49 protein-coding genes and 1 tRNA gene (1 of these 50 running past the window's edge) are annotated in these 57,671 nt (G+C 36.9%); 20 read left to right on the top strand and 30 right to left on the bottom strand.

Features of this window, described 5'->3' with window-relative positions; translation table 11 throughout:
- The 4 genes in view from ABID46_RS03575 to ABID46_RS03560 are tightly spaced (at most 17 nt apart) and all read right to left on the bottom strand, a layout consistent with a single transcriptional unit that may run on beyond the window.
- Positions 1–1,071, bottom strand: partial view of a TrkH family potassium uptake protein gene (locus ABID46_RS03575; RefSeq protein ID WP_354507148.1) — the 5' portion only. The gene continues 492 nt to the left of window position 1, outside the view; 1,071 of the gene's 1,563 nt are visible here — the first part of the coding sequence; the start codon lies at positions 1,069–1,071; the stop codon falls past the left edge of the window.
- Positions 1,068–2,429: a Trk system potassium transporter TrkA gene (gene trkA / locus ABID46_RS03570; RefSeq protein WP_354507146.1), complete on the bottom strand. Its 1,362-nt coding sequence runs from the start codon at positions 2,427–2,429 to the stop codon at positions 1,068–1,070. Before trkA ends, ABID46_RS03575 begins: the two co-directional genes overlap by 4 nt.
- A gap of 6 nt (positions 2,430–2,435) precedes the next feature.
- Positions 2,436–3,533, bottom strand: coding sequence for a peptide chain release factor 2 (gene prfB, locus ABID46_RS03565; RefSeq protein WP_354507144.1), 1,098 nt, complete (start codon positions 3,531–3,533; stop codon positions 2,436–2,438).
- A 17-nt stretch (positions 3,534–3,550) separates the two neighbouring features.
- Positions 3,551–3,952 (bottom strand): DUF6146 family protein, encoded by a 402-nt coding sequence (locus tag ABID46_RS03560; RefSeq protein WP_354507143.1) that lies wholly within the window; start codon positions 3,950–3,952, stop codon positions 3,551–3,553.
- A gap of 42 nt (positions 3,953–3,994) precedes the next feature.
- On the opposite strand from ABID46_RS03560, the gene arsC reads away from it, so the two are divergent.
- The 3 genes from arsC to ABID46_RS03545 are packed head-to-tail and all read left to right on the top strand — an operon-like array spanning position 3,995 to position 6,823.
- The gene (gene arsC, locus ABID46_RS03555; RefSeq protein WP_354507141.1) at positions 3,995–4,336 is read left to right on the top strand and encodes an arsenate reductase (glutaredoxin); all 342 of its coding nucleotides are present in this window, start codon (positions 3,995–3,997) and stop codon (positions 4,334–4,336) included.
- A 29-nt stretch (positions 4,337–4,365) separates the two neighbouring features.
- On the top strand, positions 4,366–6,588 hold the full coding sequence (locus ABID46_RS03550; protein ID WP_354507139.1) for a RelA/SpoT family protein: 2,223 nt from the start codon (positions 4,366–4,368) through the stop codon (positions 6,586–6,588).
- A 10-nt stretch (positions 6,589–6,598) separates the two neighbouring features.
- Positions 6,599–6,823: a hypothetical protein gene (locus ABID46_RS03545; RefSeq protein ID WP_354507137.1), complete on the top strand. Its 225-nt coding sequence runs from the start codon at positions 6,599–6,601 to the stop codon at positions 6,821–6,823.
- On the opposite strand, the gene ABID46_RS03540 is transcribed toward ABID46_RS03545, so the two are convergent.
- The 4 genes from ABID46_RS03540 to ABID46_RS03525 all read right to left on the bottom strand — a co-directional run bounded on the left by ABID46_RS03540 (position 6,820) and on the right by ABID46_RS03525 (position 11,817).
- Positions 6,820–7,509 carry a hypothetical protein gene (locus tag ABID46_RS03540; protein ID WP_354507135.1) on the bottom strand — a complete coding sequence of 230 codons (690 nt, stop codon included), beginning with the start codon at positions 7,507–7,509 and terminating at the stop codon, positions 6,820–6,822. The two genes, ABID46_RS03545 and ABID46_RS03540, sit on opposite strands and share 4 nt — an antisense overlap.
- 66 nt (positions 7,510–7,575) lie before the next feature.
- Positions 7,576–9,564 (bottom strand): NAD-dependent DNA ligase LigA, encoded by a 1,989-nt coding sequence (ligA, locus tag ABID46_RS03535; protein WP_354507133.1) that lies wholly within the window; start codon positions 9,562–9,564, stop codon positions 7,576–7,578.
- 85 nt (positions 9,565–9,649) lie between these two features.
- The gene (locus ABID46_RS03530; RefSeq protein ID WP_354507131.1) at positions 9,650–10,558 is read right to left on the bottom strand and encodes a DMT family transporter; all 909 of its coding nucleotides are present in this window, start codon (positions 10,556–10,558) and stop codon (positions 9,650–9,652) included.
- 77 nt (positions 10,559–10,635) lie between these two features.
- Positions 10,636–11,817, bottom strand: a complete 1,182-nt coding sequence (locus ABID46_RS03525; protein ID WP_354507130.1) for an acetyl-CoA C-acyltransferase — start codon at positions 11,815–11,817, stop codon at positions 10,636–10,638.
- A gap of 260 nt (positions 11,818–12,077) precedes the next feature.
- Between ABID46_RS03525 and lysA the strand changes: the two genes are divergently transcribed.
- Both lysA and ABID46_RS03515 read left to right on the top strand, forming a co-directional pair.
- Positions 12,078–13,289: a diaminopimelate decarboxylase gene (lysA, locus tag ABID46_RS03520; RefSeq protein WP_354507128.1), complete on the top strand. Its 1,212-nt coding sequence runs from the start codon at positions 12,078–12,080 to the stop codon at positions 13,287–13,289.
- Between the two features lie 67 nt (positions 13,290–13,356).
- Positions 13,357–13,441, top strand: a tRNA-Ser gene (locus tag ABID46_RS03515).
- Between the two features lie 132 nt (positions 13,442–13,573).
- Here ABID46_RS03515 and ABID46_RS03510 read toward each other — a convergent pair.
- The 5 genes from ABID46_RS03510 to ABID46_RS03490 form a co-directional block, all read right to left on the bottom strand.
- Positions 13,574–16,696, bottom strand: a complete 3,123-nt coding sequence (locus tag ABID46_RS03510) for an Eco57I restriction-modification methylase domain-containing protein (RefSeq protein ID WP_354507126.1) — start codon at positions 16,694–16,696, stop codon at positions 13,574–13,576.
- A gap of 50 nt (positions 16,697–16,746) precedes the next feature.
- Positions 16,747–17,814, bottom strand: coding sequence for a rep family protein (locus tag ABID46_RS03505; protein ID WP_354507124.1), 1,068 nt, complete (start codon positions 17,812–17,814; stop codon positions 16,747–16,749).
- Positions 17,815–17,826: 12 nt separating this feature from the next.
- Positions 17,827–18,114, bottom strand: coding sequence for a helix-turn-helix domain-containing protein (locus tag ABID46_RS03500; protein WP_354507122.1), 288 nt, complete (start codon positions 18,112–18,114; stop codon positions 17,827–17,829).
- Positions 18,115–18,185: 71 nt separating this feature from the next.
- Positions 18,186–18,998 (bottom strand): hypothetical protein, encoded by an 813-nt coding sequence (locus ABID46_RS03495; RefSeq protein ID WP_354507120.1) that lies wholly within the window; start codon positions 18,996–18,998, stop codon positions 18,186–18,188.
- A 10-nt stretch (positions 18,999–19,008) separates the two neighbouring features.
- Positions 19,009–20,247: a tyrosine-type recombinase/integrase gene (locus ABID46_RS03490; RefSeq protein WP_354507118.1), complete on the bottom strand. Its 1,239-nt coding sequence runs from the start codon at positions 20,245–20,247 to the stop codon at positions 19,009–19,011.
- 402 nt (positions 20,248–20,649) lie between these two features.
- Between ABID46_RS03490 and ABID46_RS03485 the strand changes: the two genes are divergently transcribed.
- On the top strand, positions 20,650–20,892 hold the full coding sequence (locus tag ABID46_RS03485; protein WP_354507116.1) for a hypothetical protein: 243 nt from the start codon (positions 20,650–20,652) through the stop codon (positions 20,890–20,892).
- A gap of 56 nt (positions 20,893–20,948) precedes the next feature.
- Here the strand turns inward: ABID46_RS03485 and ABID46_RS03480 are convergent, their stop codons facing one another.
- The 12 genes from ABID46_RS03480 to dinB all read right to left on the bottom strand — a co-directional run bounded on the left by ABID46_RS03480 (position 20,949) and on the right by dinB (position 36,937).
- On the bottom strand, positions 20,949–21,164 hold the full coding sequence (locus ABID46_RS03480) for a heavy-metal-associated domain-containing protein (protein ID WP_354507114.1): 216 nt from the start codon (positions 21,162–21,164) through the stop codon (positions 20,949–20,951).
- Between the two features lie 28 nt (positions 21,165–21,192).
- Positions 21,193–23,412: a heavy metal translocating P-type ATPase gene (locus ABID46_RS03475; protein ID WP_354507112.1), complete on the bottom strand. Its 2,220-nt coding sequence runs from the start codon at positions 23,410–23,412 to the stop codon at positions 21,193–21,195.
- An 81-nt stretch (positions 23,413–23,493) separates the two neighbouring features.
- On the bottom strand, positions 23,494–24,057 hold the full coding sequence (locus ABID46_RS03470; RefSeq protein ID WP_354507110.1) for an AraC family transcriptional regulator: 564 nt from the start codon (positions 24,055–24,057) through the stop codon (positions 23,494–23,496).
- Positions 24,058–24,124: 67 nt separating this feature from the next.
- On the bottom strand, positions 24,125–24,772 hold the full coding sequence (pdeM, locus tag ABID46_RS03465) for a ligase-associated DNA damage response endonuclease PdeM (RefSeq protein WP_354507108.1): 648 nt from the start codon (positions 24,770–24,772) through the stop codon (positions 24,125–24,127).
- A complete protein-coding gene (locus ABID46_RS03460) occupies positions 24,769–27,231 on the bottom strand; it encodes a ligase-associated DNA damage response DEXH box helicase (protein ID WP_354507106.1) in 2,463 nt (820 codons plus the stop codon). The genes pdeM and ABID46_RS03460 overlap by 4 nt, the downstream gene beginning before the upstream one ends.
- Complete coding sequence (locus ABID46_RS03455; RefSeq protein WP_354507104.1) at positions 27,228–28,808, bottom strand: ATP-dependent DNA ligase; 1,581 nt, start codon at positions 28,806–28,808, stop codon at positions 27,228–27,230. Before ABID46_RS03455 ends, ABID46_RS03460 begins: the two co-directional genes overlap by 4 nt.
- On the bottom strand, positions 28,808–29,812 hold the full coding sequence (locus ABID46_RS03450; protein ID WP_354507102.1) for a ligase-associated DNA damage response exonuclease: 1,005 nt from the start codon (positions 29,810–29,812) through the stop codon (positions 28,808–28,810). Before ABID46_RS03450 ends, ABID46_RS03455 begins: the two co-directional genes overlap by 1 nt.
- Entirely contained in the window at positions 29,809–30,804 is a 996-nt protein-coding gene (locus ABID46_RS03445) for a catalase family protein (protein ID WP_354507100.1), read from the bottom strand. The genes ABID46_RS03450 and ABID46_RS03445 overlap by 4 nt, the downstream gene beginning before the upstream one ends.
- Positions 30,805–30,887: 83 nt before the next feature.
- Positions 30,888–32,285 carry an exonuclease domain-containing protein gene (locus ABID46_RS03440; protein ID WP_354507098.1) on the bottom strand — a complete coding sequence of 466 codons (1,398 nt, stop codon included), beginning with the start codon at positions 32,283–32,285 and terminating at the stop codon, positions 30,888–30,890.
- A complete protein-coding gene (locus ABID46_RS03435; RefSeq protein ID WP_354507096.1) occupies positions 32,278–35,214 on the bottom strand; it encodes a DNA polymerase III subunit alpha in 2,937 nt (978 codons plus the stop codon). The genes ABID46_RS03440 and ABID46_RS03435 overlap by 8 nt, the downstream gene beginning before the upstream one ends.
- Positions 35,215–35,248: 34 nt before the next feature.
- The gene (locus ABID46_RS03430; protein WP_354507094.1) at positions 35,249–35,662 is read right to left on the bottom strand and encodes a GxxExxY protein; all 414 of its coding nucleotides are present in this window, start codon (positions 35,660–35,662) and stop codon (positions 35,249–35,251) included.
- 126 nt (positions 35,663–35,788) lie between these two features.
- Entirely contained in the window at positions 35,789–36,937 is a 1,149-nt protein-coding gene (gene dinB / locus ABID46_RS03425) for a DNA polymerase IV (protein WP_354507091.1), read from the bottom strand.
- Positions 36,938–37,051: 114 nt separating this feature from the next.
- On the opposite strand from dinB, the gene ABID46_RS03420 reads away from it, so the two are divergent.
- The gene (locus ABID46_RS03420) at positions 37,052–37,858 is read left to right on the top strand and encodes a helix-turn-helix domain-containing protein (protein WP_354507089.1); all 807 of its coding nucleotides are present in this window, start codon (positions 37,052–37,054) and stop codon (positions 37,856–37,858) included.
- A gap of 180 nt (positions 37,859–38,038) precedes the next feature.
- On the opposite strand, the gene ABID46_RS03415 is transcribed toward ABID46_RS03420, so the two are convergent.
- The 3 genes from ABID46_RS03415 to ABID46_RS03405 form a co-directional block, all read right to left on the bottom strand.
- On the bottom strand, positions 38,039–38,665 hold the full coding sequence (locus ABID46_RS03415; protein WP_354507087.1) for a hypothetical protein: 627 nt from the start codon (positions 38,663–38,665) through the stop codon (positions 38,039–38,041).
- Between the two features lie 241 nt (positions 38,666–38,906).
- Positions 38,907–39,077, bottom strand: coding sequence for a hypothetical protein (locus tag ABID46_RS03410; protein ID WP_354507085.1), 171 nt, complete (start codon positions 39,075–39,077; stop codon positions 38,907–38,909).
- Between the two features lie 617 nt (positions 39,078–39,694).
- Positions 39,695–41,611, bottom strand: a complete 1,917-nt coding sequence (locus tag ABID46_RS03405; RefSeq protein WP_354507083.1) for a S9 family peptidase — start codon at positions 41,609–41,611, stop codon at positions 39,695–39,697.
- 176 nt (positions 41,612–41,787) lie between these two features.
- Between ABID46_RS03405 and ABID46_RS03400 the strand changes: the two genes are divergently transcribed.
- The 7 genes from ABID46_RS03400 (at position 41,788) to ABID46_RS03370 (ending at position 50,969) form a co-directional block, all read left to right on the top strand.
- Positions 41,788–42,099, top strand: coding sequence for a hypothetical protein (locus tag ABID46_RS03400; protein ID WP_354507081.1), 312 nt, complete (start codon positions 41,788–41,790; stop codon positions 42,097–42,099).
- Positions 42,100–42,162: 63 nt separating this feature from the next.
- The gene (locus ABID46_RS03395) at positions 42,163–43,725 is read left to right on the top strand and encodes a SulP family inorganic anion transporter (protein WP_354507079.1); all 1,563 of its coding nucleotides are present in this window, start codon (positions 42,163–42,165) and stop codon (positions 43,723–43,725) included.
- Positions 43,726–43,750: 25 nt separating this feature from the next.
- Positions 43,751–44,389: a carbonic anhydrase gene (locus ABID46_RS03390; RefSeq protein WP_354507077.1), complete on the top strand. Its 639-nt coding sequence runs from the start codon at positions 43,751–43,753 to the stop codon at positions 44,387–44,389.
- Between the two features lie 93 nt (positions 44,390–44,482).
- Entirely contained in the window at positions 44,483–44,941 is a 459-nt protein-coding gene (locus ABID46_RS03385; RefSeq protein ID WP_354507075.1) for a DUF4268 domain-containing protein, read from the top strand.
- A gap of 59 nt (positions 44,942–45,000) precedes the next feature.
- Positions 45,001–48,861 (top strand): FIDD domain-containing protein, encoded by a 3,861-nt coding sequence (locus tag ABID46_RS03380; protein WP_354507073.1) that lies wholly within the window; start codon positions 45,001–45,003, stop codon positions 48,859–48,861.
- 377 nt (positions 48,862–49,238) lie between these two features.
- Entirely contained in the window at positions 49,239–49,472 is a 234-nt protein-coding gene (locus ABID46_RS03375) for an addiction module protein (RefSeq protein ID WP_354507071.1), read from the top strand.
- Positions 49,473–49,808: 336 nt separating this feature from the next.
- Positions 49,809–50,969, top strand: a complete 1,161-nt coding sequence (locus ABID46_RS03370) for a sensor histidine kinase (RefSeq protein WP_354507069.1) — start codon at positions 49,809–49,811, stop codon at positions 50,967–50,969.
- 2 nt (positions 50,970–50,971) lie between these two features.
- Here ABID46_RS03370 and mgtE read toward each other — a convergent pair whose 3' ends face one another.
- Positions 50,972–52,327, bottom strand: coding sequence for a magnesium transporter (gene mgtE / locus ABID46_RS03365; protein WP_354507067.1), 1,356 nt, complete (start codon positions 52,325–52,327; stop codon positions 50,972–50,974).
- Positions 52,324–53,082, bottom strand: a complete 759-nt coding sequence (gene rsmA, locus ABID46_RS03360) for a 16S rRNA (adenine(1518)-N(6)/adenine(1519)-N(6))-dimethyltransferase RsmA (RefSeq protein WP_354507065.1) — start codon at positions 53,080–53,082, stop codon at positions 52,324–52,326. Before rsmA ends, mgtE begins: the two co-directional genes overlap by 4 nt.
- Before the next feature lie 301 nt (positions 53,083–53,383).
- On the opposite strand from rsmA, the gene ABID46_RS03355 reads away from it, so the two are divergent.
- The 6 genes from ABID46_RS03355 to ABID46_RS03330 all read left to right on the top strand — a co-directional run bounded on the left by ABID46_RS03355 (position 53,384) and on the right by ABID46_RS03330 (position 57,152).
- On the top strand, positions 53,384–54,271 hold the full coding sequence (locus ABID46_RS03355) for a cell division protein FtsX (protein WP_354507063.1): 888 nt from the start codon (positions 53,384–53,386) through the stop codon (positions 54,269–54,271).
- A 20-nt stretch (positions 54,272–54,291) separates the two neighbouring features.
- The gene (locus ABID46_RS03350) at positions 54,292–54,576 is read left to right on the top strand and encodes a DUF3098 domain-containing protein (protein WP_354507061.1); all 285 of its coding nucleotides are present in this window, start codon (positions 54,292–54,294) and stop codon (positions 54,574–54,576) included.
- On the top strand, positions 54,573–55,385 hold the full coding sequence (locus tag ABID46_RS03345) for an undecaprenyl-diphosphate phosphatase (RefSeq protein WP_354507059.1): 813 nt from the start codon (positions 54,573–54,575) through the stop codon (positions 55,383–55,385). The genes ABID46_RS03350 and ABID46_RS03345 overlap by 4 nt, the downstream gene beginning before the upstream one ends.
- On the top strand, positions 55,386–56,081 hold the full coding sequence (truB, locus tag ABID46_RS03340) for a tRNA pseudouridine(55) synthase TruB (protein WP_354507057.1): 696 nt from the start codon (positions 55,386–55,388) through the stop codon (positions 56,079–56,081).
- A gap of 323 nt (positions 56,082–56,404) precedes the next feature.
- The gene (locus tag ABID46_RS03335; protein ID WP_354507055.1) at positions 56,405–56,545 is read left to right on the top strand and encodes a hypothetical protein; all 141 of its coding nucleotides are present in this window, start codon (positions 56,405–56,407) and stop codon (positions 56,543–56,545) included.
- Between the two features lie 313 nt (positions 56,546–56,858).
- Positions 56,859–57,152, top strand: coding sequence for a GIY-YIG nuclease family protein (locus tag ABID46_RS03330; RefSeq protein WP_354507053.1), 294 nt, complete (start codon positions 56,859–56,861; stop codon positions 57,150–57,152).
- Positions 57,153–57,671 lie beyond the last annotated feature (519 nt).

The following is a 57,671-nucleotide window of genomic DNA, read 5'->3' as shown; positions in this document are numbered from 1 at the left end:
TGTCCAAGCAGTGTAGTCAGCAGATGTAAATCCGGTTGTTGTTATGACAGAGATTACCTGAAAGAAAGAGGTTCGAAAGGATTCTTCAAATGCGTAATGTGTCCCGTTTTCATTTAATACTGCGTGTGGAATGCTTTCGTGGTGTGGATTGGCATAAAATAAAACAACGGTTCCGATGATGATGGATAAAAATGTAATAATTCCTACATACCATTTAAACTCTTCATTTTTCACCAATTTCCTCCAATCTCCTTTGATTAAATAATGATTCAAAACGAAATTCACACCCGATAAAAACATGAAAAACATGAGTATATATTGGATGGCTGGAAATTGATTCCAATAGGCTGTACTCTCATTTTTAGTTGAAAATCCACCTGAAGATAAGGTCGTCAAAGCGTGATTGATGGCATCAAATAAGCCCATTCCAGCGAGGGATAAACAGACAATTTGAGCCAAAGTTAGAATGACATAAACCACCCAAAGTCTTTTTGCAGTATCGGTAATTCTAGGATGTATTTTATCGGCCGAAATTACAGGTGCCTCCACAACAAATAGCTGCATACCACCAATTCCCAACAAAGGCAAAATTGCAATGGTTAAAACAATGATTCCCATTCCACCAATCCATTGGGTTAAACTTCGCCACATCAATAGTCCATTGGGTAAGGTCTCAACATTTTCAAAAATGCTAGATCCTGTTGTGGTATAACCCGCAATGGTTTCGTAGAATAAATTGGTTGAAGAAAAATCGTTTTCGAGTAAGGTATGGGTTGATAGATAGGGAATCGACATGAAATAGGGGAGTGATCCCGTTATAATCAAGAAAATCCATCCCGCAGCAACGATTAAATATCCATCACGTTTGGTTAGTTTCTTCTGCGAATTTTTAGTTCCAAAATAACAAACCGATCCCATGACCGCTGTGATAATACTTGACAAGAGAAGTGGTAAGAAAATATCTTCTCTATAAATCAAGGCAACAATAACTGAAACAATCATGAATAGGGCATTGATCAGCATCAACATGCCCACCAAATTCAAGATAATTTTAAAGTTGATGTTTCTCATTGAAAATATTTTCCAATTTTGGAAATGGCAGAAGGTTGAACAAAGACAACAACACGGTCTCCACTATAAATACGAAATTCACTTGTTGGAATGAAACCTTGGTTATTTCGAACAATTCCTCCAACAATAGATTCTTTGGGGAATTTTATTTCTTTCAAAGTTCGATTGGCAATTGGTGAATTTTCATCTACCTTGAATTCCATCACTTCCGCATCAACATCAGATAGTCCTGTGATATCCAATACATCTCCTTGACGAATGTATCTAAAAATACTATCAGCAGCCAATAATTTCTTATTGATAAATGCGCTGATTCCAACTTCTTGACTCAAATGGATGTAGTCCATATTTTCCACCAAGGCAATGGTTTTTTTGACACCTTTTGATTTGGCTACCAAGCAAGACATGATGTTGGTTTCAGAACTTCCCGTAACAGCAATAAATGCATCGGAATTGCTAATTCCTTCTTCTTCTAAAAGATCTCCATCACGTCCGTCTCCATTGATAACCAAAATGTTATTCAATTCATCGGCTAGGTCAAATGCTTTGTTTCGATCGCGCTCAATCAATTTTACATTGTGATTGCTTTCTTTTAACAGCATAACCGTTTTCTTACCGATACTTCCTCCACCTAAAACAATCACGTTTTTATAAAATTCCTGTTTTTTTCCTAGAATCGTATAAATAGCAGCGGTTGCATGTTTGAGTGCAATGAAATAAACTTGATCATTCAATTGATAAACCGTATCGCCACGTGGAATGATGGTTTCATGGACGCCTCTCTCATTGTTTCGAATGATGGCAATGGGCATGAAATTGGGAACTTGCTTCGATACATCAATTACTTCACGAACTTGTTTGCCAAGGATTCTACAATCTTTGTCCAACATGGTTCCGAACAATTTCAATTCGCCATTGGCAAAGGTATGCGTCATGTTGAAAGCAGATTGTTCTACCAACTGATGAATTTCAACTGCAGCCAATTGTTCTGGACTAATCAAAACATCAATCCCAATTCGTTGAACAGGAACGGCATTTTCACGTCTTAAAAACTCGGGATTGGTAATACGTGCAATGGTTCGTTTGGCGCCCATTTTTTTGGCAATCAATGCACTTGTTAAGTTGGTGTTTTGAAGCTGCGTAACGGTGATGAAAATATCAGCTTCGTCTGCTTTGATGGCTCTAAGCGCATCGAAAGAGGTAATATCTCCACGATGCACCAATACGTCCAAATTACTTTCAATGTTGTGTAATTTTTCTTTATCAGTATCAATTACCGTAACATCTTGCATCTCTTTGGAAAGCCATTTTGCCAAATGAAATCCAACTTCTCCCGCACCACCGATTACGATTTTCATAGCTTATCAGTCTTCTTGTTTTTGTCCCATCAACATTAAGAAAGATTTTAGAAATTCATCTAAATCTCCATTCATTACAGACTGAACATCACTTGTTTCGTATCCTGTGCGAACATCTTTTACCAATTGATATGGGTGCATCACATAATTTCGGATTTGTGAACCCCATTCAATTTTCATTTTATTGGCTTCGATTTCGCTTCTTGCGGCCATTCGTTTTTCCAATTCAATTTTGTACAATTCGGACTTCAACATCTGCATGGCGCGTTCACGGTTACCTAATTGTGAGCGTTCGATTTGACAAACCACGACAATACCAGTAGGCTTATGCGTTAATTGAACTTTGGTTTCAACCTTGTTGACATTTTGTCCACCCGCTCCACCTGAACGAGAAGTTTGCAATTCAACATCACTTGGATTGACTTCAATTTCGATGGTGTCATCCACCAACGGATACACATAAACCGACACGAAACTTGTATGGCGTTTGGCGTTGCTATCAAAAGGTGAAATTCTCACCAAACGATGAACACCATTTTCTCCTTTTAAATATCCGAATGCGAATTCACCTTCAATTTCCAAAGTAACCGTTTTGACTCCTGCAACATCTCCCGCTTGAAAGTTCAATTCACGAACTTTATATCCGCTTTTTTCAGCCCACATTAAATACATACGCATTAGCATTCCTGCCCAGTCGCATGATTCGGTTCCTCCAGCTCCAGCGGTAATTTGTAAAACTGCACTTAAATTATCTCCTTCTTCAGAAAGCATATTTTTGAATTCAATATCTTCCAAAAGTTTCAAGGCGATTTCATATTGAGCTTGCGTATCTTCATCAGAAGCTTCACCTTCTTTGTTGAATTCCACCAAAACTTCTAAGTCGTTGAAGGCATTTTTGATTTCGTAGTAATCTTCTACCCATTTCTTTTTGGAACGCAAAGTTTTCATGAAAACTTCTGCTTCTTTTGGGTTGTCCCAAAAATCTGGTGATGCGGTACGTTCTTCTTCGTTCGCTATTTCGATTTCTTTATTTTCGATTTCTAAGTAGGTGTGTAAGTCGTTGATTCGCTGACTTAAATCCTTTAATAGGTCGTTATTAAACATAAGGGCAAAGATATAATTTATCTGCCAAAGTCTAAATTAACTTTGTATTTCCAATTGATGAATTGGAAGTAATTGTAGAGTTTGTATTCCAATTTTAACCCATAATTTTCTGTCGGATTGTAATCAATTCGCATCGAATAAAAATTGGGATCAAATCGAAAAGGTTGAGAAACTCTTGAATTCCATTCGCTTACGTAGAAAATATTTTTGTTTTTATAGTATTCTTCCGAATAAAAATTCATCGGTTTTGCAATGGACATCAAGTACATATTGTATTCCGTATCTAGAACGATAATGTCATATTCTTCTTCCTCATTTTTCTCAAAACTTAAGGTGTCGGTTGCTGATTTTATGGGCGCTTGGGTAGCGCAACTCGATAAAATCAACAAAATCGTAATTATGTAAGCAAATGGTTTCAAAGTTTGTTTTCTTTGTATAAATTTAAGCAAAATCCCAATTAGATGATTCAAATTTATCATAATTCTCGTTGTAGTAAGAGTCGTGAAGGACTTCAAATTTTGGAAGAATCTGGAAAAGATTTCGAAGTGATTGAGTATATGAAGGACAAAGTTTCAGTGGATGAATTGAAAAACTTAATAGAAAAATTGAAGACTCAACCGATTGATTTGGTGCGTAAAAACGAAACCATTTGGAAAGAAAATTTCAAAGGAAAAGAATTGAGCGACCAAGAAATTTTGGAAGCAATGGCGGAATTTCCTAATTTGATTGAACGTCCAATCGTGATTCATAACGGAAAAGCTGTCATTGGAAGACCGCCAAGTCTGATTAATGACATATTGTAGATTTTATCCATTTTGACTAACTTTAACCTATGGCAGAAGAAAAGATTTTAGATCCGATAGAGAAGGAAAACCAGGAGATTTCGCGTCGATACAAAGACATGCTTCAGCATACATATCAGACGCTGACAAAAGACGATAAGAAATTAATTCGTAAGGCATTTGATTTGGCTGTTGATGCGCACAAAGATCAACGCCGCAAAACAGGTGAACCCTATATATTTCATCCGATTGAAGTAGCCAAAATTGTGGCGGATGAAATTGGTTTGGGTGCAACGAGTATTGCTGCAGCTTTGATGCATGATGTGGTGGAAGATACCGATTATACCTTGGAAGATATCAAGGAAATTTTTGGGGAGAAAATTGCGCGTATCATTGATGGTTTGACGAAAATTTCCGTTTTAAACAAACAAGATGTTTCCATTCAATCGGAAAATTATAAAAAATTGCTTCTGACGCTTTCTGAAGATGTTCGGGTGATTTTGATCAAAATTGCCGATCGACTTCACAATATGCGTACGCTGGAATCGATGAATGAAGACAAGCAGTTGAAAATTGCGTCTGAAACGATTTTCATTTATGCGCCTTTGGCTCACCGAATGGGCTTGTACAACATCAAATCGGAATTGGAAGATTTGAGTTTGAAATATACAAAGCCCGAAGAGTATTACAGCATCGAGCGTAAGTTGCAAGAAAGTGACAAAGAACGTGAGCAATACATTGCAGATTTTAAGAAAATCATTCAAGAAAAATTAGAAGAGGAAGGTTTGGAATTTGACATCAAAGGACGTTCAAAATCGGTTTTTTCCATTCATCGGAAAATGCAGACGCAGCATGTTTCATTTGAAGAGGTCTATGATAAGTTTGCCATCCGAATCATTTATCGAGCCGATAAAAAGAACGAGAAATTCATTGCTTGGAAGATATATTCGGTTGTGACGGATATTTTCAGACCCAATCCTAAACGATTACGTGACTGGATTTCCCAACCCAAATCTACAGGTTATGAGTCGCTACACATCACCGTAATGGGACCGATGGCGCGTTGGGTAGAAGTTCAAATCCGTTCTGAGCGAATGGATGAATTGGCAGAAAGGGGAGTTGCTGCTCACTATAAATACAAGGAGAATTATCAAGTTGAAGATTCCAAAGTGGACGAATGGATTTCTCAAGTTCGAGAAATGTTGGAAAATAACGAAACCCAAGATGCATCAGAATTCATTGATAATTTCAAGTTCAATTTGTACGCGAAAGAAATCTATGTTTTTACACCAAAAGGAGATTTGTTTTCATTGCCAAAAGGTGCAACTTCTTTGGATTTTGCTTATGCGATTCACTCCAACATTGGCGATACTTGTTTGGGAGCAAAAGTCAATGGGAAATTATATCCGTTGAGCCATGAATTGCAGAGTGGAGATCAAATTGAAATCATCACATCTCCCAATCAAAAACCCAAACCTGATTGGTTGGAATTTGCGACCACAAGTAAAGCGCGTTCCAAAATTAAAGCTTCCTTGAATGCTGCTCGTAGAGCGACTTCTGAAGAAGGAAAAGAGATTTTGATTCGTAAACTTCGTCATTTGAAGGTTGATTTTAGTGAATCGGTTGTCAATGATTTGGTGAATTTCTTCAAAACCAAAACCAGTCAAGATGTCTTTTATAAAGTTGCAACGGGTGAAATCGACAACAAAAGTTTGCGAAAATTTGTGGAAAGACGTTCTGGAATTACAGGATTTATCAATCGATTTAGACCCAAAGCCAAAACTCCTACTGTTACAGAAGAGGTTCCAAAACAGAAATTGGATTCCTTGGTTTTTGGTCCAGATGAAGAAAAATTGGATTACGATTTGGCTTCTTGTTGCAACCCAATTGCGGGCGATAAAGTATTTGGTTTTGTGACCGTCGCAAAAGGAATTCGTGTCCACAAGAAAGATTGTCCCAATGCAGTTTCCTTACAAGCCAATCAAGCCTACAGAATCATTCGTGCCAAATGGATTGATTCTTCGGCACAGTTGTATCGTGCAATTTTGAACATTCAAGGATTGGATAGAATTGGTTTGATCAATGATATTACCAAAATTATTTCTTCCAATTTACACGTTCACATTCGAAGTATTAACATTTCGGAAGAAGATGGAATGTTTGATGGTAAGATTTCAGTTTCGGTTAAAAACAAATCCCAATTGGAAAAAATTCTAGAAGAATTGAAACAAATTGAGGGAATTCAAAAAGTTAGTCGGACATTTGCAAACTAATTAGAAAGAGATGAAAAAGACATTCATATATTATGCAGTAGCTTTCGTAATCGCGGTTACTATTGGATTTTTTACGAGCGAAAACCAATTTTATGGATTCATTGTAGCGATGATTTTGTTCGCAGTGTTTTCAGCGGTAATGTCTATTTTCTTTGGTTTATTCGGAGCCAATCCAATGGATAAATCTCCTTATGAAAAAAGAAAAAAGGTCGTTGACGAGAATTCTAAGGCCTAATTTATTTTAGTCCATATTTCGTAAATAAGCTCACCCTTTGAACTTAGTCCGCTATGATGCCATTTTCCATTTTGAATTTCTCCCTCAAATTCTAATGATGTTCCAACTCGTGCATTATCTCGAGAAAAAAAATGGATTTTTTCGGTATAAACATCTTTTTTGAAAAAATATAAACCACCACCTGTACCCGAAAAACTCTTTTGGGATGGGTCGATTGCAAACCATTGAAAATATCCATCTACCAATAATTTGATGGTTTTTCGTTCACCTGTTTGATGAATTTCATGCATTTCACCATTTTGTTTCCTTGCAGTAATTTTCCAGGCGCCATCTAATTCTTGAGAAATAGGCGTTTGTTTGATCCATTTATTTCCGAGTTCATCCATGAAATAATTTTCATGCCATTGAATTGGATAGGAGATATAGTCTCCAACAGTTTCCGGATTTTTATCGTTGAATTCTAACGTAATGGTCAAAGAATTTCCTGTTATTATGAAAGGACCTCCTTTGGATTGAATGTATTCAGATTCGGTATATTCAGTTAGGGATGAATATCCATCCACAAATAGCCAAAGTTTTTTGACTCCCTCTTTTTCTAGTAAATATGCTCCTTGTAAATCCGTTTTATTTTGAGCAAATAATCCTAATGAAATCAAGAATAACGTAAAGAAAACAAGTTTTTTCATATTTCCAGTTTTTACGAATTTACGGAAAAACTAAGGCAACACGTATTTTAAGATTTCAGAAAATGATTAAATCATGGCTAAAAACTCATCTTCTGTCAAGATTTGAACCGTTCCCAAAGCTTGTGCTTTTGCCAATTTACTTCCAGCTTTTTCGCCAGCGATCAAATAATTCAAATTCTTGCTGACACCTGAAACATTTTTTCCGCCATTCTGTTCGACCAAGGCTTGGGCTTCGTCTCGAGTGAATTTTGTTAAAGATCCTGTGAATAAAAAGGTTTTTCCTTCCAAAACATTGGAAGTGGGTTTGGAATCTTCGCCCAATTCCATTTGCAATCCAGCTTCCTTCAAACGTTGGATTAAAATTTGATTTTTCTCTTTCGCGAAGAATTCTTGAATGCTGATGGCGATTTTTTCTCCAATGTCTTCGGTGGAAGCCAAATCCTCCAAAGAGGCTTGCATCAAATTATCCATCGAATGAAAACGTTTGGCTAATTTTTTGGCAACGGTTTCGCCTACGTGACGAATTCCAATTGCATACAAAACTTTTTCAAAAGGAATTTTTTTGGATTCTTCAATTGCATCGATGATATTTTGTGCTGATTTTTCGGCCATTCGGTCCAAAGGCAACAACATAAATTTCTGTAATTTGTAGAAATCGGCAACATCTTTTACCAATTGATTGTCGTACAATAAAACCGCCGTTTCACCACCTATGCTAGCCATATCCATCGCTTTTCGGGAAACAAAATGTTCCATTCGGCCAATGATTTGTGGTTTGCATCCGTCTTCATTGGGACAATAATGTTGGGCTTCGCCTGGATTTCGAACCAATTCAGTTCCGCATTCGGGACAATTTTGGATGAATTCAATTTTTTCAGAATCAGGTTGACGTACATCGAAATTGACTTCAACAATTTTCGGAATGATTTCGCCACCTTTCTCAACGTAAACCCTATCGCCAATTCGAACATCCAATTTGTTGATGATGTCTTCGTTGTGAAGCGATGCACGTTTTACAATCGTTCCCGCTAAGGAAACAGGTTTCAAATTCGCAACAGGCGTTACGGCTCCGGTTCGTCCGACTTGGTAGGAAATACTCAATAATTCGGTTTCGACTTTTTCTGCTTTGAATTTATAGGCCATTGCCCAGCGTGGGGATTTCGCTGTAAATCCCAATTCTTGCTGTTGCGCAAAGGAATTTACTTTGACAACAATTCCGTCGATTTCAAAGGGTAAGTTTTTGCGTTCTTTGTCCCAATGATCGATGAAAGCCAAAACTTCGTCCAAACTTTGGCATAATTTCGAAGTAGGAGGAACTTTGAATCCGTACGAATTCGCAGCTTGAAGCATTTCCCATTGTGAATTAAAAGGCAATTGATTGCCGACAATCGTATATAAATAACAATCCAAACGACGTTTGTAAACTTCGGCGCTGTCTTGTAATTTCAAACTTCCACTTGCGGTATTTCTTGGGTTGGCATACAATTCCAATCCTTGTTTTTCACGTTCAGAATTGATTCGGTTGAATTCTTTGTGGGGCAAAATGATTTCGCCTCGTACATAAAATTTCGAAGGATAATTTCCTTTCAATTTCAATGGAATGGATCCGATTGTACGAATGTTCGCCGTTACTTCGTCTCCTTGAAATCCATCTCCACGTGTAACCGCTTGTTTCAAATCTCCGTTTTCGTATTGAATCGAAATGGATGCGCCATCGTATTTTAATTCGCAGACAAATTCGACTTTTTCCTCCAAGGATTTTTCAATTCGTTTTTCCCAATCTTGTAAATCTTCGATTGAATAGGAATTATCCAATGAATACATTCGGTATTCGTGTACAATTGTTGGGAAATTTTTGGAAACGCCACCACCAACTCTTTGCGTAGGTGAGTTTGGATCAAAAAATTCAGGATGTTGCTTTTCCAAATCATTCAATTCTTTCAACAAAACATCGAAATCATAATCAGAAATAGAAGGTTGATCTAGAATGTAATAATTGTAATTATGTTGATTGATTTCTTCGCGTAAAGCTTGAATTTTTTCCTGAATGTTCATCTAAAATTGGATTTAGACAAAGATAAAATTTTGAAATGGAATACATCATTCGAAGTTTTTGAAAAAAGAATTTCTATTGATGAAATTAAGTCGATTTGGAATTGAATTTTTTTCGCAAAAATTTAGGCAGTTTCTGATCGGAAAGAATGTTGAGAATAACACCCATTAGAATTAGCAACACACCCCAAATCAATTGGTTGGTGACTATTTCTTGAAATAATAAAACACTTATTAAAACGGCAACAACAGGTTCAAAAGCCCCCATTATGGCTGTAGGAGTAGAGCCGATGAGTTTGATTGCATAAACAAGAGCAGTGGTAGATATTACCGATGTGATCAAGGCAAATAATACAAAATGAAGAAAAATATCTGCCTCGGGTAAACTCAAGCTTTCTTGTTTGAAAAAGAGTTTGATCAAATAATAGATAGAAGTAAAAAGCATCGAGAAACAAGTAAGTTTCCAACCCGAAACTTTAATTTTTGATTTGTTAACCGTAATGATGTAAAGTGCATAAAATAAGGCGCTTCCCAAGGTAACAGCTAATCCGAAAAATTCAATCGTGAAAGAAGAATCTTTCACGCTTAGTAAAAATATTCCTGAAAACGTTATTAGTAAAGATAATAAAGTTCTCTTTTTGATTTTTTCTTTGAAGAATAAAATTAGGATGATGGCAACGATTACCGGATAGACAAAAAGGATGGTAGAGGCTATACCAGGTGTTAAATAATCATATCCCAAAAAAAGTAAATCGGATGAAAGTCCGTAAAACAATCCCAAAAATGCCATTGTAAAAAATTCTTGACCATTGAGTTTCAGGCTTTCCTTTTTGATCAAAACAATGGCTAGTACAAATATACCAGCGATAAGAAATCGATAAAACAAAGTAAGGTCCATCGAGAAATTAATTTGTTTCATCGGTAATATGAAAAGCGGTATCAAGCCATAGGATGCTGCAGAAATGACAGCAAGTGAATATCCTTTTAATTTTTCCATGAGTAATTTTTGGGTAAGAAAAAGCCATCTGATGAGATTCAAAAGATGGCTTTGATATTGGTAATCTCTAGAAGATTTTATTGTAAATTTTCAATGATGATTGCCGAAGCACCACCACCACCGTTACAGATTCCAGCTCCTCCGATTTTTGCATTGTTTTGATTCAATACATTGATCAAAGTAACGATGATTCTAGATCCTGAACTTCCAAGTGGATGTCCTAAAGAAACTGCTCCTCCATTTACGTTAACTTTCGCAGGATCCAATCCTAAGATTTGTGTGTTTACCAATCCTACTACCGAGAAAGCTTCGTTGAATTCCCAGAAATCAACATCTGAAGCATTCAATCCTGCTTTAGCCAAAGCTACTGGGACTGCTTTTGCAGGTGCAGTTGTGAATAATTCTGGTTCGTGCGCTGCATCTCCATAAGAAACGATTTTTGCCAATGGTTTGATACCCAATTCGTCTGCTTTTTCGCGAGACATTAAGATCAAAGCAGAAGCTCCGTCATTTAAAGTTGAAGCGTTGGCAGCGGTTACGGTTCCTTCTCTTTCGAAAGCTGGACGTAATTCAGGGAATTTCGCAAAGTTTGCCGATTTGTATTCTTCGTCCTCACTCATCAAAATAGGGTCACCTTTTCTTTGAGGGATTTCAACCGGAACGATTTCGTTTGCAAATTTTCCTGCTTCCCAAGCATTTTTAGAACGTGTGTAGGATTCGATCGCGAAAGCATCTTGTTGCTCACGAGTGATGTTGTATTTCACAGCTGTTGAATCAGCAGCGAATCCCATTACTTTTTTATCGTAGGCATCTTGTAAACCATCGTTTACAATACCGTCGATCAATTGTGTATTCCCAAATTTATTTCCTGAACGAGTGTTTAAGCTATAGAAAGGAGTTTGAGACATACTCTCCATACCACCAGCAACCACGATATCGGCATCACCACATTTGATGGCTTGAGCAGCAAACATCACAGCTTTCATTCCTGAAGCACATACTTTGTTTACGGTTGTACAAGGAACAGTGTTGGGTAAACCTGCAGCCAAAGCAGCTTGACGAGCTGGAGCTTGTCCTTCCCCTGCTTGCAATACGTTCCCCATAAATACTTCTTGAACCAAAGATGGATCTAAATTGATTTTATTTAAAGCTCCTTTGATGGCAGTTGCTCCCAATTGAACAGCTGGAACAGAGGATAATCCGCCTAAGAAGGATCCCATTGGGGTTCTTACCGCAGATACGATGACAACTTCTTTCATTTATTGGTATTTTATTTTGTTTGACTTTTAAGAGAGCGCAATTTACGGAAAAAAATGTTTATAGGCATTAGTTGATAGAGGGTAGAAGTTGGAGGCTTGGAATTGGGGGTTGTAGGATGGGAGCTTTTTAGCAAAAAGTACACTAAGAAGAATTGTATCGCAAAAGTCGCAAAGATTGCGCAAAGGTTTCTTTTATCTTTTCTCTATTGTCTAATTTCTTATTATGTATTTTTGTCGCTCAATTTTAAATATTTACAACAATGAATTTTGACAGAGAAAGACTTTTAGGTCTTACCGAAACGTACGGTACTCCGTTGTACGTGTACGATGCCGAAGTGATGAACCGCCAATACAATCGTATGGTCAAGGCATTTTCCTCTGTCAAGAAGTTGAAGCTGAATTATGCGTGTAAGGCGAACACGAACTTGAATATTTTGAAGTATTTCAAAAGTTTGGGTGCGGGATTGGATACGGTTTCGATCCAAGAAGTGATGATTGGGATCAAAGCAGGTTTTGAACCCGATGAAATTATTTATACGCCAAATGGTGTTTCTTTTGAGGAAATTGAAATGGCTGCGAATTTGGGCGTGAAAATTAACATCGATAATATTTCTGTTTTGGAACATTTCGGGCACGAGTATCCGGATTATCCGGTTTGTGTACGCATCAATCCGCATATTATGGCGGGAGGGAATTCCAATATTTCGGTGGGACACATTGATTCGAAATTTGGGATCTCAATTCATCAGATGCCTTTGGTAAAGCGATTGGTAGAAAACACAGGATTGAAAATTAATGGAATCCATATGCATACGGGTTCTGATATTTTGGATATTGATGTGTTTTTGCAAGGTGCTGAAATTTTGTTTGAAGTTGCCAAGGATTACCACTTTTTGGAGTATTTGGATTTTGGAAGTGGATTTAAAGTTCCGTACAAACCGGATGGTGATGAAACGGATATCGAATATTTGGGTGAGAAATTGGGCGCAAGATTCAATGAATTTGAAGCGAAATATGGAAAGGAATTGACCTTGATGTTTGAACCTGGGAAGTATTTGGTGAGCGAGTCGGGGTATTTTTTGGCTTCGGTGAATGTGGTGAAACAAACGACTTCTACAGTGTTTGCTGGAATTGATAGCGGATTTAACCATTTGATCCGTCCGATGTTCTATGGTGCACATCACGAAATCCATAATTTGTCCAATCCAGAAGGAAGATTTCGCTATTATACAGTTGTCGGATATATTTGTGAAACGGATACGTTTGGAGCGAATCGTAAAATCAATGAGATCAAAGAAGGGGATGTTTTATGCTTTCAAAATGCGGGAGCTTATTGTTACTCAATGGCTTCCAATTATAACTCTCGATTCAAGCCAGCAGAGGTTTTGCTATTGGATGGGAAGGACTATCTGATACGTAAAAGAGAGGATTTGGAAGATATTTTAAAAAATGTGGTAGAAATTTCGATTTAGGTTTGGAAGTATGAAAATTTAATCTTTATATTTGCACCCACAAAACGGAACAGCCCGCTGTTCCAAAGGAGAGATGGCAGAGTGGTCGAATGCGGCGGTCTTGAAAACCGTTGAGGGTCACACCTCCGGGGGTTCGAATCCCTCTCTCTCCGCAAGATAAAAACCCTAATTATTGAAATTCAATAGTTTAGGGTTTTTTATTTTTTGTATTTGTACGATTAATGTACGGTTGTAATTCTTTTAGGTGTTATATTGGTTTTGGTTGGTTAGTTTGATATTCGGTTTTAACTGTTCTCAATGATTTCTATTTCTTCATCAGTTAAACCATATAATTGATACACCATTTTGTCTATTTCTTTGTCGGTAGTATCTATCTGATTTTTGATAGCTAACACTTTTTTAGCTTCTGTTGTGAAATAGTCTTCCCATTCGGCTTCCTCTGATAAGGAAAGCTTGATTTTCTTCTTTGCTAATTCTTTTATAAACTCTGCATACGATAATAAATACCATTCTTGAAGTTTCTTAGGTAAGTCTTCTAACTCAAATTTGCGTTGAATAGTACGTTGAAATCTTTGCGATTGTTCTTGAAGCTGATTATTGTACTTAATTAAATATTCTGATAGTTTTTCAAATTCAAATTTATTATTAGGGATTTTAATAGGAATGGTTTCAACATACGGTCTTCTAAAATCTAAATAACCTCCTTGCAGTGATGATGCAATAGTTTTTAAATAAAAGTAAGTAAGTTTAGAATTTAATATAGGTAAAATATATTTTTCATCGGTAGAAATGAAAAAGTTATTATCTGAAAGAGAATATTCTCCTAATGAATCATAATAAAAATTACAAGTATTGTTAATTCTAGGATATATTATTTTAGGTTTAAATAAGAATTCTGAGTTTTTGCTACCGTATCTACTTAAACACCACCAATTAAAACGCCCTTCTTTAACTTCTGGTCTATTACATAGCAACAACTTGTTTTCTAATAAATATTCTTTGATGTTTTCATCAAATTCCAAATCATATTCCCAAGGAATAAACAATAGATACAAATCTTCAAAAGTTAATAAGTTTCTTTTTACTTCTTTTCCAGTAACTATTTTTCTTATAAAATTTTTGTTTTTCTCGTTTCTTAACCTTTCTGCTGTTACTTTATTTATAATAAACACTTCATTTTTACCCGTCGATACACCTCTAAATATTTTATCATCAACTAGCTCTTTTAAACTTATTGAATCTTTTTTTAGTTTTACAATTATTTGGCTACTTCTTTCATCTTGAAATTGCCAACTATTTTCGTTTAAGGATTTATAACTTACAGATATTGATTTTTGACATAATAAGTCAAGAGGATTATTTGAAGTTTCTTTCTTACTAATTTCAGAATAGACAAAATAATCTTTATCATAGTTTGCTTTTTTGTTTAGCACATATATTATTGGGTAAGTTGTAGCATCTTCAAATACAGGGTAATCATTAAAATCATATAGTAACTCAATGTTTGACTCTTCTTTTATGAGCCTTCTTATTTCTTTACCGTAACTTGCTTTTATAAATTTATTTGGAAGAATAAATGAGAAAATTCCTTGAATGTTTATTAATAATATTCCTTTTTCAATAAAATAAGTATATAAATCAGCTATACTATTGTAGCATTTATAGTTTTTTTCCAAATAAGGCTTAATATCCTTAAATAATTCTTGTCTAACATAAGGCGGATTTCCAATCACCACATCAAAACCACCTTTGGCAAATACGTGAGGGAATTCATTTTGCCAATTAAAGGCTTTTTCACCTGCGATTTCGGTGTCATCTATCAAAGAGTTGCCACATTTGATATTGTGGCTTAAATCGTTTAATTTTCGGTTTGGTTGGGCTGTTCTTAACCACAATGAAAGCTTAGCAATCTCAACGCTTTCTTCGTTGAGGTCAACACCGTATAAATTGTTTTCTAAAATACTGTTTTCTATATCAGTCAAAACCATTGCATCGCCAAAAAGTTTGGCTTGTAGTTCGTCTATGTATCTATGTTCAGAGATTAAAAATTCTAATGCTTGGTTGAGAAACGCACCACTTCCACAAGCTGGGTCACAAATCGTAATTTGCAAAAGCCAATTGCGGTAATTGGTAAGTTTTTCTAATAAAGGTTGTTTAGTTGCTTTTGTTCGTTTCCTGTCTGTGAAATATTCTTCTTCATTTATTTTTAGTTCTTCTTTCTTTTCAGTACAAAGTTTACCAACAGTATTGTCAACTATGTATTTGGTAATGTATTTAGGTGTGTAGAAAATGCCATCTTTTTTTCGTTTTGTTTTGGATTTTTCTATTTGTTTGCCCTCTAATTGGGCTGTAATTTCGTCTAACTCGTTTAATGAATTTTCAAAAATATGTCCTAATATGTTTACATCGACTTCCGTTTGGAAATCATAATTAGAAAGTTTTTTGGTGTGTTTGTATAGTAGTTCATCATCTATAACAACATTGTCTAATACCTCATCAGGTTTGAATAAACCACCATTGTAAGCGAATACATCATATCGTTTTCCCTTATATCCAGTGTTGAGATAGCCAAAGTATTTTTTGAAGCGTTCGTATAGTGGAATTTCTACATCACGTTCTTGTAAATCTTTCCAATCACTTAAAATTAACCGAACTGAATTTGGCGGTAATAATTGGCGGTCTTCTGCAAAGAATAAGAATAAAAATCTATCTATAAGCTTTTGAGATTTTTTGAACAATATCAATTTATCAAATTCCGCATTGTTGTTTACTAAATCTTGATACAATTCAGATTTGAAATTTGAATAGTCTTTGTATAAATCTTTGGTTATGTCTTTCTCTTTAGTTAGAGATTGCTCTTTTATTTTTTTTGGCGTGTCGTTGGCTATGTTTTCATAAGCTAAACACAAATAGAGTAGTTCAAATTCTTTCTCATTAAGTTCAAATAAATTAAACTCTAAAAACTCGGTTGCATTGTCAATATAGAAACGCAACTTTTCGAAATTGGAAGTGATAACATAAACGCAATCGGGTTGATTGTTTTTGTAGCCAAATGCTTGATTTTCGATTTTGTTTAAATCGGTAGTATTCGTTCCTTTAAGTTCGATTACTGCTTTTACTTTTTCTTTGATTACAATCGCACCATCTGTTTTTTTACTGTCTTTTACGTTCTTGTATTCAGTTGTTAAATTAAAGTTTGGTGTAGGGTTCTTTGTGTAGCCTAATACGTTTACAAATAAATCAATCAAAAACTCTCCTTGATATTGTTCTTCTTTACTGTTGCGTATGTTTTCTTGAATGGTTGTATTGAGAAAATGATTTTTAAATACATTCCATTGCGTTTCTATTTTGGATTTATCTTGACTTTGTAAATGTTTTGTAATAACAGAATTCTGAAATAATGACATAGACAGTAGAGTTAATTTTGAGCCAAGATAATAAAATTGTTAAAGGCTTTTTATTCTAACTCTAAATCTATATTGAATTCTAATAAATGATTCCAATTATCAGGAAGTTTAAAATTACATGTTGAATTATTATTATCATCTTCCCAATCTCCAATTGAGGGGTTGTATTTAAGTATCTCGTAGTTTCTTAATACTATTTCATGTGTTGTTTTTGGTTTAAAATTAGCATTAAATCCAAATCTTTCAAATAGGCGCAATCCATTCATTGAAACCAAAATATTATGTAAGGCATTTGCATAAATCACAGCTGGGATTTGTTCTAAATGAGATTCATTTTCTTTTGGTACAGTTATTATTTTAGACCCATATTTGATAACCTCAACTAAGCATTTTTCGTTGTCATAAATCTTTTGTTTGTCTTGCGCCTTTTTACTAGCCCAAAATCCCTTTTTGTTGCTGTATACCAACCATTCATCAACCAAAATATCTGCGGTTTCCTTGTCAGGTACGATTAAGTGAAAGTGAGGGTTATATGTTTTGTTTATAGGATTGAAATTGCATTCTAAAGAACGGATTCCCATTAATTTTTTTCCTTTACCTCTTTGACTGCGTTTTTTATTTTTGGCAATAATTCTATTTAATCCTACCAAAATATTTCGCATCATTAATGGAAGTTTGTTCTTTGAGACACTTTTTATTGTTAATGTTACGAAATGTGGTTCTTCCCATTGATTTATAATTGGCAAATATTTATTGATTAATTCTGCTTTTCTATTTCCGCTACAAACTGTGCAAATACGATTTTTGCAATATTTTCCATATAACCTTTTAGCGTCTGTTACAGGTTTGTCAAGGCAATAATAAGTGTTCCAATATTTTTTTACACTTTCTTTGTCTTTCTTTTTTATGGCTACATCTATTAGACTTAGTATTAATTTTTGAGTGACTATTTTCTTTTTGATTCTTGCTTTTATAGTTTTCTCACACTTGAAATCTGCGCCTTTTCCATTTACTATTATAGGTGCAAGTGATGAGGATTGGCTATTGGTTGTCCCACTTTGTACTAATGTATGTACAATCCCTCCACAAAGAGGGAAAGAATTGCTTTCTGCACTCATTTTGAAAGTGTGTTAATTCCTATTTCGTATAGGAGTTAAACATTGTAGCAATTCTGCTTTTTTGTAATATCTACGATTGACTATTCCGTAGGCTGTAACCTTGCCTTTTTTTGTCCAATGCCAAAGGGTTGAGCTGTCAATTTTTAAAAATTCGCAAGTTTGCTCACGGGTTAATAACTCGTCAGCATTGTGCGTTTGAAAATCTTTTTTAAACTCGATTAATTGGCTTTTTACACCCTCTTTTATTAATTCTTCTAATGTTGCAGGTGTTAGGTTTTGAATGATTATTGAATCGGTCATCTTTACAATTGTTTTTATTAGATTGTAAAGATTTGACGGGGATTGAATCCTAAAAGATATTGGTTTGTACCTTATTGGGTACGTTTTGAATCATTAAGTGAATTTAAAAGTTTAGCGTTGGAGTAAATACTAAGGCGTTTGCCTGTTCTAGAGTGATTTGATGTTTTTCCTATTGAGATTTGATATGTGTCTGAAATCCATTCGAGAAAAGATTTTTGACTAACTGTATTAAATATAAAACCATCTTTTTTCATTTCCTCATATATGAATTTTACATCAGTCCTACTACTTTCAGTAATTTGAAAATTTTCAAACAAAGTTTGCCACATTTCAAGAGCATTTCCTTTGAAAATGTTATTGTGTAATTCCTTGGTTTGTATTGGTAGATTATTGTTAATTTCTGTTGAGCTTTCAAGTAAAAATTTTTCAACTTCAAAAAGAGATTCTAGGTCACCTAGCTTGTAACATAAATCTATTTTATTAAGAAAGCAAACCGAAGGAAGTGTTTCCCTTATAATATCACTTGTTTTAATTACTGTTAATATTGATGGAAAGTTATTTGTCAATCCAATTGTATTTCTATCTGATATGAAAATTTGTCCATTAATCTCTCGACAAAAGTGTTTGAATGTTAAATAGGTATTTTCATCTATATTTATTTCAATAATATTTTTCTTATGGAAATCTAAGAGTATTTTAAAATCTGAATCCTTAAGGCTTTTGAAAATTTCTAAGTATATATCTTTTATTTCCATTTCAAACTCCTTTAGAAATATTTCCTTAAGATATACTGACTTAAAATTACTTTCAATTTTGCTTAATGCAAAAGGGGGGGTGAGTTCCCTACTAAGTATTTTGTCGATTATTTTTTTGGCACTTCCCATATTTGAAAATTTAAAAGTAATTACTTATTTCCATTGCCAAATCTTTATTACTTTTTCCAATGTAATTTAAAAACATTGTTTCGCTACTGTGTCCAGTAATGTAGATTAAATAGGTAGTGGGTATTTTTCCGTAAAAATTTGTGGCAAATGAACGTCTTCCAATGTGAGAGGTAACCAATTCCCATTTTGGATATTCACCCGATACTTTTCTAATTCCATTTTCCGTTTCAAGTTGTTTGCCTCCTTTTATCAAATCATTTAATTTAGATATTCTGCAAACTTCTTTTATGTACTCATTATAGCGTTGTGCTGATATTGAGCGTGGAAAATCACCATTTCTTTTTTCTAAAATTTCTAATACTTTGGAATGAAGTGGAACGGTCATTAGTTTACCTGTTTTCTTTTGGGTAAATTCTATTAAACTTTTTCCTTTCTCTATCCTTATCATTGATTTGTCAAATCTTAAAAAATCAGAAACTCTTTGCCCTGTATAGCAACTTATAATTAACCAGTCACGGGCGTTTTCTAAATAGTCGAATTCCAATTTTGTATCTTCAATGATTTCCAGTTCTTTAAAACTTAGATAAATTTTTTCAGCTTTTACTTTTTCTAGTTTAAGGGTGTCTAATTGCGGACTGGTTTCAAGACCTAAATATCTAGCATGTTTGCAAAATGTTTTTATAAATGTAAGTTCACGTTGAATCGTGTTTTGTGCATAATTGTTGTTTTTTTGATATTCCACAAATTCGTTTTTGAAATTTTCGTCTATTTCTGCTATCAAAATCGGTTTCTTACGTTGATTCTGCATTCGCTCTAATTTGTGTTTGATTACATTGTATTTTGTGATTGAAGCTTTTTTAATCTCATGCTTTCGATAGTCTAAATAAAAATCTATATAATCAACAAGTGTAATAGGGATTTTTTTAGATTTAGTTTTTGGATTGTAATATTGTTCGATTTGATTTTCTAACCATTGTTTTGAAATATTTGAAATTTCAGAATTATTGAAAGCTCTAAGTATATACCTTTCTATATTATTTAATTCTGTATTTACCTCAATTTGTTTATTGCTGATATTAACGTCTTTTGGGCGTTTTTGTGGATGTTCTTTTGTCCAATAGTGTTTAGTAACTTCTAATTGAGTTTTTGCTCCAATAACCATATCTTGATTATCATGTCTAAATAATAATCTTAAGTTGAGGTAAGATTTTTCTTTTGTTGAGCGATAAAGGAAATTTACAGTTGCCATACACTAATACTTTATGATACTAACAAATATAAAATATTTGTACGGTATTTGTACGGTAAATTGCAATCTATTTCAAAACATTTCAATTTGATTCAATATTAACAAAGTGTTGTAAAGTGCTGAATTTAATGGAAATAATAGTATTTTTATGATATTTAAAGAGGTTGGAGGTTATGATGTTTTTTATATTGTGTCTTCCCTCTCTCTCCGCAGAACGAAACCGATTGAGTAATCAATCGGTTTTTTTGTGTTTAAAATTCAGGATTTTCTATTGGATATTTTTGCGTTGCAAACGCGTTATAAGCAAAACACGCGTTGCAAACGCGCGCTAGAGATAAGGTGAAATTGGAATATTTTAACTCAAATAAAATTTTAAATTTACGACCTCTATGCCTTAAATATATGCCTAAAAAAGCAAAACCAAAAGTCACCTCTATCCAAGATTTGGAAATGAAGTCAACCAAAGAATTGTTGGGGTATTTAAGAAAGTTGCATCAATGTGAGGAATCTTATGAATTATCAGATTTGACAATAAATCCAGATTTTCATGACGAAATGACTATTTATTTTAAAAACACTGCGAAATGGGAAACAGCATACAAAAACGTGAAGACTGTATTGGCCAATCGTGAACATATCAATTAATTCATAACAAAAATGCGTCCAACTAGACGCATTTTTTGTTTACTATAAAGGCCCGTTTAGATTTGTTCAATCGTAAATCCTTTGCTTTTGATGATTTTTTCGATTTCTTCTACTGATGCATTTTCATTCTGAATCGTCAATAGTTTATCGGGATTATCGGTATCAACTTGCCATTGGTTTTCTCCTACATATTGATCCAAGTCGGCTTGTACTTTTGATACACATCCGCCGCATTGTAAATTGGTTTTGAATTTTAGATTTTTATGTTCCATTTTCATTAATTTATAGTGAATTAATATTTTATTTTTTCCATTTCAGACGTAAACTATTCGTTACGACACTTACACTGCTTAGCGCCATTGCTGCTCCCGCCAACATGGGATTGAGTAAAAATCCGTTGATCGGATACAAAATTCCTGCTGCAATCGGTATGCCAATAAGGTTGTAGATAAATGCCCAAAACAAGTTTTGTTTGATGGTTGCAACGGTTTGTTTGGATAGTTTGATGGCTTGAGGGATTTTGGTTAAATCCGACGAAATAATCGTCATCTTGGCTACATCCATCGCAATGTCAGAACCTTTTCCCATTGCAATGCTTACATCGGCCGTAGCCAAAGCGGTACTATCATTGATGCCATCGCCCACCATCGCAACGATTTTTCCTTGTTCCTGTAGTTTTTTGACAAATGCTGCTTTGTCTTGAGGTAAAACTTCCGCTTGATAGTTTTCGATGCCAACTTGTTCGGCAATTGCTTTTGCAGTAGCTTCATTGTCACCAGTCAGCATATACAAGTCAATGCCCATTTCTTTCAGGGATTGAATGGCTTTCGGAGTCGAAGCTTTGATCTGATCAGCTATGGAAATAACCGCTAATGTTTCTTTCGAATTCGAAAACCAAACCACCGTTTTGCTTTCTTGTAGCCATTGATTGGCTTTTTCATGCAATTGTTTGTCGATAGAAATCTGATGTTCCTTCATCAACTTCAAATTTCCTACGAAATAAGTTTCGTTTTCATAATTTCCTTTTGCGCCTTTTCCTGTTATACTTTCGAAATTGGAAATGGTTTTAATTTCTTGATGTTCGAAATAGGAAACGACTGCATCGGCCAATGGATGTTCGGATTGTTTTTCCAAGCTTACCAAAATAGAGGGAAACAACGGATCTTCATTTGTCCAAAGGATTTCCTGCACTTTAGGTCTACCTTCTGTGAGCGTTCCGGTCTTATCTAGAATGATGGCATTGACATTTTTTGCCAACTCCAAACTTTCGGCATCTTTGATTAAAATTCCTTGTTCGGCACCTTTGCCTACCCCAACCATAATGGCTGTAGGTGTCGCCAATCCCAACGCACATGGACAAGCAATCACCAAAACCGTAACAGCAGCTAGGATAGCTTGCGTCATGGCATGTTCACCACCCAAAATATTCCATAGAATAAAAGTAAGAACCGCAATGCCCAAAACAATCGGTACGAAAATGCTCGCGATTTTATCGACCAATTTTTGAACGGGTGCTTTGCTACCTTGGGCATCTTGAACCATTTTGATGATTTGAGCTAGGAGTGTTTCTTTGCCCACTTTTTCGGCTTGGTAGTGAAAACTTCCTTTTTGGTTGATCGTTCCCGCAAAGACTTTGTCATTTTCTGATTTTGAAACGGGAATAGGTTCCCCACTCAACATACTTTCGTCCACATAGGAATTTCCTTGAAGTACGAATCCATCTACAGCGATTTGTTCGCCTGGTTTGACTAGGATTCGATCGCCCTTTTTAACTTCTTCAATTGGAATTTGAGATTCGGAGTTGTTGTCGCCAATTAGTGTCACCAATTTGGGTTGAAGTCCCATCAGTTTCTTCAATGCCGATGAGGTATTGCCTTTGGCTTTTTCTTCTAACAATCGACCCAATAAAATAAAGGTAATGATTACGGCTGCCGCTTCGAAATACACATGCGGCTGCATGCCGCGATCGATCCAGAAATCAGCAAAAAACATATTGAAAACACTGAATAAATAGGCAATTCCGGTGCTCAATGCAACTAGGGTATCCATATTGGTCGTGCGATGTTTTGCTTGTTTCCATGCACCGATGAAAAAGTCTCTTCCCAACCAAATGACTACGGGCGTGCTAAACACCAACATGATTTCATTGGCATATGGCATATTCATGAAGAACATCCCGATGATGACCACAGGAAGTGATAAGATAATCGCCCAAATGGTTTTGGTTTTCAATTGATGAAATTTCGCTTGGTGAATTTCTTCTAGCGTTTCTTGTTGTTTGGATTCTTCTTCGATCAGCAAATCATATCCACCCGATTGCAAGGCTTTTTGAAGTGCCTCAATTGATGTAGATGCGGTATCAAATTCCACGATCAAATTCCCCGTTCCATAATTTACAGAGGCTTCCTTTACACCCTCTTGTTGTTTGATAATGTTTTCTGCACTGCTCGCACAAGCAGCGCAAGACATGCCCAATACAGGAAAGGTTTCTTTGGTGGTTTTTGAATTTGCTAATGCCATAATCCGAATCTTATGTTGCAAAGTTCGGCATTCTAAATTTGAAAAAGCTTGTAGGATTTTGGAATTATGTTGTAAGATTTCCTAGACTTGATCGAGTGGTGTGCGTTTGTTTTTGCCAATTTGTTTGAAATGGCTAGGAGTTAGTCCTGTGATTTTTTTGAACTGATTGCTCAAATAGGATACGCTGGAATAATTCAATTGATCGGCGATTTCGCTTAAGGTTAATTCGTCGTATACCAATAATTCCTTGACTTTTTCAATACGTTGAGCGATGTAGTATTTCTCAATGGTCGTTCCTTCAATTTCCGAAAACAAATGCGAAAGACTATTGTAATCTTGTTGTAATTCTTGGCTTAACCAATCGGAAAGATTGAGTTGTAAAGGTTCTTTTTGATGATGAATTTGTTGAATGATAAGGTTTTTGATTTGTTCAATAGTTCGACTTTTTTGGTTGTCGATTAATTCAAATCCCAATGTCTCAAGCTTTGTTGTAAAGTTTGATAATTGGGTAGCATCCAACTCTTGATCCAAGGTGATTTCACCCAAAGAAACTTTTGCATCATCAATTCCCATTGCTTGCAATTCATTTTCCACAACCAAAATACAGCGGTTGCAAACCATATTTTTGACGAACAATGTTGCCATGAATTTCTTTTTGATAAAGGTAAGGATTTTAGTGTTGGAAAGAATTTTCGTTTTATTGTTGAAATTTTCAACACTCAAAAATTCCTTCTTCTGAAAAACAAAAGTAGGTAGCATTTTTCGGATGATTTTTCGTGTCCAATCCGGTGAATTGACTGAATGCAGGCAAGATCAATTGTTTTTCTGTGTAAATGTAACAAGGCAATTTCAAGTATTTACGAACTCCTGTTTTCAAAGTTACACCCGGATGTAAATGTCCTGAAACGACAAATTTATCTGTTGTGGAAATTTCCTCATGGCTGAAAATAAGTTGATCTTGTTTGTATTCTGAATGAAAGAAATTCACACCGATTTCTTCCAAATGAGTAGTTGAAATACGATCATGATTTCCTTTGATCAACCGAATTTCTAAGTTTGAAAATTGAGTTTTCCATTCTGCGAAAACTTGAAATTCTGAATTCTTTCCAGCATGAATGAAATCGCCTACAATCAATAGTTTCTGGGTATTGAAATGACGAATCAAATTCCCCAAACGTTGCAAATCATCTTCAATAATCTGAGATGGAAGTGCAATTCCATTTTTTCTGAAATGAGCCGTTTTGCCCAAATGTAAGTCCGATAAAACTAGGGTTTCTGCTTCTTTCCAAAATATAGCCCGTTGATTGGTTAGGATAAACGTTTGGTCATGGATTTGAATTTCTTTGGTTGCAATCTTCATTTTTTCTTCGCTCTCTTTTTCAAATTTCGTTCTTGTATTTTTCTAACTCGTGTGGCTAAATCTTCGCTGGTTAAGGTTTGTCGCAAACTATCGACTTTTATAGGGAAACTCAAAGGTGTAAATCGGTCGGATTGGATGAATAGAATTTTACTTTCCGCAATTCGATCAAAGGCCGCATTGAGTCTTACTTCTTCTAGTTGTTGGTTGAAAACTTCTGTGTATGCTTGTCGTAGCAATAAATTCTCCGGATCAAAATCTTCCAATACCGAAAAGATAATTCCAGAAGAGGCTTGCAAAGATCGGTTATTCACTTGTCTTCCCGGCATATTTTGTACAACCATTCCTGAAATTACCGCAATATCCCGGAATTTTCGTTTGGCCATTTCGGCTGCATTGACGCTTCCAATCACATCATTCATCAGATTTTCTTTGGACAAAATTTGTTTCAATTCGTCTTCGGTCAATTTAATTTCTTTGTCACTAAATAATTCAAATCCATAATCATTCATCGCCATTGAAAAACTAATCGGATACAATCGACTGATTCGATACGCCATCAAGGCTGCCATTACTTCATGAACCAATCGACCTTCAAACGGATAGAAAAACAAATGATGTCCTTCTTTGGTTTTGATGTATTCGACTAAAAATTCTTCTTCTTTGGGAATATTGGAAATCAAATTTTGTTGCGTCAAAAGTGGATGTAAGAACTTCAATTCTTTCTCGCGAGCTTTGGGTGAAAGCGAATCGGCTAATTTCTTGCGCAAATAGGAACCCAAATGGGAGGAAAGCGGCAATCGTCCACCAAGCCAACTTGCCGCAATGGCTCGTCCGCTTGAAGTTCTTACATAAACCGTCATTTCCTTTAAATAGGCAAATTCCAATACACGGCCAGCCAAAATGAATTTGTCGCCTTTGTGCAATCTCGAAATAAAATATTCCTCCATCATCCCAATGTATCCGCCCGAAACGAATTTCACTTTCAACATCGCATCGCTTACAATGACGCCCATATTCATGCGATGAAGCATCCCAATTTTTCGCTTTTGAACAACTAATTTTCCTTCTTCATCACGCACAACTTTGTGAAATTCTTCGTAATTCTTTCCCGTTTTTCCACCCACTGTGATGAAATATATACACCATTTCCATTCGTCTTCTGTCATTTCGGAAAAGGCAAAGGTGTTTTGGATGACCGGAAATATTTCTTCTTCTTTAAATCCGCCACCTAAAGCCAAAGTCACTAAAAACTGGACCAAAACATCAAAGGTCAAAACCAGAGGTTCTCGGTTTTCGATGATGTTATTTTTGACAGCTTCTTTCAAAGCAGATGCTTCAATTAATTCCAAGGAATGAGTTGGAACGAAATAAATATTGGAAGTTTCAAAAGGCGAATGTCCACTTCGTCCGGCGCGTTGCATAAAACGAGCAACTCCTTTGCTAGAGCCAATTTGAATGACCGTGTCAACCGGTTTGAAATCTACGCCTAAATCCAAAGATGAGGTAGAAACAACAGCCTTCAGTGTTCCATTGCTTAAATTTTCTTCTACCCATTGCCGCAAATGTGCATCAATCGAACTATGGTGAAGGGCGATTTGACCTGCGAAATCGGGGTGAGCTGAAAGCAAAAGTTGGTACCACATTTCGGCTTGACTTCTTGTGTTGGTGAAAATCAAAGTCGATTGACTATTTAAAATAATGGGAATCACTTCTTCTACCAATCGTCCACCTAAATGTCCCGCCCAAGGCAAGATTTCGACTTCAGGCGGATATACAGAAAGAATTTCGATTTTCTTTTGTTCCTTGGCGACGACTTTTGTTTTCTTCGAAATATTTGGAAGAAGAACGTCCATGGCTTCGTCCAAGTTTCCAATCGTCGCCGTAATTCCCCAAATACGAACTTTGGGTTTTCGGTGACGCAAAATAGCCAACGCCAATTCGACCATCACACCGCGTTTTGTGCTGAGCAATTCATGCCATTCGTCAACCGCAATTGCTTTTAAATTTTTGAAAAATCGATCGTTGTTTTTCTGTGCAAGCAACAAATGCAAACTTTCGGGTGTGACCAATAAAATATCGGGCATTTGTTTGGTTTGAAGTGCTTTTTGTTTGGCGTCTGTATCGCCACTTCTTACGCCAACTTCCCAATCCAAGCCAATTTCGTCAATTGCTTCTTGCATGGCTTTGCCTAAATCTTTTGCAAGCGAACGGAGAGGTGTGATCCAAATCAACTTCAAGCCCGTACCGTATTTTTCGGGATGGTTAAAATAGTCGATCACAACGGCAAGAAAAATGGAATAGGTTTTTCCAAATCCAGTTGGAGCGATGACCATTCCTGAATAGCCATTTCCAAAGCGTTGCCAAGCTTGTTTTTGAAAGCCAAATGCATCCATTCCTTTGCCCGCCATCCATTCTTGGACCAATTGATATCCAGTTGAATTGTTGAAGTTTTCGGTCAAGTGATTAATTTTTTAATGTCCTCAATATCGTCAATTTCTTCCACTTTTTTGTCACGTCGCCAACGTAAAATTCGAGGAAATCGCAAAGCAACTCCCGATTTATGTCGGTTGCTAAAACCAATTCCTTCGAAGGCTAGCTCAAATACCAATTCGGGTTTTACGGTGCGAACAGGGCCAAATTTCTCCAACACATTTTTGGAAATGAATTTTGAAACTTCCTGAATCTCTTTGTCGGTCAATCCCGAATAGGCTTTGGCAATTGTAACCAATTGTCCTTCTTTTCTAACAGCAAATGTATAATCGGTATAGTAAGCGCTTCTTCGTCCGCTTCCTTTTTGAGCGTAAATTAAAACCGCATCAATAGTCAGAGGAGAGATTTTCCATTTCCACCAATCGCCTTTTTTTCTTCCCGTATGATAAGGTGAATTCGCGTTTTTTAACATCAATCCTTCGCTGTTTATTTCTCGTGCATTTTCGCGATAGCTGGGCAATTCTTCCCAATCCGAAAATTCGATTTTCTCTGAAAGAAATATTTTTTCGGAGGAATTCTTATTGATTAATTCAGAAAGTTGTTCGCGACGCTGATAAAATGGAACTTCCCGGAAATCTTCTCCTTCCCATTCCAATAAATCATAGGCAAAAACAGAAATCGGAATTTCTTCTAACATCTTTTTGCTTAGGGATTTTCGATTTAATCTCTTTTGTAATTCATTAAAATTCAAAACATTTCCATCTTTATGCGCGAGAATTTCTCCATCGATGACAAAATTTCCTTCCCATCGAAGCAATTCTTCTTTGATTTCTGGAAATTGATCGGTGACCAATTCTTCTCCGCGTGACCAAATGAAAACTTCGCCATCACGTTTGATAAATTGACCTCGAATTCCGTCCCATTTGTATTCGACAATCCATTCTTCAGGAAGTCCTAACTCCTCCAATTCCTTTTCCAGAGCATACGCCAAGCAAAACGGATAAGGTTTTGATAAATTGGTATCGGTATATTCGCCTTGAATCAATTTGTCAAATTCAACTTCCTTCGGATCCCAATTTCCCATGATGCTATGCGCAACGGCATTGGGTTCGATTTGATAAAATTTAGCCAAGGAATTGATCAAGGTTTTAGAAGAAACGCCAATTCGGAAACTTCCGCCCAAAAGTTTGTTGAAAATAAATCGTTCGATGTAGTCCAAACTGTTCCAAGCTTTCAAAACAAACTCCTTTTTTTCCTCATCTGTAGCATCTTTCAACGCAATGATTTTGTCCATCCAGACCGATAAAGGCCAATCTACTTGATGTTCAGCCGCGGGCAAAATCAAGGAAATTGTTTCTCCTAAATCTCCTACAGACGAATAACTTTCAACGAACAACCATTCTGGGATTTCAGCAATTTCCATTGCCCATTGTTTCATGAAGGTGCTGTTGATATTTCGCTTCGGTTTTTTGCCCGTGAACAAAGCCAAAAACCATAATTTGTCTTCGGAGGAAGCTACTCGCAAAAATTCCATAATCGCTTCTTGTTTCAAAGAAGTTTTATTGGTGCTATCTAGCGCATTAATAAGAGTTGCAAAATCTTTCATCAGCCTTCGATTTCGGTTTTTTCGTCATCTTCTCCGAATTCCGTTTTCACTTCCGCAGCGGGAATTCCAATTTCATTTAAATATTTAGAAAACACAGCGGTTTGACCGTGCGTAACAAACACTTTTTCTGCTTCTGTCGCTTTGATCGCTTCCAAAAGTCCGTTCCAATCTGCATGATCTGAAATCGCGAAACCGCCATCGGCGCTTCTCCATCTTCTCGCTCCTCGAACTTGCATCCACCCCGAACAAATCGCATAGGCCATATTGGGGATTTTTTTCATTGCAGGATTGTCCACCAAAGCAGGAGGGAGCAAAACTATTTTTCCATCGAGATGTTTTTTGTCTTCGCGTAAATCGATTGTGGTGTAATCTGGAAGTTTGACGCCTGCTGTTTCGTAGGCTTCGTTTAATTTCGCAATCGAATAGTGAACGTTCAATTCGCCCATTCCTTCCAAGGCTTTCATGATGCGTTGGGATTTCCCAAGTGAATATCCTATAAAAACCGAAGTTTTTCCATTTGCTTGATTATGTAGCAACCAATTTTTCAATTGTTCCTCTTGTTGTTCAATCGTCAGCCAATTGTAGATAGGCAATCCAAAGGTGCTTTCAGTCACAAACTCATGGCATTTCACAGGTTCAAAGGGTGTGGAAAGTCCGTCGTTTTGAATTTTGTAATCTCCTGAAATCACCGATACAAATCCTTTGTATTCCATTCGAATTTGTGCTGAACCAATGATGTGTCCTGCCGGGTGAAAGGAAACTTTTACGTCATTTATGGTCAAAACTTCGCCATATTCCACACTTTGACACTCTATTTCACGTCCAATTCGAACATGTAAAATCGGTTTGGTGAAATGATGGCATAAATATTTTTTCATGCCTGAACGTGCGTGATCTGCGTGTCCATGTGTAATCAGTGCTAAATCCACTGGGCGCCAAGGGTCAATGTGGAATTTTCCCGGAACGCAATACAATCCTTTTGACGTGAATTTCAATAAACTCATAGATTTAGATTTTTATTTAATTCATTTCTTGTTTCAATCGAAGCCTTGTAGATTTCTTCTCTGATGGCTTGAATTTTCCCAACAGGTTTGAATAGCTCCGGATTGTCAAATGGATTAAAGGAAATTTCTTCAAGTTTTTGATCGGAAGAATTGTGAATTTCGTCAAATTGAAATTCCCCAATCAAAACATCTTCCGTGTTTGTCCAATCTTGCGTTAATTTGTTAATAGGCTGGATCTTTTCATCGTAAGCAATTTGGGCAATTAATTGATATCGAATTGGTTTTTTTAATAAGAAGCTTTCAATATTTTCGTAAATGGATTTTGTCTTGTCGGAATTAAACTCCAATTCAATAGGTTGTAAGGTTAATTTTACCATGCAATTATCCATACGATAGGCTCCAATCGAATGGTAGTTTCTGTCGAGGATGAAATTGGAAAATGTTTTGAACCAAATTTGTATCGCCTTGAAAAATGATGAGTTCATTATTTCGGCCATAATTGGAAAAGAACGAAAAAATAAACGAAACAATGAGGCTATTTTACGAATTCCAATTCTACTAAAATATTGGTTGATATCGTTGAATAATTTTAAGAAGTTCGACACCGAATCTGTGATGAATACTGGAAAATTAACCATTGGATAATTGATTTCATCTAAACTTTTGGATTTCATTTTCACAGCCAATCCATAAATGGGTAGTTGTTTATCAGTTTTGATGATTTTCAGGTGTGCATGTGAAAATCTTGCGAGCGCTTCGTAAGAATTCTGGTCAAACAAATGATGAAATACTGAATTTGGTTCCGGAACAAATCTGCCTTTTAAATAGGCGTATGATTTTGCGTGTGCATCTCTGGTTGCATAAGGAACCTTGCTTATGCTTTTTGACTTTTTTACAAATTCCTTGACATAAGGAATGCCTTCTTCAAGAAGTTTTCTTTCTTTCCTTGACAATTTGTTGTAGGATTTTCTGAAAAGTAAAGGCGTTCTCATATTTTATCCATTGGTTCGACCTGTATCGATACAATAACTATGCCTTTAATTCCTTGATTTTCTTGTTGTATGCTTGTGGATTTCTATTGTGCGAATTGAAAATCTGAAACAATTTTGTTTGGGAATTTTTCTGCGAAACTAGCGACCAATTGCAGCATATAATGGTTGCTCGGATGCCGATCTAGGCTCAGTTTTATGTCTTCCCAATTGGTCAAATCCGAATCTTTGTCTACATATCCCATTCCGTAGAATTCACCATTTTCAATCCAAATACAAGAATTTTCAGCTTCATTTCGTCCTTTGTCCAAAATAAAATAGGATTCGCGATTTTCTTGGATGCTATCCAAAGCACGTTCGACCAGGACATTATGCTCTTCAGGTTCTGGAAGTGGAATTTCCTGAATGGGATTGGCCGAAATATCCCAAGAATCTTCACGGTGTCCGAAATAAAGCAAGCGCACATCAAGGTTGAATTCTTCCATCAAATTCAACAAAACTTTGATCCCATCAAATTCGCGGTTGTATTTTTGGATGCATTGAAATTGTTTATTGTATTTCCCTACCACCAAACGTTTGTAGCCTTGAATGTCCTGATAAACAAAAAGCCCGTATTGGGGTTCGTACTTTTTCAAGGCACGATTATAAGCGGGCCAAAGTCGTTTGATTTCGACACATTCTAGCAATAAAGCCATGAGTTCGGTAGAGCAAATTTCATAGGAAATGTTGTAAATGTTTCGAAGGAAATGTTGGCGTTGCGGATTGGGATTGTGCCCGGTAAAATGTGATGCAACTCGTTTTTTGAGGTTGATAGCTTTTCCTACGTAAATGACTTTTCCCGTTTGGTCTCGGAAATAATAAACGCCTGGTGTAGACGGTAAATTGAGGAAATCTTCTTTGGGTAAATTGGGTGGAAGTTGTTGTTCTTTTGAATTCCTTTTGATCATTTCGGCAATGATTCCTTCCTCGTCCCATTCCATTAATTTCCCAAACAATATGGCAGTTGCTTCGGCATCTCCGCCTGCTCGGTGGCGATTCTGGATATCGATTCCCAATCGGTTGCAGAGATTTCCTAAACTATAGGAATGAAAGCCTGGACGAATTTTTCGACTCATCCGAACGGTGCATAATTTCGCTGGAGAAAATTTGAATCCTTCTTGTTCCAATTGATGTTTGATGAAGGAATAATCGAAATTGACATTGTGTGCGACAAAAATTCGATTGTGTAGAAAATTGAAAACCGTTTCAGCAATATCCCCAAAAATCGGTGCATCTTTGACCATTTCGTTGTTGATGCCGGTTAGGGCAAAAATCTGCAAAGGAATTTCTCGCTCCGGATTGACAAGCGTTTCAAATCGGTCAATGACTTTTTCGCCATCGTGGATGAGAATCGCAATTTCGGTAATTCTGCTTCCAGATGCATTGCCGCCAGTGGTTTCAATGTCCACAATGGCAAATTCCGTATGTTTTTTAATTTTATTCACTTCTTGGGTCTTGTTTTAACGGCATTTTGCCGCATTTTGTTATTTCCAGCGCGGGATGATTGAAATCGAGGCAAACTTTTCCTTCGAGTAAATACAATCCAGGACCGCGCAGTGGATAATTTTTCAAAGAAGGAGGAAAATGAATCGTATCAAAAAAGTCACCATTTTGGTCGAAAAAGGTCCCAAATTTCATGTGTTCTTTGTTTTTGGTGTAAACATTTTTGTCGGCAACGAAATCACCTACCATTCGGATGGTTTTTCCGTTGAATTGAGAAAGGTCTTTGGCAAGACATTCGCCTCGATACGAAGATTTTGCCAATTCAAACAAAGAAGCCGAAATGGGGAAGCCCATTAATTCCATTTCGTCGTAAATGTCTTCGATAAAAGAAGATTCTAGTTTTGGTAAAACAGGACGTTTCGATTGGAATTCGAACAAAGGAATAGCTTCTTTTCGTTCCTGAGAACCATTGAGCAATAGATGTGCTTCCCATAGCAATTCCTTTTTGCCTATTTCCAAAAAACGAAATGCGCCTGTTCTGATGAGCAAAACAATTTGTTCCAATCCCGCTTTGGTACGGAGAATGAAATTTTCCAAACTGGTATATTCTCCGTTTTGAATTCGTTCGTCTACGATTCTTTCTGCCAATTTCGTTTCCATGTTCAAAATTCCATCGAAACCCAAATAAATATCCGATCCATAAATCGTCGTATTGAAAACGCTTTTGTTGACGCAAGGAAGGCAGATGTTTGCTCCCGATTTTTTGGCTTCAGTTACGTAGACTTTTCGGTTGTAAAATCCGCCATAATTGTTCAAAACAGAGACCATGAATTCCTTTGGGAAATAGGTCTTGAGAAACAAACTTTGGTAGCTTTCAACTGCAAAACTTGCACTGTGGGCTTTGTTGAACGAATAGCCTGCGAAACTTTCCATTTGGCGCCAGATTTCCTTCGAAATTTCCTCTGAATAATTCATCTTTTTGCAATGCGCAAAGAATTTGTCTTTGATTTCGATGAGATGGTGCGGCGATCGGTATTTTCCGCTCATCATTCTGCGTAAAACGTCGGCATCGGCGAGATCCAATCCGCCAAAATGATGGCCAATTTTCATCACATCTTCTTGATAGACCATCACGCCATAGGTTTCTTTGAGTTGTTCTTCAAAAACCGGATGCGGATATTGAACTTGGCTCGGATCTAAATGCCGTTCAATATAGGCTTTCATCATGCCCGAAGAGGAAACGCCCGGACGAATGATGGAACTCGCGGCAACCAAGGTCAAATAATCGTCACATTTTAATTTGGTCAATAATTGGCGCATGGCAGGACTTTCAATGTAGAAACAACCAATCGTGTTGGCCGATTTTAATTGCGCTGCGATTTTTGGATCTTTGAAAAACCGATGCGGATTATGGGTATTGACGATTTCGCCAGTGTTTTGACGAATGATTTCTTTGCAATCTTTGATGTGCCCAATGCCGCGTTGGCTCAAAATATCGAACTTTTCAAATCCGATATCTTCGGCTGTGTACATGTCGAATTGTGCGGTTGGAAGTCCTTTTGGCGGATAATCCAGCGCGGTGTAATGTGTGATCGGAAGTTCCGAAATCAGAACGCCACTTGCGTGAATGGTGCGTTGATTGGGGAAATCTGCCATACGATTGTAAACGCCCAAAATCATTTGAGTGACTTCGTTCTTGTTGAGCATATCGGCTGGATAATGCACCAATCGGTCGATTTCATTTTTGGGTAATCCGTAGATTTTGCCTAATTCTCGGATGATGCTTCGTGAACGAAAAGTGCTCATAGCGCCCATCAATGCAGTGTTTTTTGAACCATAACGCGTGAAGATGTAATCGTACATTTCGTCACGTTCTTTCCAAGAGAAATCGATGTCGAAGTCGGGTGGCGATTGACGTTTTGGATTTAGGAATCGTTCGAAATACAAATCGAGCTCGATGGGGCAAACGTCTGTAATTCCTAAACAATAGGCAACCACACTATTGGCACCGCTTCCACGTCCGACGTAGTCAAATTCACGGCTTCGCGCATAGCGACAAATATCGTCGGTGATGAGGAAATAGCTGGAGAAATTTAGATTGTCGATGATCTCCAATTCTTTTGCAATTCGTTCTTTTGCGATTTTGTCGGTGGATTTGTAGCGTTTGGAAAATCCGTCCATCGTGTATTTGTACAACAATTGTTTGTCGTCGTATCGGTTGTTGGTAAAGGTTTTCTTGTTTTTGATGGATTTGAAATCGAAATCAAAACTACACTGCGCCAAAAGTCGGTTGGTGTTGGCAATGAGTTGTGGGAATTCTCGATAGGCTTCCATCAGTTTGGCGCGCGAAACGAAACGCTCTTCGGGTGCAGCGAATTGATGCGGTTCCAATTGAGAGATCAGAATGTTGTGATCAATCGCGCGGAGTTGTTTGTGTAAGGTGTAATCCTCTGTGGTAAAGGAAACGGGTGAAAGGATCACATAACGTTCTCTTTCTGCTTGAGAACTAAATTTGATTTTGTTTCGGTCGGTTGGGCGAATTCCAATGAATTCATGATCGCGTAAATTTCGTTGAAGATTCTCTTGAAACGGGTACACAACAAAAGCTTTTTTGAATTCGGGAGCTGTTTTGGGAAGTGCTTTTTCTTCCAAATTATACTTCGTTCGAAATTCATTCAATTCCTGAAAGCCAATTTCATTTTGGGCAATTCCGATGTAGAGCAATTCATCTTCGTTTCGGAATTCCATTCCAGCCAAAGGATTGAGTCCGGCAGCGCGACCGAGTTTGATGAAATCCAATACCGCGGAACTATTGTTAATGTCGGTGAGAACAGCGGTATCATAGCCACCATGCAGCATGCCCTCAATGAGTTTTTCCAAACTGAGCGTGCCGTAGCGTAAACTGTAATAACTGTGCAAATTCAATAACATTCGTCTTTTATTTTAACCACATAGAGACATAGTTTTACTCTTGTGGTAAGAAAGTAAAATAATCATTTACAAAAGTTTTTTGTCCTTCTCGGAAAATATGGTTGCAATGAAAATTAATGAGTATTCCTTTTGGTGCTTTTAGGAGTTTCATATAGGTGAGAAGCTGCGCTTCATAGACTTCCATAATCTGTTGAGATGTTTTTAATTCAACAACTAAACAGTTTTCTATATATAAATCACATCTGAAGTGAATATTTAAAGGTTTTTCTTTGTAGAACACTGGGATTTTCATCTCTGTGAGAAAATTTATTTTCCTATTGTTTAATTCTTCTTTCATGGCTTCTAAATAAGCAGATTCCAATAAGCCTCTTCCAAAGTATTTGTGAACTTCAATAGCAGAACCTATCACCTCGTAGGTCAAATCGTCTAAATATTTTTTTGTTACCATATTCAGTTTTTTTTAAGTTGTACTATGTGTCTATGTGGTTTTAGAAGTATTAAGTATTGTTGTTGTTAAATACTCAACTTCCATCCTCCAACTTCTGACCTCCAGCTTCCGACTTCCAACTTCCAGCTAAGACGCCCCAAACAAATCTCCTTTGGCGACAGCTTGGAATCCGTGGCGGAGTCGTATGCGGTCCATGGCTTGATTGAGTCGAAGATCTTTGACATCATCGTTGAACAAGTCGGTTTGGTAATTTCCCGAAATCAAATGGCTGAATTTGATTCCAATTAATCGAATTAACATTCTTCTACTGTATAATTTGCCAAACAATTCGGTGACTTTTTCGCCAATCATCCGATCGGAATTTGTGTATGCGATTCGGATTTGTTTCGTATGTGTATCGAAATTGCTGTAGCGAATTTTGAGCGTAATGCAGCCTGTTAATTTTTGGTCTTTTCGTAAATCAAATGCCAATTCGTTCACCATTTTGGCTAAGGTCTTTTTCAGTTTCTGCATATCAATGGTGTCTTCTTGAAAAGTCGTTTCCTTGCTCATGCTTTTCTGTTCTTGGTAGGCGAGAATGGGAGAATCGTCCACGCCATTGGCTTTTTTCCAAATGCTGATTCCATTTTCACCCAAGACGCGACGAAGGGTAAATACTTCCATTTGCTGCAGTGTGAGACATTTTGAAATGCCCATGTTGCGCAATTGGGTATAGGTTTTTTCGCCGACCATTGGGATTTTTCGAATGGAAAGCGGAGCGAGGAATTGCTTTTCGGTTCCGTTGTCGACTTTGAGTTCTCCGCAAGGTTTGGCTTGTCCGGTTGCAATTTTTGAAGTGCATTTGTTCGCTGAAAGTCCAAACGAAATAGGCAATCCTGTTTCCTTCATGATGCGTTGTCGGAGTTCTTTGGTCCATTTCCAGCAGCCGAAAAATTTGTCCATTCCCGTTAGGTCAAAATAATGTTCGTCAATACTTGCTTTTTCATAAAGTGGAACGCTTTCTTGGATGATTTCGGTGACGATGTTGGAATACTGAGAATACAAATCATGGTCGCCTTGCACGACGATGGCGTCGGGGCAAAGTCGAAGTGCTAATTTCATGGGCATAGCCGAATGAATACCGTATTTGCGTGCTTCGTAACTACAAGAAGCCACGACGGCGCGGTCCGATTTCCCTCCAATCAATACCGGTTTTCCTACGAGTTCTGTGTTGAGTAAGCGTTCGACGCTTACAAAAAAGGAATCCAAATCACAATGTACGATATGTCTCTCCATCTTTTTATTCGCTCTTTGCGAGTCTTTCTTTTCTAAATCTTGTTTGTTTGAAATTTTTCCCTAATTTTGACTATTATTTAGTCAAAGTTCTGACTACAATTTAATCAAATTAAAATGGGAGATGCAACTATTTTTTTAGGTTCGAATGTTAAATTTCTTCGAAATCGTCAAAAGCTCACACAAGATGCTTTGTCTAAGGAGTTGAAAATGACTCGATCTAAATTGAATTGTATTGAGATTGGACAAACGAAATCTCCATCGATTGAAGACATGTTAAAATTCTCTTCTTATTTTAAAATGAGTTTGGATACTTTAATTAAGATTGATTTGTCGAAACTAGGTGAATTGCGTATCCGTGATTTGGAAGCGGGCAATGATGTGTTTATCAAGGGTGGAAATTTACGTGTCTTGGCGATTACGGTCGATAAGGAAGACAATGAGCATGTGGAGTATGTACCAATTAAAGCGCGTGCTGGGTATCAGGCGGGTTATACCGATCCGGAATTTATTGCGTCTTTGCCGAAATTCTCGGTTCCGAATCTTCCCAAATCGGGGACGTTTCGGATTTTTCCTACGGTGGGTGATTCGATGTTGCCCGTGCCAGAAGGAAGTGATGTGGTGGCGCAATATGTGGAAGATTGGTCGAGTTTGAAACCTCAGACTTTGTGCATTGTGATTTTGAAAAATGTGCAGGATTTTGTGTTCAAAATGGTGAGTTTGCAGGAAAATGGTAGGTTTTTGTTGGAATCCTTGAACAAGACGTATCAGCCTTATGAAGTAAAGGTAGAAGAGGTTTTGGAGGTGTGGAAATTTCATTCGTATCAGAGCAAAGAGATTCCGGAAGTAGGAGGGGATTTGTCGGATTTGATGAGAGAGATTAAGGAGATTAAGAAAGTTTTAGGCGTAGGAAGTAGGAAGTAGGAAGTTTTCTGGTAGTAGGTATTGGGTAGCAAGTAATAAGTATTGGCAGAAAGTTCTGCGTAGTCTTCGAACTTCAGAGAAGTTAAATGTCTGTAGTAAATAAAGTAAGGTGAAGGAAGGTTTTGGCGTGTATTTTTGCTTGGCAAAAATCATGACAAAACGTAAATTCAAAGCCTTTAATCAAGATTGAAAATTCCTTTTTCTAAGGTATAAAAAGACGCAAAGTGAAACGAAAACTAAGAATACTGAAATCAAAATAATATTTAGTGCGGAAGAATTTTGGCTGTGAATGAGGGAAAGTTCTTTTTTGGGAATATTGACTTCCCATTTGTTGCCATCATTTGTGGTAATTAGAATCTTGTTGTCTTCTATCTTGTAATCTTCTCTCCAAAGAAAGTGAGAGGTTGTTTCGATGAGATATTTGTCTTGTATGTTGAATTGGTTTCCTGTTAGGAAAAAATCATTTTTGGGTTCTTTGTTTAAAACCGAAACTACCCACCCCTTTTTGTAATACCAAAAACTGACCATTAGGATATTTTCGCCATCGTTGGTTAAATTACCTTCCTTATATCCAGTCGGGTTAAATTCTCTTATCCAAAATAGGGTTGAATCTTTGTGGAAAACGCCCAATTGCCATTTCCTTTCCCAAGGGTATTTTGCAGAATCTTGATCGGCGTAGTCAATGAAGGCAAAGTATTCTTTGTTGTCAGATTCTAGGATGTAAGGTTCCCAAGAACCAGGTTGATCTGCATAGGAATGTGATGTAAATAAGAGGAATAGGATGAGGTATGTGTAGAATTTTTTCATTGGCTATGAATGCAAATATGAGGTATTACTATTGTTTGTTGAAATTTTCATTTTTTACCGCAGAGAACGCAAAGGTTTCGCGGAGAATTGAGAGGTTTTGTGAAATGCTCCGATAAAGCTGAGAATTATTTCACGAAATGGATGATATAGGGCGTTTGAATTTTGGTTGAAATTGAGCATGAGTTAAGGCGCAAGATTGTGCGATGAAATCTTGTGTTATAAACTTCGTAGAAATGAATTTCTAAGGATTCATTGGGTCTTCTAATTCCTCAGGATCTGGTTTTTTGCCTTCTTCAATGATTTCTCTTTGTGAGCTAATTTTGGTTGAATTCTTTCGGTTTACAAACCAATAGGTGACCAATCCTAATATGACCAAACAAATCAGTGTCACTACAATTGAAATAGTATCCATAGCTTGAAAATTTAAAGGTTGAGATAATAACTGCACAATAATTTGTCCAAACTAGTGGATTAAGTGTGGAAATTTGATTTGTTTCAGTTGGATTGTTTTGTGTTAATCGCTGAGAATGAAAAGATTTTGCGGAGAGCGTAGAGGTTTTGGGATAGTCTTGTCAAGGTTTCAAACCTTGACAAGGCTAGTTTTTTATAAATATTCAACTTATAATTCTTGGCTCATTGCTCGAATTCTTGCCCTTTTTGCGCTAGGGATGGTAGTAGATATCCTTTTTTGTGTGCTGGAATTTTCTGTTGGTAAACTTTTTTCTGTATCACACAAAAAAGATAGGAGCGGACAGCCCGCTCGAGCGCCCTGAAATAGTTTAATGTTTGAAGTTTAAGGTTTAAAGTTTAAAGTGGGGCCTTCGACTTCGCTCAGGAACCAATTTTAATGTTCCGAAACTAGGTTTCTCCTCTTAATCTCAAATGCTCAGGAACCACTTTTATTGTTTAAATCGTTTGAAGCGTAAGGGAAGATAGACACGCGATGCAATCGCGCGCCAGAATAAGTTTGAGGCAAAAAAAAGGAAGCCGTTGTGGGTGCTTCCTTTTTTCTTGTATGGTGGTGAATTCTTATAGGGTTTCTTTTAACCATTTGAAAAATTCGGTGTGCCAAATGATGGAGTTTTGGGGTTTTAATACCCAGTGGTTTTCTTCTGGGAAGTAGATGAATCTACTTTTGATTCCTTGCAATTGTGCTGCTTGGAAGGCTTCTTGTCCTTGTCCGATTGGCACGCGGTAGTCTTTTCCGCCTTGGAAAATCAAAATAGGCGTGTCCCAATTTTTCACCAAGTTGCTTGGGTCAAATTCGTTGTAAGTTTTCATGGCTGCTGGATTGTCTTTTTCCCAGTAAGCTCCTCCTGCATCCCAGTTGGTGAACCACATTTCTTCGGTGGTTCCGTACATAGAACGTAGGTTGAAAACGCCATTGTGCGAGATGAAGGTTTTGAATCGTTTGTTGTGGATTCCTGCTAAGTATAAAACAGAATATCCGCCATAACTCGCTCCCACAGCTCCTAAACGGTCTTTGTCTACATAAGATTCTTTGGCTACGTCATCTATCGCTGCCAAATAATCTTTCATGACTTGTCCGCCCCAGTCTTTGCTGATGTCTTCGTTCCATTTTACACCATGTCCTGGCATTCCACGACGGTTTGGTGCTACGACGATGTAGCCTTGTGCGGCCATCAATTGGAAGTTCCAACGGTAGGAATAGAATTGTGTCAAAGCAGATTGTGGGCCTCCTTGGCAATATAAAAGGGTCGGATATTTTTTGGTTGGGTCGAAGTTAGGTGGATACACAACCCAAGTTACCATGTCTTTTCCGTCGGTTGTTTTGACAATTCTTTTTTGGAATGTGCTCAAAGCGATATTGTCATAAATCTCTTTGTTGACGTTGGTTAATTGAGTCAATTTCCCTGATTTTAAATCGACTGAATAAATTTCTGCGGCATGGTTGAAATCGGTGCGCGTTACGATAAACGAATTGTCTACTTGTCCCACCAATCCTGCGATGTCAAAATCTCCGCTGGTGATTTGTCTGATTTTTGGCGCCATTTTGTTAAGGCTTGCTGGATTGAATTCCACAGAAAACAATTGGGTTGTTCCGCCAACTGCTGCATTGAAATAAATGGTTTTCCCATCTTTTGACCAAGCAAATCCGTTTACGGTTCCGTCCCAATTTTGGGTAAGGTTGTGTTTGGTTCCGTTGTGAACGATGACGATGTCATTTTTGTCTGCTTCGTATCCGTCTCTTTTCATGCTTAGGAAAGCCAAAGTTCCGGTAGAAGAAAATTCTGGATGGGTATCGTACCCCATCATTCCTTCGGTTAAATTTTTGGTAGTTCCGGTTTTTACGTCATATTCGTAAATGTCGGTATTGGTGCTTAGAGCGTAGTCTTTTCCTTTTTTCTTTTTGGAAACGTATAAAATTTTGGAACCGTCTGGACTCCAAACGAAATCTTCTGAACCACCAAAAGGCATTTGTGGCGAATGGTAAGGTTCGTCTTTTAAGATGTCGATTCCGTCAACTTCTGTACTATTGTTTAGTTTTAAAATTAAATGGTTGTAGGTTCCATCCATCCAAGTGTCCCAATGTCTATAGTGCAAATCGTCGTAGATCATGACGTTTGATTCCTTGAAATTTGGGTAATGATCAGTTCCTAAAACTTTGTCAATTTTTACTTTTTCGATTTCAATTTTGCGTGTTTTGTCTGGAGAGACGCTTCTGTCTGCTACTAAATGATTGTAGTCTTTGATTTCCACTGCAGTTCCACCTTTGATAGGCATGGAATAGGTTTTGGTGGTTTTTTCGCCACCTTCTGCGTCAAATTGGGTAACCGAATACAAGATGTTTTTACCGTCAAGGGTAATTCCGATGGGAGAAAGTCTGTTGACCTTCCATAATAATTCTGGTGTCATCATGTTTTGTGCAAAAGTTGAAATGCTTAATCCTAAACAGATTAGAAAGAATAAAGAAAATCGAATCATTATTTTAATTTTTAGAATTTCAAATATAGGAATTCAAAAAGGATTGATTCTTAGGAATTATGTGGAAAAGTTAAATTGTTTTTAATTAAATGATTTATGTCATTTGTTGCTAAAAATCTTGTGATTTAAAAGAATCTTAACATTAAATTTAAAAATCAAGCCTTAGTTTTGCGTTAATGAAAATTCTGAACCAAAAACTTTTCATCTTTTTATTTTCGACTGTATTCTTGGTCTGCCTATTGAGTCCTATTTCGATTGGGATGCAATATGGTGACTTGAGTTCTTACAACGAAATTGAGCATAGTGAAACGGTTCCTTTTACAGAATTGAATGAAGAAATCAAGCACAAGGTGAAATTGTGTCAAGATTTGTTTCAATGGAAATTATTAAAAGAAAATGCACGAGCGAAAGTTTATTTACAAGCATTTGATGACTTGAAAAATCAGGTCAATTTATCCATTTCCACACCACCTCCCGAATTTGTTTAATTCTCTGCGCCGCACAGTTTCTGTGCTTACATATTGAGTTTTAAACAAATAATCTAAAAATTTATGAATTTATTCAAAAACTGGAAGAAAGATGTTCCGGCCAGTTTAGTTGTATTTTTCGTGGCATTGCCCTTGTGTTTGGGTGTAGCGCTTGCGAGTGGAGCTCCTTTGTTCTCGGGGTTAATTGCCGGAATCATTGGAGGTATTGTGGTCGGATTTATCTCGAAATCAGAAATTGGGGTGAGTGGCCCCGCGGCTGGATTGACAGCCATCGTTTTAACAGCGATTACCGATTTAGGATCCTATGAAATCTTCTTAGTAGCCGTTGTATTAGCGGGAATCATGCAAATCATCATGGGGATTTTGAAAGCTGGAGTTATCGGTTATTATTTCCCATCGGCGGTGATTAAAGGAATGTTGTGTGCCATTGGTATCATCATTTTTGTGAAGCAAATTCCTTTGGCATTGGGGATGTCTGGTGAAATGGAATCAGACCGATTAAAATTTGGAACCATCACCGAACAAATTTCTTTTGGTGTAGTGTTAATTACCTTAATTTCCTTGACGATCTTATTTGTCTGGGACGAAATTTTGGCCAAAAAGAATCAGTTTTTCAAATTGGTTCCAGGTCCACTGATTGCAGTTGTGGTGGGAATCATTTTGTACTTAACAGTTGGTCAGGAAGGTGAATTAGCATTGAAATCGAGTCAATTGGTCAATGTACCGATTCCTGAAGATTTTAATTCCTTTATATCCAATTTTACCTTTCCCGATTTTTCGGCTTTGCTGACGCATAAAGGCGTTTATGTGACAGCCTTGACGCTTGCAATTGTAGCGAGTTTGGAAACTTTGTTGAGTGTAGAAGCGACCGATAAATTGGATCCGTTGAAACGTCAAACTCCGACGAGTTTTGAGCTGATTGCGCAAGGTGTTGGAAATTCATTGTCGGGATTAATTGGTGGTTTGCCATTGACGCAAGTTATCGTACGAAGCTCTGCCAATGTAATGAGTGGAGGTGTTTCAAAACTTTCAACCATTTTGCATGGAGCTTTGTTGTTGTTGAGTGTTATTTTGATTCCTGTGATTTTGAATAAAATTCCTATCGCGGTTTTGGCAAGTGTTTTATTGATCATCGGATACAAATTAGCCAATCCGAAGCGATTTGTGGAAATGTGGAAATTGGGCAAGGAGCAATTCGTTCCCTTTATTGTAACGGTTGTTGCCATTGTGGTTTTTGATTTATTGGTCGGAATCATCGCGGGATTGGTCGTTGGAATTGTGGTTTTGTTGTTGAAATCCTATACCAATTCACACCAAATGTTGATCAAAGAATTCAAAGGTCAAAAGAATTTATTTCACATGAATTTAGCAGAGGAAGTAACCTTTGTCAACCGTGGTTCCATTGTAAAAGAATTGGATGCCTTGCCACAGGGTTCCTTTTTGGAATTGGATTTCCGTAAGACCAAAATCTTGGATTACGACATCTTGGAATATTTGGACGAATTTACCGTCAAAGCAGCCAACAACAACATTCAAATTAAATTGATTTCGGAACGTGGGATTGTCGATAATCCTGTGAGTTTCCGTGAATTCTTTGGTCACAAAGTATTCAAAATGGGTCATTAAAAATTAACAAAAAGAACAAAACAAAATGAGTATAGAATTTTATCAGCAATTGCTAGAAAATAATAAAAAATGGGTGGAATCAAAATTGGAATTAGATGAAAATTTCTTCTCCAAACTAGCCGATGGTCAACAACCGCCTTTGTTGTGGATTGGATGTGCCGACAGCCGCGTACCTGCAAATGAAATCATTGGTGCGCAACCTGGAGAGGTTTTCGTTCACCGTAACATTGCCAATATGGCGATTCCTTCAGACATGAACATGTTAAGCGTTTTGGACTATGCGGTTAATGCTTTGAAAGTAAAACACGTAATTGTTTGCGGTCATTATGGTTGCGGAGGTGTAAAAGCGGCAATGGGAAATCAGTCGTATGGATTGGTGGACAATTGGATTCGTCATATCAAGGACAATTACCGTTTGCACAAGCAAGAATTGAATGCGATTGAAAACGAACAAGAACGTTTTGATCGTTTTGTCGAATTAAATGTGTTGGAGCAAGTTTCTTCTTTGGCTAAAACTTCGATTGTGCAAAAGGCTTGGGAGAACGGACAAGAATTGCATCTTCATGGATGGGTATATGGCGTTGGATCTGGGATTGTGAAAGATCTTAATTTCGATTTGAGTCATATTTCTGAAATGGAAAAAGAATACCAATTGTGTTTCTAATTCGAGTGAATTAAGCTTAAATCTAATTGAATCATAGGAAAAGCCTTGGGAAATCCATTTTCCGAGGTTTTTCTTTTTTAGTAGGTTTGCAAAATGTATTCAAAAGAAGAAGCGGCAGAGATTAGGAAAAAATTTTGGACGTCCTTTGGTCAGTATATGAAACTTCAAGAATCTGCTTCGGGAGAAGAGGTGAATTGGGTTAATTACAAGACGGGAATCAAAGGAATTTTTTTCAAAACAGATTTTCAAAATAAATGGGCGCGTATTGCGATTGAAATTTCCTTGAAAGACCAAGAAATTCAAGAATTAATCTATGAGCAATTTGTAGAATTTGATGCGCTTTTTGCTTCTGAAGTTGGCGACTGGATTTGGTTTCCAGACTATGTTGACGAGACAGGAAAGCAAATAAGTAAAATTGAATTACAACTCAAAAATGTGAGTATTTTCCGAGAAACAGATTGGTTTGAGACGATTAATTTTTTGAAAGACAATCTTTTGAAGCTTGATGAGTTTTGGGTAAATGTGAAAGATTCTTTTGAAATATTTAAATAGAATGTTAAATTTGATTGGAATTTTTAAGGAATCCAACAAATTATACACTCTTATAACACATGCAAAGAATTTACATTTTACCTTTTTTATACCTACTTATTTTCGGATTATCCATTAGTTCAAAAGCCCAAACCATTCCGGAGGATATTATCAATCCGGTATGTGATAGTCAATCCATGACATTGGGAGCTCCGGGAAATACAGGTATTTATAATTTGACCATCCCATGTAATCAAGGTCAACCTCTATCACCCTTCATGGACTTTTATTTTGTTCGTATACAGTCGGGTACGACTTTTACGTTTTTAGTAGAGCCTGTTGGGAATGACGATTATGACTTTGGAGCTTGGTTAAATCCGAATTGGAACAACATCAATGCAACACCTGCTGCCAACAAGAGGGGATCTCAAAATGACCCTTTTCAATCGGGACAATTCAATCTTGGTTTGTCTTTGACGGCTACAGATTTATGTGAAACAGGAGGTTCGGCTGGTTATCCAGAGCCTGGAATGGTTCGGTACTTTGATGTGCAGGCAGGAGATGAAATTCTAATTGCGATCGATAGATGGAGTAGTACAACAGATGGGTATACCATTAGTTTTGGAGGAGATGCTGAATTGGATTGTACTATTTTAGGAAATTCCTACGGAAAATGTGATGTTGATAATAACAATTCAGAACAATTTTTCATTTCAGATTTTCTTCCCGATTTACAAGTTGATTATCCCAATCATACATTTCAATATTATGCAAACCAAGTCAATGCTGAAAATGAAACGGGGCCTCAATTGACATTTCCATTGACGGTTAATTACAATAATGGAGATCCAACAGAAGTTTTTGTACGAGTAGAAAACAATTCAGGATCATTTATCAGAGTATTGAAAATGTTCTTCTTTGTGAACAAACTCCCCACTTTATTGACCAATGAATTGGATTTACCGATTCAGTGTGATGACGATTTAGATGGTCAAGCAACATTTGATTTGACATTGTCTCAACCCTTATTTGTGGCCTTGCCGGCTGATGTGAATTTTACTTATTACACCACACTTGCCGATGCCAATGCAGGCGGAACCAATAATATCCCCAATCCAACAACTTATAGTTCGGGTTCAGGACAGGTTTTTGTTCGAATCAGCAATGATCCACAAGATGGCAATGAGGAAGGTTGTTTCCGCGTAGGAATCATCAATTTAGAAGTTTCAGATTTTGATGTTCCAGCGCAAACGCATACGACAGATCCTTTGTGTGATGAAGATGGAGATGGTTTTGTGAATGTGAATTTGACTGATTATTTGGTCGAATATGTAACAACACCAACCGATTATCAAATTAGTTTCCACACCAATACAGCGGATGCTACTACTGGGAATAATCCGATTGTAAATCCTACTAATTATTCTATTCCAGCAGGTACCAGTCCGATTATTTATGTTCGAATCAAATCCTTGACAGATGATTGTTTTTCCATCAGCACCTTACAGATTCCAACCATTGAACGTCCTGTGTTGAATACGTTGACCGATTTGGAAGATTGTGTAGATCAACTTACGGGAGATTTTCTATTTGATTTAACGCAATTTGATGCATTGGTTGTGAACAATTCTGCCAATTACACGATTACGTATCATACTTCTCAAGCCGATGCCGATGCTGGAGCCAATGCAATTACTAATCCAACAGTTTACCCTTTGGCTTTGAATACAACCCATACGATTTATATACGAGTAGATGCAGGTGGATGTCCACATACGACTTCTGTGAGAATTACCATCAATTCCAATCCAGATGTTGCAGCAGATGTAACCTATACTGGAATTTGTGACGATGATGGCGACGGAACAATTCTCGTGAATCTAACAGACAACGAAGCAGCGATGCTCGACAATCCTGCGAATTATTTGATTAGCTATCATACTTCTCAAGCCGATGCCGATGCGGGTGCAAATCCAATTGCGAACCCAATTGCATATGCGATTCCAGCAGGTCAAACAACGATTGTTTACATACGAGTGAAGCATTTATTGAACAATTGTTTTACCGTTCGTTCGATTAGTTATACGACCTTGGAACGTCCGGTTTTGAATACCTTAACCGATGTTGAAGAATGTGTATCTCAAAGTGGAAATATTCCGTATGATTTGACTCAATTTGCCGCTTTGATTGTTGCCAATCCAAATGATTATGTGATTAGCTATCATACTTCCCAAGCTGATGCTGATGCTGGAACAAATGCTATCGCTAATCCAAATGCTCATCCAATTTTGGTCGATACACCAACGCAGATATTCATTCGTGTAGACAACCAAGGATGTGCTGATTCTCGTTCGGTTTGGATTCGTTTGTATTTAGAACCTCAAATCAATGATTTAGCGCCGCAAGTTTTCTGTACTACGCAACAGACGGGTTCTGTAAATTATGATTTGACGCAGCATGTATTTGAGTGGGCAATTGGTGATCCAGTAGATTATTTGTTTACCTACCATACTTCCCAAGCCGATGCAGATGCCGGAGCTAATGCTATCGCTAATCCAAATGCTTATCCAATTCCTGTTGGTATTACAACCAACATCTATGTTCGCGTAAAAAATCAAACCAATGATTGTTATGTGGTAACCTTGTTAACACTTTATCCAGGTGCTACGGCAACGCTCAATACCGGACTTGAAATTATTTTATGCGATGAGAATTTTGATGGTACTTATACCTATACCTTACCACAAATGAATGCTCAGTTGGTTGCCAATACCGCTGGTTTGACTTTCTCGTATTATTTGACACAGCAAAACGCTATAGATGGAACCAATCCGATTGCACAAAATCAATGGAACAATTATCCGATTACAACCTTGCCATTCGAAATTTGGGTAGTTGCCCATACGACAGACAATTGTCCGTCCGACCCAGTGATGGTTCGTTTTGTTTATGGAACCGATATTTCGTTGATCAATTCAACTGTTGGACCTATTGATTATTGTATCGAAGATAGCATTGATTTGACTTCGTATCAAAATCAAATGACGAATGAAACAGCAGTTTTCTTTAGTTATCATAACTCTTTGGCGGATGCCGAAAATGATTTGAATCCAATTGCCAATGTAACGCAATTCAATCCAGATGGAAACAATTCGGTTTATGTACGATTGGAAAAAATAGATCGTTGTCCCGTTATTGTAGAAATGAAGTTCAACCGATTGGCAACTCCAAGTATTGAACTAAACGAAACCTATTTCGAATTATGTCCAGGTAATAGCTTTGAAGCCATCGCAATTTCAGATGATCCAAACGCATCTTTTGAATGGTTTTTAGGCACGAATTCAGTTGGAACTGGAGCAAGTTTGGAAATTACCGCCAATGGTACCTATACAGTAATTGTTACAGGTGCAAATGGTTGTGTCAACGAAACAACAATTACCATCGCAACACCTCCAACGCCTTATATTACAGGGATTGAATATGGACCTGATTATATTATCGTTTCAGCCAATTCAGGAGATGGAGGAGGACATTTAGAATTTTCTCTAGATGGTGTTTTCTGGCAATCTAGTCCAAGGTTTGACAATTTGATTCCAGGTGAAGCTTATACCGTGTATGTTCGTGAAGATGGATGTATGAAAGATCAATATGATGTAACCATTCTTTCCATTAGCAATTTCATTTCACCAAATGGAGACGGAATCAATGATATTTGGGAAGTGAGAGGAATTGAATTATCGCCACAAACGACCATTCAGATTTTTGACCGATATGGGAAAATCTTTGTCGATACGACTTTCGAAGGAAATTATCGTTGGGATGGAAAATATCTAGGTCGCCCAGTTCCGTCGGGTGATTATTGGTACATCATGAATGTTCCTTCAGACGGAATCATTAAAGCACAAAAATTCATGGGACACATCAGTGTACGAAATCAATAAAAAAATGAAAATGATAGAAAGAAGTTGTCTTTTAAGATAGTCTTTTTTTAAATAGTTTAATTCATAAGCTTACAAAATAGATAGATGAAAAATCAATTTTTTGAATTTATAAAAGTGCTAATCAGAAAATACGATAATACTTATGTGTCAAGAGTCTTTTATCAGTATCAATACGAAGCAGTAAGCTTTTTTGAAAATAGTTCTAAATTAATTCCCCTCCGCTCCCGCACGATTAACGAAGTGTATCGTGTGGAATTAGCAATAATAGTTTTATTATTTGTAACTAACAGCTAAACATAAATCAAATGATTTGAAAGTATACATTTCATAATCAAGATGGATTGTATTTTGTAACTTTGATTAAGTTTCAAATGGTTATGGATTCAGCGAATGATTTAAGAAATAGAATTAGAAATTATATCGAGAATTCAGATGAAAGAATATTGAAAATCATTAATGCACTAATCGATTCCGAAACAGAAGAACAAGATGTATCACAATCTCACAAGGAACTGTTGGATCTGCGATTGAAATTGCACAAAGAAAATCCCTCGGAAGGAAAATTTTGGGAAGAAATCAAGGCAGCTTTAGAGACACAATATGGTTTATGAATTAATTGTTAAACCTATAGCTGAACAAGATATTATTCAAGCAGTAGAATAGTATCCAGAACAATCGGAAACATTACATTTGGAATTGGTAGACTATAGAACTTTCCAAAAAACACCTAAAAACGCCAAAACCCTTATTACCACCCGTTTTAGCGCCGCACAACTGAGTCTTAGCGCCGCACAACTGAGTCTTAGCGCTGCACAAATAATTTATAACCCCTCTACTTCAAACTCCCAACCCCCATCTCCCAACCCTTGTCCGCCGTAGGAGGATCCAACTCCCAATTCCAAAGAATAACATAAAAAATAATACATTTACAGTCCAGAAGAGTTTGTATGAATCGTTTTGATCTTCTCAAGAATAGAAATTTGAGTAAATGGATTGGTTTCCTCGTTGCCTTTCTCATCTTTGGGGCAACCGTTTGGTATTCCAACCAATTTGCGCAACAATTAAAAAAAGAAGAGCAAACCAAAATGGAAACCTATGCCAAAGCGGTTCAATTGATGGGTTCAGATCTTACCTTGAGTTCAGATGCTCAAAATTTTCTCTTGGATATTGCCAATCGTAATACAACCATGCCCGTGGTTTTAGTCGGCGAAATGGGCGAAGTCAACGCGATGATGAACATTGACGAAGAAATCCAATCCGATTCTTTGAAGATGAAATCCATCATTCAATCCATGAAAGAAAAGCGCAAACCTATTGAGATTGATTTAGGAGAATTGGGGAAGCAATTTGTTTACTATGAAAATTCCTCCTTATTAACCCGTTTGCAGTATTATCCGATGATCCTTATTTTGATTATCATTCTTTTTGTGTATTTCAGCTATTGGTATTTCAAAACCTTGAAAAATACTGAACAAAGTTTCCTTTGGGCAGGAATGGCAAAAGAAACGGCGCACCAAATCGGGACTCCGCTTTCTTCCTTATTGGGTTGGGTGGAAATCTTGAAAATGGAGGACATGGACCAAATGCCTGTCATCGAAATCGAAAAAGACATTCACCGATTGAATCAAATTACCGAACGTTTTTCCAAAATCGGGTCCTTACCTGAATTGCATCCGCATAATGTTATCGAACTAACCGAAACGACCGTCAATTATCTTCGAGATCGTATTTCCAAAAAGGTGGATTTACGATTCAATTCATCCAAAGAAGAAATTAGAATTCCCATCAATCAAGCTTTGTATAGTTGGGTAATAGAAAATTTGGTAAAAAACGCAGTCGATGCCATGCAGAACAAAGGTGCCATCAATGTCTACATCACCGATTCCGATTCCAAAGTAACGATTTCGGTTTCCGACACAGGACCTGGAATACCCAAACCTTTGCATAAACGCATTTTCGAACCTGGATTTACAACCAAAACTCGTGGATGGGGATTAGGACTATCCTTAGCCAAACGAATCATAGAAAATTACCACAAAGGAAAAATTTTCGTAGCCAAATCAGACAAAGAATCCGGAACGGAAATTCGAATTATTTTGAGGAAATAATTTTAGAATCCCAAAATCATTTTAGCAATCAGAAAGTAAATAAATACACCAAAAATGTCATTACTCGTAGTGATAAATGGACCTGTGGAAACCGCTGGGTCTAGTCCTCTTTTGGATAAAACCAATGGAATTGCAGTTCCAATTACAGCTGCTATGACAATCACTGTGATCAAAGCTACACAGATAGTTACAGAGATTAAATAAGGTGTTCCAAACCAATAATGACTGAAAAACAATACGATAAAGGCAATGCCTAAGCCATTTAATAAACCTAGAAGAAATTCTTTCCCAATCAATTTCCAAACATCTCCTTTGATGGCTCCATTGGCTAAACCTTGAACGATAATTGCAGAAGATTGAATCCCAACATTTCCAGCAGTTGACTGAATGAGCGGAACGAATAAAAGGAGAACTTTGTATTTTTCCATTGCCGTGCTAAAACCATCGATTATACTCGCAGCACCAAGTCCGCCAAACATCCCAATCAATAACCATGGAAGTCTCGCTTTGGTTAAAGTTAAAATGCTATCATCTGCATCGACATTTCGCGTAATACCCGCCGCTAACTGGTAATCTTCGTCCGCTTCTTCCTTCATCACGTCCAAAATATCATCGACCGTGATGACGCCTTGTAATCGAATCAACTCGTCGACAACAGGAATTTCCATTAAGTCATATTTTTGGATTTGATTGGCTACATCAACGTCTTTTTCATATACCTTGACGTAACGAACCTTATCGTTGTAGACTTCTTCCAAAAGTGTATGGGAAGAGGTCGTCAATAATTTTTTTAAACTCAGAATCCCCAAAAGGGTATTGTCATCGTCTACGACATAAACCGAGAAAACTTCTTCCAAATCTCCGGCTTGTTTGCGCATTTCGCGTACGGCAGTGATGACGTTCCAATTTTTATTGACTTTTACAAACTCTTTACGCATCAATCCTCCTGCTGTATCTTCGTCATAGCGCAATAAGTCAACGATGTCTTGCGCGTGCTCTTTGTCTTCTAACTGCGCAATTACTTCGTCTTGTTTGGTTTCGGAAAGTTCACTGATGATGTCTACTGCATCATCGGTGTCCATTTCAGGAATTAAATCTTCCGCAATTTCTTTGGCAGAGAATTGTTTCAAGAGACGCTTTCTATCTTCGTCTTCCAATTCCAGAAAGACATCAGCAGAAATTTCATTGTCGAGCAAAGAAAGGATGAAAGATTGCTCCTCTATATTGAGTTCAGAAAAGATTTCAGCAATATCGGCCGGATGCAGTTCCGACAACATTCCCAAAACAGATTTGGAATTTTGATCGTGAATGCAATCGGTGAGTGCTGTGATAAAATCTTTGGTGATCTCTATGTTCATCCACTTACTTTAGCTGTTAGTTCTATAAAATCTTCGACAGATAATTGTTCCGCACGCAAGTTAAGCAAATTCTCGTCAACGCCATGTTGCGAAATGTTCAAACTTTTCAATGCATTGCGCAAAGTCTTACGTCTTTGGTTAAATGCTGTTTTCACGATATTGAAAAACAAACGTTCATCTACTTCCAAATGTGTATGCTTACGTTTCATGCGCATTACGCCCGATTTTACCTTTGGTGGCGGATTGAACACATGCTCATCTACCGTAAATAAATATTCGGTTTCATAATAAGCTTGGGTCAAAACAGAAAGAATTCCGTAAATTTTGGATCCTTTTTTCGAACAAATTCGTTCCGCAACTTCCTTTTGAAACATACCTGCCATTTCAGGAATTTGTTCGCGGTCTTCCAATATTTTAAAGACAATTTGCGTAGAAATATTGTAAGGGAAATTTCCCAAAATACAAACGGGTTCATTATTGAACGCTTTGGCCAAATCCATTTTCAAGAAATCTTCACCGAAAATTTTTAAGGTCGGATAATTGTTTTGTAAATATTCAACCGATTCAGAATCGATTTCAACTACCGAAACATTCTTTTTTTCTTGCATCAAGAACTTGGTCAAAACACCCATTCCAGGACCGATCTCCAAAACTTGGTTATAATTTTCCCACGTCAAAGCATCGACAATTTGTTTGGCAATGTTTTCGTCCTTTAAAAAATGCTGACCTAAATGTTTTTTGGCTTTTACGTTCATTTTGCGAAGGTAATGAGGATTTGCGAAATACAATGTAAGTTGTGGGTCATTGGTTTTTTGTTTATGGTATCAAGTATCAAGGATCAAGATTGATTTATAGGATCAATTTATTTAGATTTCCAAATAATCACAGCATCCTACTACCACCTGTCATCCTGTCCCGATAGCTATCGGGAGTCGAAGGATCTGCCCCAACTTCTAACCTCCAACCTCCAACTTTAATAAATGTTTAACAACTCAGGATTTGAAAAGATTTAACCAAAGAAAGATTTTTTATACCTTAGCCCGAAAATACAACTGAATGTCTAAACAGAGCGATAAATTTAATCAGGGCAGACTTCGTTCGTCCAATATCACAGTAGTAATTAGTATTGCGTTGGTGCTCTTTTTACTAGGTCTTTTTGGTCTAATCGTCATCAATGCACAGTCTTATGCGGATTACATCAAAGAGCAATTGAAATTGGAAGCCTTTTTTTCTGATGAATACGATCCAAGAGAGCAAGACAAGGAATTGGTACGTCAACAAGAATTCATCGACTCGATCAAAACCTACGATTTCGTTAAAAGTGTTCAGTATATTTCCAAAGAAAAAGCTTCAGAAATTGCAAAAACAGAATTGGGAATTGACGATAACGAAATCTTTGAAGCCAATATCTTTCCAGCTTCAGCTCAAATCACTTTAAAACCCGATTATGTCAATCCAACTCAAGTAGATAGCATCAAAACCTTATTGGCTAAAAGTCCTATTATTAGCGAAGTGGTCAATGACGACGAGTTGATGACAACCGTTTATAACAACATCGATAAAATTCGATTTTGGTTAATGGTGTTTGCAGGAATTTTTCTAGTGATTGTCATGGTCTTGATCAATAATTCCATTCGTTTACGAATTTACGCCAAACGATTCTCCATCAAAACCATGCAGTTGGTGGGAGCGAGGAGAAGATTCATCATTCAACCCTTCTTATTGCAAAGTTCTGTATTAGGGTTTTTAGGTGCTGTTTTAGCAATCCTTGCTTTGGGTGGATTATGGTATTATTTCGCTGGAATTGTTTCCTTACCTTGGTGGAATGACGACTTTTACTGGCTTATGCTAATCCTTGTTGTCATTGGAGTTTTCATAGCCTTATTAAGTACTGCCATCGCGACTTGGAGGTATTTGCGATTAAGAACCGATCAACTTTATTAATCATTTAACTCAAAACGTTTATGAGTAAATTAACCAAATCAGCAGATTCAAACTTTACCTTTTTATTTGGTAAACGAAATTATATTTTCATGGCCATCGGTTTGGCCGTTATCTTATTCGGATTCTTATTGATGATGGGGCCAGATGCCAATACACGTCCCGATGGAACTTTTGATCCCAATTATTGGAATGATGGAATCTTTTCATGGAGAAGAATCCGTTTGGCACCTTTTATCATCATGGTCGGATTTGCTATTGAAATCTATGCCATCTTATTAAATCCCAACAAAAAGACAGCTGAATGAGCGAAATAATTAAAGCAATTATCGTCGGAATCGTTCAAGGATTAACCGAATTTTTACCTGTGTCTTCAAGTGGACACATTGTGATTGCACAAGAAATTCTTAACATTAAATTTGACGAAGAAGACAACCTTTTATTTGCCATCGTTTTGCATTGTGCAACTGCTTTGAGTACGATTGTAATTTTTAGAAAAGACATTGCGCAAATTTTCAAAGGATTGTTCCAATTTAAAAACAATGAAGAATTCCAATTCTCTTTAAAAATAGTTCTATCGATGATTCCTGCAGCCTTAGTAGGAGTTTTGTTGAAAGATACTTTGGAAGAATTATTTTCCAACCTACTCGTGGTCGGATGTATGCTTTTGGTAACTGCTTCTTTGTTGTATTTCGCCGATAAAGCCAAAAATACTGGAAAATCAGTAGGATATAAAGATTCCTTTATCATCGGAATTGCACAAGGATTTGCCGCTTTATTACCTGGATTATCGCGTTCAGGATCTACCATTTCAACCTCAATTTTGCTTGGAAATGATAAGTCCAAAGCCGCTCGTTTTTCATTTTTAATGGTTTTGCCTTTGATCTTAGGTGCAACGGCTAAAATGTTTTTGGATGCCAATGAAACTGGAGGACTTTCCATCGACGGAATGCCAATTGGTGCTTTAATTGGCGGATTTATCGCAGCGTTTTTGTCAGGATTATTGGCGTGCAAATGGATGATTGAATTGGTGAAAAAAGCAAAACTTACCTATTTTTCAGTGTATTGTGTCATTGTGGGATTATTGGTTATTTCCTACGCAATGTTTCTCAAATAAATGACAGCTGAAGAAATCCAAGAAGGAAAAGTATTATTGATTGACAAACCCTTGGATTGGACATCTTTTGATGTTGTCAACAAGGTTCGATGGAACATTAGAAAAGCCTATAATCTCAAGAAAATCAAAGTTGGTCACGCGGGAACTTTAGATCCAAAAGCTACTGGACTTTTAATTGTTTGTACAGGGAAATTTACCAAACGAATCGACGAGATTCAAGCCGAATCCAAAGTTTATACCGGAACCATCAAATTGGGTGTGACTACGCCTACGTACGATACGGAATCGGAGGAAGATCAAACTTTTCCTACGGAACATATTACGGAAGAATTGATTCACGAAGCAACCAAACAATTCCTTGGCGAAATCGATCAATATCCACCCGCACATTCGGCTATCAAAGTAGATGGGAAGCGTTTGTACGAATTAGCCCGAGCTGGAAAAGAAGTAGAATTGAAAGCCAGAAGAATTCATATTTACGATTTCAAAATCACCAAAATTGATCTGCCTTTTGTCGAATTTGAAGTGCATTGCGGAAAAGGAACTTACATTCGTTCCTTGGCAAACGATTTCGGAAAAGCTTTGAATTCAGGCGGATATTTAACTGAATTGAGAAGAACCAAAATCGGTGATTTCTCGGTTGAAAATGCGGAAAATGGGGTGTTGGAATTGAACTTCTTTCAAGAGAATTCATAATAAAACTTAATATACTAACTTCCGTAAGTTCGAGTGATTTCAACGAAGTATGAGTTGGAATTGTATCAAGAACTTTTTGGTAGGAACTTCTCGCTACATTTTTCTTCATTCCATTTCGAAAAACACTCGAAGTGACGTTGTGGTGGTATTTATTCATTCCGTCAGTTCGAGTGATTTCAACGAAGTATGAGTTGGAATTGTATCGAGAACTTTTTGTTAGGAACTTCTCGATACATTTTTCTTCATTCCATTTCGAAAAACACTCGAAGTGACGTTATGGTAGTATTATTTCATTTCGTCAGTTCGAGTGATTTCAACGAAGTATGAGTTGGAATCGTATCGAGAACTTTTTGGTAGGAACTTCTCGATACATTTTTCTTCATTCCATTTCGAAAAACACTCGAAGTGACGTTGTGGTGGTATTAATTCATTTCGTCAGTTCGAGTGATTTCAACGAAGTATGAGTTGGAATTGTATCGAGAACTTTTTGGTAGGAACTTCTCGATACATTTTTCTTCTTTCCATTTCGAAAAACACACGAAGTGACGTTATGGTGATATTAATTCATTTCGTCAGTTCGAGTCATTTCAACGAAGTATGAGTTGGAATTGTATCAAGAACTTTTTAGTAAAAACTTCTCGATACATTTTGCTTCATTCCATTTCGAAAAACACTCGAAGTGACGTTTTGGTGGTATTAATTCATTTCGTTAGTTTGAGTAATTCAAATAAGCATTTATAGATGGGTTATAAGCTTTAAAAATCATTAAATTTGAAAATGAAAATATCCTTTGTGTATATTTTGGAATGCTCTGATAAAACATTTTATGTCGGAATTACTTCAAATTTAGATAAACGGCTAGAATCTCACCAAATGGGAAAATATCAGAATTCGTATACATATAAAAGAAGGCCAATTAAACTTGTATTTTATGCAACCTTTACCGAAATAGAAAAGGCTTTTGAAGTTGAAAAACAAATAAAGAAATGGTCAAGAGCAAAAAAAATTGCACTAATTGAAGGAAGATTCGAAGACCTTCCTAATCTTGCCAAGAAAATGTTTAAAAATTAATCTTTTATAATACTTTCCGTCAGTTCGAGTGATTTCAACGAAGTATGAGTTGGAATTGTATCGAGAACTTTTTGGTAGGAACTTCACGAAATATTTTACTCATTCCATTTCGAAAAACACTCGAAGTGACGTTATGGTGATATTATTTCTTTTCGTCAGTTCGAGTGATTTCAACGAAGTATGAGTTGGAATTGTATCGAGAACTTTTTGGTAGGAACTTCTCGATACATTTTTCTTCATTCCATTTTGAAAAACACTCGAAGTGACGTTATGGTGATATTAATTCATTTCGTCAGTTCGAGTGATTTCAACGAAGTATGAGTTGGAATTGTATCGAGAACTTTTTGGTAGGCATTTCTCGATACATTTTTCTTCATTCCATTTCGAAAAACACTCGAAGTGACGTTGTGATGGTATTATTTCTTTTCGTCAGTTCGAGTGATTTCAACGAAGTATGAGTTGGAATTGTATCGAGAACTTTTTGGTAGGCATTTCTCGATACATTTTTCTTCATTCCAT

Source organism: Moheibacter stercoris, assembly GCF_040545805.1.
Lineage (GTDB): Bacteria > Bacteroidota > Bacteroidia > Flavobacteriales > Weeksellaceae > Moheibacter > Moheibacter stercoris.
This window is presented reverse-complemented; position numbering and strand designations above follow the sequence as displayed.

Excerpts from the sequence above, each read along its gene's own strand:
- ABID46_RS03400 (WP_354507081.1), top strand. The coding sequence starts at position 41,788 with ATGAAAATTCTGAACCAAAAACTTTTCATCTTTTTATTTTCGACTGTA.
- ABID46_RS03350 (WP_354507061.1), top strand. The coding sequence starts at position 54,292 with ATGAGTAAATTAACCAAATCAGCAGATTCAAACTTTACCTTTTTATTT.
- ABID46_RS03510 (WP_354507126.1), bottom strand. The coding sequence starts at position 16,696 with ATGTCATTATTTCAGAATTCTGTTATTACAAAACATTTACAAAGTCAA.
- ABID46_RS03355 (WP_354507063.1), top strand. The coding sequence starts at position 53,384 with ATGTCTAAACAGAGCGATAAATTTAATCAGGGCAGACTTCGTTCGTCC.
- ABID46_RS03540 (WP_354507135.1), bottom strand. The coding sequence starts at position 7,509 with ATGAAAAAACTTGTTTTCTTTACGTTATTCTTGATTTCATTAGGATTA.
- ligA (WP_354507133.1), bottom strand. The coding sequence starts at position 9,564 with ATGAACATTCAGGAAAAAATTCAAGCTTTACGCGAAGAAATCAATCAA.
- dinB (WP_354507091.1), bottom strand. The coding sequence starts at position 36,937 with ATGGAGAGACATATCGTACATTGTGATTTGGATTCCTTTTTTGTAAGC.
- ABID46_RS03390 (WP_354507077.1), top strand. The coding sequence starts at position 43,751 with ATGAGTATAGAATTTTATCAGCAATTGCTAGAAAATAATAAAAAATGG.
- truB (WP_354507057.1), top strand. The coding sequence starts at position 55,386 with ATGACAGCTGAAGAAATCCAAGAAGGAAAAGTATTATTGATTGACAAA.
- ABID46_RS03470 (WP_354507110.1), bottom strand. The coding sequence starts at position 24,057 with ATGGCAACATTGTTCGTCAAAAATATGGTTTGCAACCGCTGTATTTTG.
- ABID46_RS03445 (WP_354507100.1), bottom strand. The coding sequence starts at position 30,804 with ATGAGAACGCCTTTACTTTTCAGAAAATCCTACAACAAATTGTCAAGG.
- ABID46_RS03410 (WP_354507085.1), bottom strand. The coding sequence starts at position 39,077 with ATGGATACTATTTCAATTGTAGTGACACTGATTTGTTTGGTCATATTA.
- ABID46_RS03375 (WP_354507071.1), top strand. The coding sequence starts at position 49,239 with ATGGATTCAGCGAATGATTTAAGAAATAGAATTAGAAATTATATCGAG.
- ABID46_RS03330 (WP_354507053.1), top strand. The coding sequence starts at position 56,859 with ATGAAAATATCCTTTGTGTATATTTTGGAATGCTCTGATAAAACATTT.
- prfB (WP_354507144.1), bottom strand. The coding sequence starts at position 3,533 with ATGTTTAATAACGACCTATTAAAGGATTTAAGTCAGCGAATCAACGAC.
- ABID46_RS03370 (WP_354507069.1), top strand. The coding sequence starts at position 49,809 with ATGAATCGTTTTGATCTTCTCAAGAATAGAAATTTGAGTAAATGGATT.
- ABID46_RS03490 (WP_354507118.1), bottom strand. The coding sequence starts at position 20,247 with ATGGCAACTGTAAATTTCCTTTATCGCTCAACAAAAGAAAAATCTTAC.
- ABID46_RS03385 (WP_354507075.1), top strand. The coding sequence starts at position 44,483 with ATGTATTCAAAAGAAGAAGCGGCAGAGATTAGGAAAAAATTTTGGACG.
- ABID46_RS03405 (WP_354507083.1), bottom strand. The coding sequence starts at position 41,611 with ATGATTCGATTTTCTTTATTCTTTCTAATCTGTTTAGGATTAAGCATT.
- ABID46_RS03335 (WP_354507055.1), top strand. The coding sequence starts at position 56,405 with ATGAGTTGGAATCGTATCGAGAACTTTTTGGTAGGAACTTCTCGATAC.
- arsC (WP_354507141.1), top strand. The coding sequence starts at position 3,995 with ATGATTCAAATTTATCATAATTCTCGTTGTAGTAAGAGTCGTGAAGGA.
- ABID46_RS03455 (WP_354507104.1), bottom strand. The coding sequence starts at position 28,808 with ATGAAAGATTTTGCAACTCTTATTAATGCGCTAGATAGCACCAATAAA.
- ABID46_RS03485 (WP_354507116.1), top strand. The coding sequence starts at position 20,650 with ATGCCTAAAAAAGCAAAACCAAAAGTCACCTCTATCCAAGATTTGGAA.
- ABID46_RS03415 (WP_354507087.1), bottom strand. The coding sequence starts at position 38,665 with ATGAAAAAATTCTACACATACCTCATCCTATTCCTCTTATTTACATCA.
- pdeM (WP_354507108.1), bottom strand. The coding sequence starts at position 24,772 with ATGAAGATTGCAACCAAAGAAATTCAAATCCATGACCAAACGTTTATC.
- ABID46_RS03420 (WP_354507089.1), top strand. The coding sequence starts at position 37,052 with ATGGGAGATGCAACTATTTTTTTAGGTTCGAATGTTAAATTTCTTCGA.
- ABID46_RS03505 (WP_354507124.1), bottom strand. The coding sequence starts at position 17,814 with ATGAGTGCAGAAAGCAATTCTTTCCCTCTTTGTGGAGGGATTGTACAT.
- ABID46_RS03550 (WP_354507139.1), top strand. The coding sequence starts at position 4,366 with ATGGCAGAAGAAAAGATTTTAGATCCGATAGAGAAGGAAAACCAGGAG.
- rsmA (WP_354507065.1), bottom strand. The coding sequence starts at position 53,082 with ATGAACGTAAAAGCCAAAAAACATTTAGGTCAGCATTTTTTAAAGGAC.
- ABID46_RS03525 (WP_354507130.1), bottom strand. The coding sequence starts at position 11,817 with ATGAAAGAAGTTGTCATCGTATCTGCGGTAAGAACCCCAATGGGATCC.
- ABID46_RS03480 (WP_354507114.1), bottom strand. The coding sequence starts at position 21,164 with ATGGAACATAAAAATCTAAAATTCAAAACCAATTTACAATGCGGCGGA.
- ABID46_RS03475 (WP_354507112.1), bottom strand. The coding sequence starts at position 23,412 with ATGGCATTAGCAAATTCAAAAACCACCAAAGAAACCTTTCCTGTATTG.
- ABID46_RS03450 (WP_354507102.1), bottom strand. The coding sequence starts at position 29,812 with ATGAGTTTATTGAAATTCACGTCAAAAGGATTGTATTGCGTTCCGGGA.
- ABID46_RS03380 (WP_354507073.1), top strand. The coding sequence starts at position 45,001 with ATGCAAAGAATTTACATTTTACCTTTTTTATACCTACTTATTTTCGGA.
- ABID46_RS03345 (WP_354507059.1), top strand. The coding sequence starts at position 54,573 with ATGAGCGAAATAATTAAAGCAATTATCGTCGGAATCGTTCAAGGATTA.
- ABID46_RS03530 (WP_354507131.1), bottom strand. The coding sequence starts at position 10,558 with ATGGAAAAATTAAAAGGATATTCACTTGCTGTCATTTCTGCAGCATCC.
- mgtE (WP_354507067.1), bottom strand. The coding sequence starts at position 52,327 with ATGAACATAGAGATCACCAAAGATTTTATCACAGCACTCACCGATTGC.
- trkA (WP_354507146.1), bottom strand. The coding sequence starts at position 2,429 with ATGAAAATCGTAATCGGTGGTGCGGGAGAAGTTGGATTTCATTTGGCA.
- ABID46_RS03500 (WP_354507122.1), bottom strand. The coding sequence starts at position 18,114 with ATGACCGATTCAATAATCATTCAAAACCTAACACCTGCAACATTAGAA.
- ABID46_RS03435 (WP_354507096.1), bottom strand. The coding sequence starts at position 35,214 with ATGTTATTGAATTTGCACAGTTATTACAGTTTACGCTACGGCACGCTC.
- ABID46_RS03430 (WP_354507094.1), bottom strand. The coding sequence starts at position 35,662 with ATGGTAACAAAAAAATATTTAGACGATTTGACCTACGAGGTGATAGGT.
- ABID46_RS03495 (WP_354507120.1), bottom strand. The coding sequence starts at position 18,998 with ATGGGAAGTGCCAAAAAAATAATCGACAAAATACTTAGTAGGGAACTC.
- ABID46_RS03395 (WP_354507079.1), top strand. The coding sequence starts at position 42,163 with ATGAATTTATTCAAAAACTGGAAGAAAGATGTTCCGGCCAGTTTAGTT.
- lysA (WP_354507128.1), top strand. The coding sequence starts at position 12,078 with ATGAATTTTGACAGAGAAAGACTTTTAGGTCTTACCGAAACGTACGGT.
- ABID46_RS03545 (WP_354507137.1), top strand. The coding sequence starts at position 6,599 with ATGAAAAAGACATTCATATATTATGCAGTAGCTTTCGTAATCGCGGTT.